Annotated in this window: 54 protein-coding genes, 1 tRNA gene and 1 pseudogene (1 of these 56 running past the window's edge); 31 read left to right on the top strand and 25 right to left on the bottom strand. The window is 65.1% G+C overall.

Features of this window, described 5'->3' with window-relative positions:
• Window positions 1–367, top strand: the 3' end of a protein-coding gene (locus HPT29_RS24395) for an NAD-dependent epimerase/dehydratase family protein (protein ID WP_173946762.1). The gene continues 437 nt to the left of window position 1, outside the view; only the last 367 of its 804 coding nucleotides appear in the window; its start codon lies beyond the left edge, outside the window; it ends in the stop codon at window positions 365–367.
• Between the two features lie 93 nt (window positions 368–460).
• Here HPT29_RS24395 and HPT29_RS24390 read toward each other — a convergent pair whose 3' ends face one another.
• Entirely contained in the window at window positions 461–1,561 is a 1,101-nt protein-coding gene (locus HPT29_RS24390) for a Gfo/Idh/MocA family protein (protein WP_173946761.1), read from the bottom strand.
• A gap of 307 nt (window positions 1,562–1,868) precedes the next feature.
• On the opposite strand from HPT29_RS24390, the gene HPT29_RS24385 reads away from it, so the two are divergent.
• The 3 genes from HPT29_RS24385 (at window position 1,869) to HPT29_RS24375 (ending at window position 5,083) form a co-directional block, all read left to right on the top strand.
• Window positions 1,869–2,924 carry an ABC transporter ATP-binding protein gene (locus tag HPT29_RS24385; RefSeq protein ID WP_285892600.1) on the top strand — a complete coding sequence of 352 codons (1,056 nt, stop codon included), beginning with the start codon at window positions 1,869–1,871 and terminating at the stop codon, window positions 2,922–2,924.
• 157 nt (window positions 2,925–3,081) lie between these two features.
• Window positions 3,082–4,182 (top strand): NAD(P)/FAD-dependent oxidoreductase, encoded by a 1,101-nt coding sequence (locus tag HPT29_RS24380; RefSeq protein ID WP_173946404.1) that lies wholly within the window; start codon window positions 3,082–3,084, stop codon window positions 4,180–4,182.
• A gap of 112 nt (window positions 4,183–4,294) precedes the next feature.
• Entirely contained in the window at window positions 4,295–5,083 is a 789-nt protein-coding gene (locus HPT29_RS24375) for a class II glutamine amidotransferase (protein ID WP_173946399.1), read from the top strand.
• 21 nt (window positions 5,084–5,104) lie between these two features.
• Here HPT29_RS24375 and HPT29_RS24370 read toward each other — a convergent pair whose 3' ends face one another.
• From HPT29_RS24370 to HPT29_RS24350, 5 genes are all read right to left on the bottom strand, one after another.
• Window positions 5,105–5,389: a hypothetical protein gene (locus tag HPT29_RS24370; protein ID WP_173946398.1), complete on the bottom strand. Its 285-nt coding sequence runs from the start codon at window positions 5,387–5,389 to the stop codon at window positions 5,105–5,107.
• 104 nt (window positions 5,390–5,493) lie between these two features.
• Window positions 5,494–6,204, bottom strand: a complete 711-nt coding sequence (locus HPT29_RS24365) for a glutathione S-transferase (protein ID WP_173946397.1) — start codon at window positions 6,202–6,204, stop codon at window positions 5,494–5,496.
• Between the two features lie 188 nt (window positions 6,205–6,392).
• On the bottom strand, window positions 6,393–9,092 hold the full coding sequence (locus HPT29_RS24360; protein WP_259060355.1) for a calcium-binding protein: 2,700 nt from the start codon (window positions 9,090–9,092) through the stop codon (window positions 6,393–6,395).
• An 813-nt stretch (window positions 9,093–9,905) separates the two neighbouring features.
• On the bottom strand, window positions 9,906–12,965 hold the full coding sequence (polA, locus tag HPT29_RS24355; RefSeq protein ID WP_173946395.1) for a DNA polymerase I: 3,060 nt from the start codon (window positions 12,963–12,965) through the stop codon (window positions 9,906–9,908).
• 76 nt (window positions 12,966–13,041) lie between these two features.
• On the bottom strand, window positions 13,042–14,250 hold the full coding sequence (locus HPT29_RS24350; protein WP_173946394.1) for an ROK family protein: 1,209 nt from the start codon (window positions 14,248–14,250) through the stop codon (window positions 13,042–13,044).
• 224 nt (window positions 14,251–14,474) lie between these two features.
• Between HPT29_RS24350 and xylF the strand changes: the two genes are divergently transcribed.
• The 4 genes from xylF (at window position 14,475) to HPT29_RS24330 (ending at window position 18,799) form a co-directional block, all read left to right on the top strand.
• On the top strand, window positions 14,475–15,518 hold the full coding sequence (xylF, locus tag HPT29_RS24345) for a D-xylose ABC transporter substrate-binding protein (protein ID WP_173946393.1): 1,044 nt from the start codon (window positions 14,475–14,477) through the stop codon (window positions 15,516–15,518).
• A 171-nt stretch (window positions 15,519–15,689) separates the two neighbouring features.
• The gene (locus HPT29_RS24340; protein WP_173946392.1) at window positions 15,690–16,988 is read left to right on the top strand and encodes a sugar ABC transporter permease; all 1,299 of its coding nucleotides are present in this window, start codon (window positions 15,690–15,692) and stop codon (window positions 16,986–16,988) included.
• 12 nt (window positions 16,989–17,000) lie between these two features.
• Complete coding sequence (locus HPT29_RS24335) at window positions 17,001–17,780, top strand: ATP-binding cassette domain-containing protein (RefSeq protein WP_173946391.1); 780 nt, start codon at window positions 17,001–17,003, stop codon at window positions 17,778–17,780.
• Between the two features lie 266 nt (window positions 17,781–18,046).
• Window positions 18,047–18,799: an SDR family NAD(P)-dependent oxidoreductase gene (locus tag HPT29_RS24330; protein ID WP_173946390.1), complete on the top strand. Its 753-nt coding sequence runs from the start codon at window positions 18,047–18,049 to the stop codon at window positions 18,797–18,799.
• Window positions 18,800–18,993: 194 nt separating this feature from the next.
• Here the strand turns inward: HPT29_RS24330 and HPT29_RS24325 are convergent, their stop codons facing one another.
• Both HPT29_RS24325 and HPT29_RS24320 read right to left on the bottom strand, forming a co-directional pair.
• Window positions 18,994–20,319 (bottom strand): AmpG family muropeptide MFS transporter, encoded by a 1,326-nt coding sequence (locus HPT29_RS24325; RefSeq protein WP_247654391.1) that lies wholly within the window; start codon window positions 20,317–20,319, stop codon window positions 18,994–18,996.
• A gap of 60 nt (window positions 20,320–20,379) precedes the next feature.
• Window positions 20,380–21,222: an SIR2 family NAD-dependent protein deacylase gene (locus HPT29_RS24320; RefSeq protein WP_173946389.1), complete on the bottom strand. Its 843-nt coding sequence runs from the start codon at window positions 21,220–21,222 to the stop codon at window positions 20,380–20,382.
• A 219-nt stretch (window positions 21,223–21,441) separates the two neighbouring features.
• Here HPT29_RS24320 and HPT29_RS24315 point away from each other — a divergent pair, with 219 nt between their 5' ends.
• Window positions 21,442–22,017: an NUDIX domain-containing protein gene (locus tag HPT29_RS24315; protein WP_259060352.1), complete on the top strand. Its 576-nt coding sequence runs from the start codon at window positions 21,442–21,444 to the stop codon at window positions 22,015–22,017.
• A 5-nt stretch (window positions 22,018–22,022) separates the two neighbouring features.
• Here HPT29_RS24315 and fghA read toward each other — a convergent pair whose 3' ends face one another.
• Both fghA and HPT29_RS24305 read right to left on the bottom strand, forming a co-directional pair.
• The gene (fghA, locus tag HPT29_RS24310; RefSeq protein WP_247654390.1) at window positions 22,023–22,868 is read right to left on the bottom strand and encodes an S-formylglutathione hydrolase; all 846 of its coding nucleotides are present in this window, start codon (window positions 22,866–22,868) and stop codon (window positions 22,023–22,025) included.
• Between the two features lie 14 nt (window positions 22,869–22,882).
• Complete coding sequence (locus tag HPT29_RS24305) at window positions 22,883–23,995, bottom strand: S-(hydroxymethyl)glutathione dehydrogenase/class III alcohol dehydrogenase (protein WP_173946387.1); 1,113 nt, start codon at window positions 23,993–23,995, stop codon at window positions 22,883–22,885.
• 127 nt (window positions 23,996–24,122) lie between these two features.
• Here HPT29_RS24305 and HPT29_RS24300 point away from each other — a divergent pair, with 127 nt between their 5' ends.
• Window positions 24,123–24,773 carry an MBL fold metallo-hydrolase gene (locus HPT29_RS24300; protein WP_285892610.1) on the top strand — a complete coding sequence of 217 codons (651 nt, stop codon included), beginning with the start codon at window positions 24,123–24,125 and terminating at the stop codon, window positions 24,771–24,773.
• Between the two features lie 241 nt (window positions 24,774–25,014).
• Here the strand turns inward: HPT29_RS24300 and HPT29_RS24295 are convergent, their stop codons facing one another.
• Entirely contained in the window at window positions 25,015–26,481 is a 1,467-nt protein-coding gene (locus tag HPT29_RS24295) for a catalase (protein WP_173946386.1), read from the bottom strand.
• A gap of 93 nt (window positions 26,482–26,574) precedes the next feature.
• Here HPT29_RS24295 and HPT29_RS24290 point away from each other — a divergent pair, with 93 nt between their 5' ends.
• Window positions 26,575–27,525: a hydrogen peroxide-inducible genes activator gene (locus HPT29_RS24290; protein WP_173946385.1), complete on the top strand. Its 951-nt coding sequence runs from the start codon at window positions 26,575–26,577 to the stop codon at window positions 27,523–27,525.
• A 36-nt stretch (window positions 27,526–27,561) separates the two neighbouring features.
• Here the strand turns inward: HPT29_RS24290 and HPT29_RS24285 are convergent, their stop codons facing one another.
• Entirely contained in the window at window positions 27,562–28,797 is a 1,236-nt protein-coding gene (locus HPT29_RS24285; protein WP_173946384.1) for a YeeE/YedE family protein, read from the bottom strand.
• Between the two features lie 355 nt (window positions 28,798–29,152).
• On the opposite strand from HPT29_RS24285, the gene HPT29_RS24280 reads away from it, so the two are divergent.
• Window positions 29,153–30,184 carry a cysteine synthase A gene (locus tag HPT29_RS24280; RefSeq protein ID WP_173946383.1) on the top strand — a complete coding sequence of 344 codons (1,032 nt, stop codon included), beginning with the start codon at window positions 29,153–29,155 and terminating at the stop codon, window positions 30,182–30,184.
• A gap of 61 nt (window positions 30,185–30,245) precedes the next feature.
• On the opposite strand, the gene HPT29_RS24275 is transcribed toward HPT29_RS24280, so the two are convergent.
• The 4 genes from HPT29_RS24275 to HPT29_RS24260 form a co-directional block, all read right to left on the bottom strand.
• The gene (locus tag HPT29_RS24275) at window positions 30,246–30,728 is read right to left on the bottom strand and encodes a hypothetical protein (RefSeq protein ID WP_173946382.1); all 483 of its coding nucleotides are present in this window, start codon (window positions 30,726–30,728) and stop codon (window positions 30,246–30,248) included.
• Between the two features lie 128 nt (window positions 30,729–30,856).
• Window positions 30,857–31,624 carry a sulfite exporter TauE/SafE family protein gene (locus tag HPT29_RS24270; RefSeq protein ID WP_173946381.1) on the bottom strand — a complete coding sequence of 256 codons (768 nt, stop codon included), beginning with the start codon at window positions 31,622–31,624 and terminating at the stop codon, window positions 30,857–30,859.
• A 113-nt stretch (window positions 31,625–31,737) separates the two neighbouring features.
• Entirely contained in the window at window positions 31,738–32,295 is a 558-nt protein-coding gene (locus HPT29_RS24265; protein WP_173946380.1) for a GNAT family N-acetyltransferase, read from the bottom strand.
• Window positions 32,292–32,903, bottom strand: coding sequence for a helix-turn-helix domain-containing protein (locus HPT29_RS24260; protein ID WP_173946379.1), 612 nt, complete (start codon window positions 32,901–32,903; stop codon window positions 32,292–32,294). The genes HPT29_RS24265 and HPT29_RS24260 overlap by 4 nt, the downstream gene beginning before the upstream one ends.
• A gap of 181 nt (window positions 32,904–33,084) precedes the next feature.
• On the opposite strand from HPT29_RS24260, the gene HPT29_RS24255 reads away from it, so the two are divergent.
• On the top strand, window positions 33,085–33,342 hold the full coding sequence (locus HPT29_RS24255) for a hypothetical protein (protein WP_173946378.1): 258 nt from the start codon (window positions 33,085–33,087) through the stop codon (window positions 33,340–33,342).
• Between the two features lie 205 nt (window positions 33,343–33,547).
• Here the strand turns inward: HPT29_RS24255 and HPT29_RS24250 are convergent, their stop codons facing one another.
• Together HPT29_RS24250 and HPT29_RS24245 are read right to left on the bottom strand one after the other, a co-directional pair.
• Entirely contained in the window at window positions 33,548–35,095 is a 1,548-nt protein-coding gene (locus HPT29_RS24250) for a hypothetical protein (RefSeq protein WP_173946377.1), read from the bottom strand.
• A gap of 178 nt (window positions 35,096–35,273) precedes the next feature.
• A complete protein-coding gene (locus tag HPT29_RS24245; protein WP_173946376.1) occupies window positions 35,274–36,452 on the bottom strand; it encodes a TAXI family TRAP transporter solute-binding subunit in 1,179 nt (392 codons plus the stop codon).
• Between the two features lie 453 nt (window positions 36,453–36,905).
• Here HPT29_RS24245 and minC point away from each other — a divergent pair, with 453 nt between their 5' ends.
• Genes minC through minE form a run of 3 tightly spaced genes read left to right on the top strand, consistent with a single transcriptional unit; the run spans window position 36,906 to window position 38,666 of the window.
• Window positions 36,906–37,574 carry a septum site-determining protein MinC gene (gene minC / locus HPT29_RS24240; protein ID WP_210271995.1) on the top strand — a complete coding sequence of 223 codons (669 nt, stop codon included), beginning with the start codon at window positions 36,906–36,908 and terminating at the stop codon, window positions 37,572–37,574.
• A gap of 16 nt (window positions 37,575–37,590) precedes the next feature.
• Window positions 37,591–38,406, top strand: a complete 816-nt coding sequence (minD, locus tag HPT29_RS24235) for a septum site-determining protein MinD (RefSeq protein WP_173946374.1) — start codon at window positions 37,591–37,593, stop codon at window positions 38,404–38,406.
• Entirely contained in the window at window positions 38,403–38,666 is a 264-nt protein-coding gene (gene minE / locus HPT29_RS24230; protein WP_173946373.1) for a cell division topological specificity factor MinE, read from the top strand. The genes minD and minE overlap by 4 nt, the downstream gene beginning before the upstream one ends.
• 66 nt (window positions 38,667–38,732) lie before the next feature.
• Here the strand turns inward: minE and HPT29_RS24225 are convergent, their stop codons facing one another.
• The 4 genes from HPT29_RS24225 to HPT29_RS24210 form a co-directional block, all read right to left on the bottom strand.
• Window positions 38,733–39,911, bottom strand: a complete 1,179-nt coding sequence (locus tag HPT29_RS24225) for a hypothetical protein (protein WP_173946372.1) — start codon at window positions 39,909–39,911, stop codon at window positions 38,733–38,735.
• Entirely contained in the window at window positions 39,904–40,728 is an 825-nt protein-coding gene (locus tag HPT29_RS28680; protein WP_173946371.1) for a hypothetical protein, read from the bottom strand. The genes HPT29_RS24225 and HPT29_RS28680 overlap by 8 nt, the downstream gene beginning before the upstream one ends.
• A 168-nt stretch (window positions 40,729–40,896) precedes the next feature.
• Window positions 40,897–41,229: a septal ring lytic transglycosylase RlpA family protein gene (locus HPT29_RS24215; RefSeq protein ID WP_259060787.1), complete on the bottom strand. Its 333-nt coding sequence runs from the start codon at window positions 41,227–41,229 to the stop codon at window positions 40,897–40,899.
• A gap of 268 nt (window positions 41,230–41,497) precedes the next feature.
• On the bottom strand, window positions 41,498–42,745 hold the full coding sequence (locus HPT29_RS24210; protein ID WP_259060343.1) for an MFS transporter: 1,248 nt from the start codon (window positions 42,743–42,745) through the stop codon (window positions 41,498–41,500).
• 243 nt (window positions 42,746–42,988) lie between these two features.
• On the opposite strand from HPT29_RS24210, the gene HPT29_RS24205 reads away from it, so the two are divergent.
• Complete coding sequence (locus HPT29_RS24205; protein ID WP_173946369.1) at window positions 42,989–43,918, top strand: DMT family transporter; 930 nt, start codon at window positions 42,989–42,991, stop codon at window positions 43,916–43,918.
• 6 nt (window positions 43,919–43,924) lie between these two features.
• On the opposite strand, the gene HPT29_RS24200 is transcribed toward HPT29_RS24205, so the two are convergent.
• Entirely contained in the window at window positions 43,925–44,209 is a 285-nt protein-coding gene (locus tag HPT29_RS24200; RefSeq protein WP_173946368.1) for a hypothetical protein, read from the bottom strand.
• A 234-nt stretch (window positions 44,210–44,443) separates the two neighbouring features.
• Between HPT29_RS24200 and HPT29_RS24195 the strand changes: the two genes are divergently transcribed.
• The 5 genes from HPT29_RS24195 (at window position 44,444) to HPT29_RS24175 (ending at window position 47,292) form a co-directional block, all read left to right on the top strand.
• Complete coding sequence (locus HPT29_RS24195) at window positions 44,444–44,782, top strand: hypothetical protein (RefSeq protein ID WP_173946367.1); 339 nt, start codon at window positions 44,444–44,446, stop codon at window positions 44,780–44,782.
• Window positions 44,783–45,052: 270 nt separating this feature from the next.
• Complete coding sequence (locus tag HPT29_RS24190) at window positions 45,053–45,262, top strand: cold-shock protein (RefSeq protein ID WP_099509679.1); 210 nt, start codon at window positions 45,053–45,055, stop codon at window positions 45,260–45,262.
• Between the two features lie 89 nt (window positions 45,263–45,351).
• Window positions 45,352–45,570, top strand: coding sequence for a hypothetical protein (locus HPT29_RS24185; protein ID WP_173945203.1), 219 nt, complete (start codon window positions 45,352–45,354; stop codon window positions 45,568–45,570).
• Window positions 45,571–45,631: 61 nt separating this feature from the next.
• Window positions 45,632–46,546 (top strand): class I SAM-dependent methyltransferase, encoded by a 915-nt coding sequence (locus tag HPT29_RS24180; protein WP_247654150.1) that lies wholly within the window; start codon window positions 45,632–45,634, stop codon window positions 46,544–46,546.
• Window positions 46,543–47,292, top strand: a complete 750-nt coding sequence (locus tag HPT29_RS24175) for a pseudouridine synthase (RefSeq protein WP_173945202.1) — start codon at window positions 46,543–46,545, stop codon at window positions 47,290–47,292. Before HPT29_RS24180 ends, HPT29_RS24175 begins: the two co-directional genes overlap by 4 nt.
• 21 nt (window positions 47,293–47,313) lie before the next feature.
• Here HPT29_RS24175 and HPT29_RS24170 read toward each other — a convergent pair whose 3' ends face one another.
• Window positions 47,314–47,733, bottom strand: a complete 420-nt coding sequence (locus HPT29_RS24170; RefSeq protein WP_173945201.1) for a nuclear transport factor 2 family protein — start codon at window positions 47,731–47,733, stop codon at window positions 47,314–47,316.
• Window positions 47,734–47,950: 217 nt separating this feature from the next.
• On the opposite strand from HPT29_RS24170, the gene HPT29_RS24165 reads away from it, so the two are divergent.
• The 7 genes from HPT29_RS24165 (at window position 47,951) to HPT29_RS24135 (ending at window position 53,729) form a co-directional block, all read left to right on the top strand.
• Entirely contained in the window at window positions 47,951–48,298 is a 348-nt protein-coding gene (locus HPT29_RS24165) for a hypothetical protein (RefSeq protein WP_173945200.1), read from the top strand.
• 188 nt (window positions 48,299–48,486) lie between these two features.
• A complete protein-coding gene (locus HPT29_RS24160; protein WP_173945199.1) occupies window positions 48,487–49,167 on the top strand; it encodes a TerC family protein in 681 nt (226 codons plus the stop codon).
• A 134-nt stretch (window positions 49,168–49,301) separates the two neighbouring features.
• A tRNA-Arg gene (locus tag HPT29_RS24155) sits at window positions 49,302–49,378 on the top strand.
• 283 nt (window positions 49,379–49,661) lie between these two features.
• Window positions 49,662–50,483, top strand: a complete 822-nt coding sequence (locus tag HPT29_RS24150) for a tyrosine-type recombinase/integrase (RefSeq protein ID WP_259060339.1) — start codon at window positions 49,662–49,664, stop codon at window positions 50,481–50,483.
• A 413-nt stretch (window positions 50,484–50,896) separates the two neighbouring features.
• Window positions 50,897–51,286: a hypothetical protein gene (locus tag HPT29_RS24145; protein ID WP_173945197.1), complete on the top strand. Its 390-nt coding sequence runs from the start codon at window positions 50,897–50,899 to the stop codon at window positions 51,284–51,286.
• 42 nt (window positions 51,287–51,328) lie between these two features.
• Window positions 51,329–51,556, top strand: a complete 228-nt coding sequence (locus HPT29_RS24140; protein ID WP_173945196.1) for a hypothetical protein — start codon at window positions 51,329–51,331, stop codon at window positions 51,554–51,556.
• A 1,699-nt stretch (window positions 51,557–53,255) separates the two neighbouring features.
• Window positions 53,256–53,729: a DEAD/DEAH box helicase family protein gene (locus HPT29_RS24135; RefSeq protein WP_173945195.1), complete on the top strand. Its 474-nt coding sequence runs from the start codon at window positions 53,256–53,258 to the stop codon at window positions 53,727–53,729.
• Here HPT29_RS24135 and HPT29_RS24130 read toward each other — a convergent pair.
• Entirely contained in the window at window positions 53,724–54,536 is an 813-nt protein-coding gene (locus HPT29_RS24130) for an IS5 family transposase (RefSeq protein ID WP_173945194.1), read from the bottom strand. The two genes, HPT29_RS24135 and HPT29_RS24130, sit on opposite strands and share 6 nt — an antisense overlap.
• Here HPT29_RS24130 and HPT29_RS29095 point away from each other — a divergent pair.
• Window positions 54,424–54,681: pseudogene (locus HPT29_RS29095) on the top strand (hypothetical protein); the annotation flags it as partial. The gene HPT29_RS24130 and the pseudogene HPT29_RS29095 overlap by 113 nt on opposite strands.
• Before the next feature lie 123 nt (window positions 54,682–54,804).
• The gene (locus tag HPT29_RS24125; RefSeq protein WP_173945193.1) at window positions 54,805–55,467 is read left to right on the top strand and encodes a hypothetical protein; all 663 of its coding nucleotides are present in this window, start codon (window positions 54,805–54,807) and stop codon (window positions 55,465–55,467) included.
• Window positions 55,468–55,637 lie beyond the last annotated feature (170 nt).

The following is a 55,637-nucleotide window of genomic DNA, read 5'->3' as shown; positions in this document are numbered from 1 at the left end:
GGCGGCGCTCTACGCCTACAAGCACGGCATCCGCAGCCTCTGCCTGCGGATCGGTTCGTGCCTGCCCGAGCCGGACAATCGGCGGGCCTTGTCCACCTGGCTGTCCCACGGGGATTTCGTGCGCCTGGTCGAGGCTGGCCTCACGGCCGATTACGTCCACGAGATCGTCTACGGCGTCTCCCGGAACACCCGCTCCTGGTGGGACAATGCCGCCGCTTACCGGCTCGGCTACGAGCCTCAGGATGATGCGGAAACCTATGCGGCGAAAGTCGAGACGGTCGAGCTCGCCACGGAGCTCGCCCGCAGCTACCAGGGCGGCAACTTCGTGCCGGACGAGTTTTCGGGCCGGAAGGACTGGCTGGGTTGAGCCGGTCGCCCGGTTCGTTCGAAGACGGACGAAACAAAACCCGGGGCACGACACCCCGGGTTTTGTTTCATGCGGGAGACGACGGCGTCGAAACTAGGCCCGGGCGGCGTAGCGCAGGACGTCGGCGCCCTTGTTCGCGAGGCTCCAGTTCGTATAGCGGGGATGATCGGGACCCACCTGCAGCGTTTGCGGCCGCTCGGTTTCGATGGACTGGTAGAAGGCCGTCAGGAGCTCCAGGGAACGGCGTGCATCGACCAGAGTGATCGGCAGCTCACCGCCCGAGACCAGAGCCTCGTGATAGGGGGCGAACAAGCCCTCGAACCGCGTCGGGACGAACGTCCAGCCTTCGAACGCCTGATCGATCCGGGCCTGCACCTCCGGGGAGGCCGGGATGATCTTCCACGGGTCGTCGCCCGGCGCGTAGGGCTTCTGGCAGCTCTCGAACGTCACGTTCTCGAAGCAGAAGCGCAGGCGGCTGATCTCGTCCTGCGATCCCAGGGTGGCGGCCGTGGAGGCGAGCGCTCCGTTCTGCAGCTCCAGGCTGCCGACGACGCAATCCTCCACCTCGATGTCGTTGACCCGGGTCGCGGCGCGCGCGAAGACGGATTTGACCGGGCCCATGACGAAGGTGAGGAGGTCGTGCAGGTGGATCGCATGGGTGACGAGCACGCCGCCGAGCTCGGTGTCCCAGCGTCCGCGCCACGGATTGTCGTAGTATTTCGCGGTCCGCTTCCAGAACACCTCGACGGAGGCGAGATAGGGCTTTCCGGCGATGCCCTGATCGATGATGTGCTTGGCCTTCATGATGCCGTTGCCATAGCGATACTGGAAGATCGGCAGAACGCGGCCCTTGGACTGCTTTTCCGCCTGGATCACCTTGTCGACATCCGCCACGGAGCCCACGAGCGGCTTCTCGCAGACCACGTTCTTGCCGGCCGCGAGTGCGGCCAGAATCTGTTCGAGATGGACCGCCGGAGGGGTGCAGACATCGACGATGTCCACATCGTCCATGCGCAGGATCTCGGCATAGTCCTTGGTCCGGCGCTCGATGCCGAATTCGTCGCCGATGCTCGCCAGGCGCTCGTCGTTGAGGTCGCAGATGGCCACCACGCGGAACTTGTCCGGATGAGCCGCATAGGAAACGATGTGGGTGCGGCCGATCCCGCAGCCGACGACCGCAACATTCTTGATCATGAGCGCTTATCTCCCTTCACTCCGAGCCGTGCCGGCCTTTCGGAGCTTGACGATTCAAATCCGGTTCCTGTGCGTGGCGACAGGTGGATCCGCGAGCGAACGACAGCCCATATTCGAGCCGGGTTCCAGGAACCGCAATCTTCGCGATGCAACGGCACTCCGGCTTGCATGTCAAGATTTGTCGTGCAACATGATATGTGCTTAACTTGATCAAGTCGTAGAAACACCTACCATAGCGTCGCTGTATCAAGGTTCTGGCAGGGCACCTTTAGAGTGCCGTGAACGCACATAGGTTGGAGGAAGCCCCGTGGCCTCAGTAGAGATCCGCAACATCCGCAAGAATTTCGGAACGGTACCGGTCATTCACGGGGTGTCGATTGACATCCAGGACGGGGAGTTCGTGATCCTGGTCGGTCCGTCCGGCTGCGGCAAGTCGACCCTGCTGCGCATGATCGCCGGGCTGGAGAACATCTCCGGGGGCGAGCTGCGCATCGGCCCGAAGGTGGTCAACGACGTGCCGCCCAAAGAGCGCGACATCGCCATGGTGTTCCAGAACTACGCGCTCTACCCGCACATGACGGTGGCCGACAACATGGCCTTCTCGCTCAAGCTCAAGCGCGCCCCCAAGAGCGAGATCAAGTCGCGGGTCGACCGCGCGGCCGAGATCCTCGGCCTCGGCAAGCTCCTCGACCGCTACCCGCGCCAGCTCTCCGGCGGCCAGCGCCAGCGCGTCGCCATGGGCCGGGCCATCGTGCGCGACCCGCAGGTATTCCTCTTCGACGAGCCGCTCTCCAACCTCGACGCCAAGCTGCGGGTGGCCATGCGCACCGAGATCAAGGCCCTGCACCAGCGCCTGAAGACCACCACGATCTACGTCACCCACGACCAGATCGAGGCCATGACCATGGCCGACAAGATCGTCGTGATGCACGACGGCGTGGTCGAGCAGGTCGGTGCCCCGCTCGAGCTCTATGACCGCCCGGCCAACCTGTTCGTGGCCGGCTTCATCGGCTCGCCGGCGATGAACTTCCTCAAAGGCCATCTCCAGGGCGGGCGCTTCGTGACCGGCACCGGCATCACCCTGCCGGTGGCCAACGCGCCGGCGGCGTCCGACGGGCAGCCGATCATCTACGGCATCCGGCCCGAGCACTTCATGCTGGACGATGCCAACGGGGTGCCGGCCGAGGTGGCGGTGGTCGAGCCGACCGGCTCGGAGACGCAGGTCTTCGCCAAGTTCGGCGGGGCCGACGTGGTGGGCGTGTTCCGCGAGCGCGTCAACGCGCAGCCCGGCCAGCAGATCCGCGTCACCCCCGATCCCAAGCTCGTCCACCTCTTCGACGAGCAGACCGGAAAGCGCCTCTGATCGACTCGCGCAGCAAGGGCGGCCCGCATCCGCGAGGCCGCCTTTTTCATGCGACCTGCAAAGCCAGGGTGGAGCGGTCGGACCGATGGTCCCGGACCGTCCATGACCATCCTTGCAGACTTCGACATCCTGACTTCCGAACCGCCGGGAGGCAACCATAGACGTTCTCGTGATTGGGGCCGGTGTCGTCGGGCTCGCGGTTGCGCGCGCGCTCACCCTTCGCGGCCATGGCGTGATCGTGGCCGAAGCGACAGGCGGCATCGGCAATGGCGTCTCCTCGCGCAACAGCGAGGTCATCCATGCCGGCATGTATTACCCGTCCGGCTCGCTCCGTGCGCGTCACTGCGTCGACGGCCGGCGGATGCTCTACGCCTTCTGCGAGAGCCACGGCGTGCCGCACGCCAAATGCGGCAAGCTCATCGTGGCGACCGACGATCTCGAACAGGCCAAGATCGAGGGCATCTACGAACAGGGGCTGGCGAACGGGGTCGAGGGGCTCTCCTTCCTGACCGGCGAGGAGGCGCGGGCCCTCGAGCCGAATCTCGTCTGCACCGGCGCCGTGCTGTCGCGGGAGACGGGCATCGTCGACAGCCACGCCCTCATGCTGGCGCTCCAGGGCGATCTGGAGAGCGCCGGCGGCGCCATCGCGTTCCATGCGCCCGTCGCGCGCATCGCCCGGGAGGGGGCCGGATGGAACGTGCATGTGGGCGGCGAGGAGCCCACCGACCTCGTCGTCGACGCGGTGGTCAATGCCGCGGGGCTCGGCGCGCAGGCGCTGGCCCGCGCGACGGACGGCTATCCCGCCGGTCGCGTGCCGAAGCTGGTGCTCGCCAAGGGCAATTATTTCGGCTGCCTCGGCAAGCCCGCCTTCTCGCGCCTCATCTATCCGGCTCCCGTCGACGGCGGCCTGGGTACCCATGTGACGCTGGACCTCTCCGGCCGCATGCGCTTCGGTCCCGACGTGGAATGGATCGACCGGGAAGAGTACGAGGTCGATCCGCGCCGGGCCCAGAGCTTCTATGCCTCCATCCGCCGCTATTGGCCGGAGCTCCCCGACGGCGCGCTTGTGCCCGATTATTCCGGCATCCGTCCCAAGCTCACGGGGGCCGGTGAGAAGGCGGCCGATTTCATGATCGACGGCCCGGCCGAGCACGGATTGACGGGGCTCGTGCAGCTCTTCGGCATCGAGAGCCCGGGCCTGACCGCGTCCCTCGCGATCGCCGAGGACGTGGCGGCAAGGCTCGCCGCGTCGGTCTGACGCCACGAAGGCCGGACGCCCGCAGCGCAGCCGTTAACCGGCTGTTCACCATGAATGCAAGAGAGTACAACATCGTTACGAAGTGCGATGCCTAGGGGGCTGCCGTAAGCCGATGTGCCGCTTTCTCGCCTACCGGGGGGAGCCGATCTTCCTCGATGAACTCGTCTGTGCTCCGGCCCATTCCCTGGTCCACCAATCGCTGCACGCGGTCGAGGCCAAGACCGAGACGAACGGCGACGGCTTCGGCATCGGCTGGTACGGGGAGCGCCGCGAGCCCGGGATCTACCGGGAGGTCCGGCCGGCCTGGTCGGACGAGAACCTGAGGAGCCTGTGCGAGCAGGTGCGCTCCCGGCTCTTCTTCGCCCATGTGCGCGCCTCCACCGGCACCTCGACGACGCGGGCCAACTGCCACCCCTTCGCCCATGGCCGGCATCTGTTCATGCATAACGGCCAGATCGGCGGCTACGGGCGCATCAAGCGCCGGCTGGAGGCCCTGATCCCGGACGAGCTCTACGACCGCCGGCTCGGCACCACGGATTCCGAGGCGATCTTCCTCCTCGCGCTGGCCAATGGCCTGCCGGAGGAGCCCGTTACCGCCATGGCCAGTACCCTCAAGCAGGTGCGCGGCCTCATGGACCAGGCCGGCATCGAGGAGGCCCTGCGCTTCACCGCCGCCTTCACGGACGGCGAGAGCCTGTGGGCCTATCGCTGGGCCTGCGATGCCAAGCCGCCGACCCTGTATTTCCGTCAGGAGGGCGCCAACCTGCTGGTGGTCTCGGAGCCCATCGACGACAAGACCCGCGGCTGGCGCGAGGTGCCGAAGGGCTGCAGCCTCGTGGCCGCTGGCGGCAGCGTCACGGTCGAATGCCTCAACGCCGCCATGGATTGCCTGGCGGCGTGAGCGCCGCACGGGTTCGCGCTCTCACGAATTCAGGCTGTCGGCCGGCCGGGCGATCAGGGACATCAGGGCGCCCTTGAGTGCTTCCATCTGAAGCTCGGTCTCGGTGCGTGCGCCGTCGTCGTCCGGGCCGCCGAGCGACCGCAACCGCGCGTTCTCGGCGGCGAGGCGGTCGTTCTCGGCCAGCAGGATGGCGATCTTCTCCTCGGCGATCCGAAGGCGGGCCTGAACCTCGTTCCGCTCCTGCTCGCGCAGCTGCGCTCGGTCGCGCCAGAGACGAATCGCGACGCCCTCGGTGTCCTCGGTCATGCTATGCTCCTGATCGTTCGTGAGGATCCACAGGCAGCGTGGAGGAATTGAGGCCGGAAGGGAAGAACGGACGCCATCCAGCCCTGCCGACCCTTAACAAGCCCCTAACGATCCAGTTCCGGATAGCGCCGGAAGATGCCCTCCTGGTTGAAGGGGATGCGCCGGGGGCTCGCACAATAGGCCTTGATGCGCGGCCGCCGCGCGACGGCGTCGTGCAGGGCGGCGACGCGCGGCGCCTGCTTCAGCGCGCGCCCCGTGGCCTTCGGAAAGGCATAGGACAATCCCTCGACAAGCTGGAACAGGGAGAGGTCGGCATAGGTGAGCGAACGGCCGACGAGATGCGCATCGCCTGCGGGGTTGCGCGCGAGGATGGTGTCGAACCAGGTCAGGAATTTCGGGATCCGGTTCTCGCAGAACTCGTCGGACCGCCGCAGCGCTTCGGCCTTCTGGTCCTCGTAATAGAGGCCCACCCCCACGGGATGATGCGTGTCGTGCGCCTCGGCCACCAGGTCCGCGATGGTGAGCTGGATCTGATGCGTCCACAATCCGCCAGCCGGATCCTTGGGCGCGAGCCCGTGCCGCGCCCCGAGATAGAGCAGGATCGCGGCCGTCTGGCCGATGATCGTGTCGCCGTCCTTGAGGAAGGGCGGCGCCAGGGGCGGATGCTCCGCGTGATCCATCATCCGCATCATCACGGCGATGCCTTCCGATTCCCGGGCCACGTCGATGTAATCGGCACCGGCCTCCTCGAGGGCTAGCCTGACGAATTCGCCGCGCCCCTGAATGGTCGGCCAGTAGTAGAGCTCATAAGCCATGCGGATCTCCCCGTGATGCTCCGACACGAAGGAGAATGGGGCCGAAAGGGTTCCGCGCAAGGCATCGCGGGGGCGGGGCCGGAAAGGCGCGCCGGAATGCGGCCAGGCGCTCCGGAAAGCGGAACGGCGCCCTGCAAGGCAGGACGCCGTCCCTCGTTCTCATTTGCCCTACGGGAGTCGTGCCCGGATCAGATCACGAAGAAGTCCTTGTAGGTCATCTTCAGGTTGCGATCGAGCGTGGCGATCTTGACCGCGGCAGAGGAGCCGGTGCCGTCGGCGTCGTAGTACAGGATGCCCTTCTTGTTGTCGTAGATGATGTGGTCATCCCGGTCGTGCGCCTTGGCGCCCTTGTAGAAGTACTTGCTCGCCATCTGCTTCGGCTTGCTGGGTGAGCCGCTGCCGACCTTGAAGTACTTGTTCTCGAGATAGATCGAGTCGTCACGGACGTTATAGTCGGCGATCTTATCCACGTTCGTGCGCTTGTTCGGACGCTTGTCGAACACGAAGATATCGCGATCGAGCCCGCCGAAGAGCACGTCGTTGCCTTCCTGGCCGTAGATCTTGTCGTTGCCGCGTCCTCCGGAGAGCACGTCGTTGCCGGCGCCGCCCATGAGGATGTTGGCGCCGTCGTTGCCGGTCAGCGCGTTGTTGAACGCGTTGCCCGTCAGGGTGATCGCGACCGCCCCGATGCCGGTGATGTTCTCGATCGCGCCAAGCCTGTTGAGGTCGTAGCCGTCGATGGCCACATACACGGTATCGACACCTGCGCCGTCGATGACCTGATCACCGAGGTTGTCGATGTAATAGGCGTCGTTGCCGGCTCCGCCGTTCATGGTGTCGGCGCCCGTGCCGCCGTTGATCACATCGTCGCCCGCGCCGCCGTCGAGAGCGTCGTTGCCGTCGCCGGCCTGCAGGTTGTCGTTGCCGTTTCCACCGGCGAGGACGTCGTTGCCGACACCGCCGTCGAGGACATCGTCGCCGTCATCGCCGCTGAGGGAATCGTTGCCGTCGCGGCCATAGAGGACATCGTTGCCGATGCCGCCGGCCAGGGCGTCGTCGCCCGCTCCGCCATCCAGCGCGTCGTTGCCGGCGCCGCCGTCGAGGACATCGCCGCCGCCGTTGCCGTAGAGGGCGTCGTTGCCGCCATTGCCCGTGAGCCGGTTGGCCGCATCGTTGCCGGCGATGATGTTGTCGCTCTCGTTGCCGGTGAGATTGATCGCATCGAACCCGGTCGCGAACAGGTTCTCGATGCCTGCCGAGAGCGTGTACGTGGCGGACGAGAAGACCTGGTCGTATCCGCCGCCGGACTCGTCGATCACCGTGCTGGTGGCGGAGACGTAATAGGTGTCGTTGCCGGCGCCGCCGACGAGCACGTGACCGGCTCCGCCGGTGAGCGTGTCGTTGAAGGTCGAGCCGATCACCTTCTCGAAGCTCGTGTAGGTATCGCCCGCTGCATCGCCTGCGGTTCCGTTGCCGGCGACAAGGTTGACGGCGACGCCACCGGTCGTCGTGCCCTTGAAGGTCAGCGTGTCGAAACCGCCTTTGCCATCGAGGGTATCGCCGGTGAACTCGGATGGTGCGTAGACGTCGTTCTTGCTGGTTCCAACAACGTCGATCTTGGAGACGCGCGCATCGACGATCGTTGTTTCAATCTGACCGTTACCAACGGCTCTGTCGTGCCACGATATCGCCAGACGGCCGTCCACCATCTCCGAGATCGCGGGCGTAACCTGCTTGCCTGCTTCGTTGTGGACTCTGAAGTTCGGAGGAGTGATGAGGACGCCGTTGGCCCCGATGACGGCGAGGAAAATATCGCCGTTGTCGATGCCGGTTCCGACATAGGCAACGGCAAGGCCACCGCCACGCAGAGCTGTCGTGCTGATCTGATCGCCGTTGCCGTCCTTCTGCCCGGTCGCAATCGTGGTCGGAGCGCCCAGAGGTTGCACAACGCCCGCATTCACTTGAAAGCGGTTGATCGTGACGGTCGAAGCTCCATCGAACCCCGAGTTGGCCACGACAGCGAAAGTTCCGTTTGGAGAGCCATCTGCGTTCTTTAGCCCAACCACATTGGCGGATACGCCGGCGACGGTAGTTTCCCCACTCACGCCACCCGTGAAAACCTTAAACCCAATCGTACTGTTCTGTTTTTGGTAGGAGACCACCGAACTGGCTCCACCGATCCACGCGACGTCAGGGCGACCAACGACTTTGTCATTAGCTATTACCGACGGAGTATGGGTCGGATCGGACGAGGCCACCAGATGAATCGTGTTCGTGCCCGTTGCAGTGATCGTTTCGAAGTAGGTAACGGCCCAAACGCTTTCCCCGGTGCGTGTAATCTGTGCGCCGTCCGCTTGAGCTGTATTGGTGATCAGAACGGCAGGAGTAGAAGTGCCGTCGCTATTGAAAGTCTGTGTGCGCAGGGCGCGCTTACCATCAGCGAATGACTCAGTCCAGGCAATGACAAACTGGCCTTCTGAGTCGACACTGGCGACGTCAGAAAACTGCTGTACGGCACCGGTCACAGGGCTATCGACGAGTCTAACGCCGCCGACCTTCTCGCCGTTGCCGCTGTAGACCTGGAATCCGATCTTCTGGTTTTGGCGGAAGGTTACCACATAGCCGCCATCCGGCAGCATGGTCAGCGAGTCTCGTTCGACTCCCAGCGTGTTCGCGACAATATCCTGCGTTCCCCAAACCTTTAATGTCATCTTGTGCTCTCCTGAAAGCGGAAGGAATTGTGTCGTGTGCGGCTGAACCGTCGAGCTTTGCTCTGGTGCAGGCGCGCGGAAGGGTTCGGCGGCCAGGGCTGCCGGTGGTGCTTGCGCGGTGAACGAGTGTCTGTTGTGCGCCGTGGGATGCCGTGAGGATCGCGGCTTCCGCAGCATCGGAGGCCGTGAATTCGTCAAGGCAACTTGGTTACAAGGCTATATGGGCCCGCGTGCGGGCGAACAACTCTCCGTTCAGAGAGGGTCGGCCGTAACGGAACGTATCCTAACGGCAGATTGGGGCACCTCACCTTGGGTAAGTCTCTGGACTGTCAACGAAAAGCTCCGTTCATGCGACATTGTTGCAGTAACGAAAAAGGTGAAGCTCGACTGTGCGCGGGAGCACATGATCGCCCCGGACGCGCCTTGTCCGGTCCTGGGGGGCAGCCGGCAGGCTCGCCGCGAAACGGCGGTCGCGGCAGATTTCCATTATGCGGTGGCGTTCTCAGGATGAGCGTCGAAGGTGGGAGATCGGATCGCCGGTCCTGCATTGTCTCGTCATATCCGCTCCTCTCCCGTCATGGCCGGCAAGAGGCGGGTGATGACCGGCCGGCCATCCCGATCCGGTGAGGCGCGGCGTTCCAGACAATCGGGATCACCGGCACAGGGCCGGTGATGACGTGGAGAGGATCAGTGCCGGACCATCCCGATCAGAAAAGCGCGGCGCTTTAGACAAGCGGGATCACCGGCACAGGGCCGGTGATGACGTGGAGAGGTTTCCGGGCGGCCGGGGCGGGCTCGGCGCATGCGATACGGAGAAGCGCCGCACCTCTCATCGGCGGGTGTTCCTGCGGGACGCTGAACGCCCGGACCATGACGGGCCTTCCTGGCGCATCGTGCGGTCTATCAGGGCTGCGACGAGCGATGCGCCGGCCTCAACGATGAGCATCGGATGGATCCCATCCGTGCAACTTCACTTTCGGAGCCGATGCTCTAATGCGCCTCATCCCAGTTCTGCGCCGCGCGGGCTTCCACGGCGAGGGGCACCTTCAGGGTGATGGCCGGAAAGGGGGCTTCCGTCATCACGCGGGAGATCACCGGCAGGGAGGCGTCGACCTCGTCGTCCGGCACCTCGAACACCAGTTCGTCGTGCACCTGCAGCAGCATGCGGGCGGAGAGGCGCTCGGCTTTCAGGACGTCCTCCATGCGCACCATGGCGCGGCGGATGATGTCGGCGGCGGTGCCCTGGATCGGCGCGTTGATCGCCTGGCGCTCCACGCCGGCGCGCTCGGACGGGTTGCTCGAGCGGATCTGCGGATAATGGCAGACGCGCCCGAACAGGGTCGTCACGTAGCCCTTGTCCTTACAGAACCGCTTCGTCTCGTCGATATAGGTGCGGATGCCCGGGAAGCGCTCGAAATACTGCTTGATGAAGGTCGAGGCCTCCGCGTTGCCGATGCCGAGGCGCGTGGCGAGGCCGAAGGCCGAGATGCCGTAGATGATGCCGAAATTGATGGTCTTCGCCTGGCGGCGCAGGTCCGGCGTCATCTGGTCGAGCGGCACGCCGAACATGGCCGAGGCCGTCGCCGCGTGAATGTCGATCCCTTCCGCGAAGGCGTCCTGCAGCTGCGGGATGTCGGCGATATGCGCGAGCAGCCGCAGCTCGATCTGGCTGTAATCGGCCGAGATGATCTTGTGGCCGTCCGGCGCCACGAAGGCCTTGCGGATCTTTCTGCCGGCCTCCGTGCGAATCGGGATGTTCTGCAGGTTCGGATCGGACGAGGACAGGCGCCCGGTCGTGGTGGCGGCGAGCGAGAACGAGGTGTGCACCCGCTTGGTCTCCGGATGCATGTGCTCCTGCAGGGTGTCCGTATAGGTGGATTTCAGCTTGGAGAGCTGGCGCCATTCGAGGATCTTGGCGGGCAGCTCGTGGCCGGCCTGCGCGAGCTCGTCGAGGAGCGTCGCGGGCGTCGCCCATTGGCCGGACGGGGTCTTCTTGGCGCCGGGCAGGCCCATCTTGCCGAACAGGATGTCGCCGATCTGCTTGGGCGAGCCGAGCGCGAACTTCTCGCCCGCCATCTCGTGGATCTCGTCCTCGAGCCGCGCCAGGGTCTGGGCGAAATCCCCCGAGAGGCGGCTGAGAATCTGCCGGTCGACCATGATGCCGCGCATCTCCATGCGGGCGAGGGTGTCGACCATGGGGCGCTCCAGCGTCTCGTACACGGTGGCGCGCCGTTCCGCGACGAGGCGGGGCTTGAGCACCTGCCACAGGCGCAGCGTGACGTCCGCATCCTCGGCCGCATAGGCGGTGGCCTTGGAGATCTCGACCTTGTCGAAGGTCACCTTGTTCCGCCCCGTGCCGGCCACGTCCGAGAAGCTGATCGGCGAGTGGCCGAGATGGCGGCGCGAGAGCTCGTCCATGCCGTGCGAGCCCTTGCCGGCATCGAGCACGTAGGAGATCAGCATGGTGTCGTCGTAGGGCCGCACCTCGATCCCGTGGCGCTTGAACACGACCCAGTCGTATTTCAGGTTCTGGCCGATCTTGAGGACGGCGGAATCCTCCAGGAGCGGGCGCAGGACGTCGAGCGCCTCGCCGACGGGAATCTGGCCCTGGACGAGGCCGCCGCCGAACAGGTTCGATTCGTCCCGGTGCTGCAGCGGCACGTAGCAGGCCTGGCCCGGCTCGAGCGCCAGCGAGACGCCGACGAGATCGGCGCGGGTTGCATCGAGATCGCTCGTCTCCGTGTCGACCGCCACATGGCCCTGCGCGTGGGCCCGGGCGACCCAGTCCTTCAGGCGCTCGAGGGTGGTGACGGTCTCGTAGGCCGTGACGTCGATGGGCACCGACGAGGCTTCCGTCGCGCGCTTTCCGGCGACCTGGGAGGGCGTGCCGATGCCCTCGACGGGCCGGCGCAGGGTCGCGGTTTCCGGCAGGTCGAGGCCCGCGAAGGGATCGACCTCGCCGGTCGGCGCATCGGCCTTGCCGAAGAACGGCACCGCATCGTCGGTGGGCGCCGTCACGCCGGTGCCGTCGCCGTTGCGCTCCCAGCGGATCGCCTCGCCGCCCGGCAGGAGGCGCGGGTCGGGCTCGATCGCCGTGGGATCGGCGTCGTAGAGCTCGGCGACGCGCCGGGTCAGCGTGTTGAACTCCATGGCCTTGAGGAAGCCGATCAGCGTCTTCGGATCGGGCTCGGGCAGGCGCAGGTCGTCGAGGGGCACCGGCACCGGGGCGTCGCAATCGAGCGTCACGAGCTTCTTCGACAGGCGCGCCGTATCCGCGTTGGCGATCAGGGTCTCGCGGCGCTTGGGCTGCTTGATCTCGGGGGCCCGCTCCAGGAGCGTTTCGAGATCGCCGTATTCCTTGATCAGCTGGGCGGCCGTCTTGAGGCCGATGCCCGGCACGCCCGGCACGTTGTCGGAGGTGTCGCCCATGAGGGCCAGCACGTCGCCGATCTTCTCCGGCGGGATTCCCTCCCATTTCTCGATGACGGCGGCCTCGTCCAGGTTGCGCTCGGGCCGGTAGCCCGGCTTGCCCTTGGAGCCCGATTCGAAATCGTAGAAGCACACCTTCGGGCCGACGAGCTGCATCAGGTCCTTGTCGGACGAGATGATGAGCACGTCCGCCCCGCGGGCCTTCGCCTGCTGGGTATAGGTGGCGATCAGGTCGTCCGCCTCGTAGCGCTGCAGCTCCACGGGTTCGAGCCCGAAGGCGCGGATCGCCTCGCGCATGATCGGCATCTGGACCTTCAGATCCTGCGGGGCGTCGGGCCGGTGGCCCTTGTAATCCTCGTAGAGCTCCTTGCGGAACGAGCCCTCGGACTTGTCGAGCACGATGGCGAGATGGGTCGGCCGCAGGCCCGCCGCCCCATCGCGCATGAACTGCAGGAGCTTGGACACGAAGAGCCGCACCGCCCCGGACGGCATGCCGTCCGACGAGCGGGCATTGTACTTCTGGTCCTGGTTCATGGACTGGAAGTAGGCCCGGAAGATGAACGAGGAGCCGTCGACGAGAAAGACGTGGTCGCCGGCTTGGACGGGGCGGGATGAGGGCATAGGTCTCAGGTGTTGAGAAGATCGACCCGTAACAGATAGTGTTTTCCGAGGCCCCTGGCTACGCCTCAAGGCAGGATCAGGCCGCCTTGAGGCGCGCGAGATCGAGGTCGAGCTCGCGCAGGGCCTGCATGACGACGCCTTCCGTCAGCAGGTCCATGGAGGATTCCACCACATGGATGGCGGCGAGCGCCCTCAGCTCGGGGATGGTCTGCGAGTCGAGCGCGGCCTCGAAGGAGGGGCGTAGCAGATCCATGGCCCGGGTTCCGGGACCGCAGATGACGATGTGGTCGGGCTCGAGCGTCTGGATCAGGATTCCGACCGCGTCGCCCAGAACCTCGCCGGCAGCCTGGAAGAGGTTGAGGAGCGCCGGATCGCCCGCCCGGGCCTGCGCGACGATCGCCCCCATGGCGCCCTCGCTCGGCAGCAGCAGGGTCGGGGCCGGGCGGTGATCGATGAGCTGGGCGTCCCGGTGCAGGGCGTAGTCGGCGAGATAAGCCTCGATGCAGCCGCGCCCGCCGCAGCGGCATTGCGGACCGCTCCGGCGAAGCCGCACGTGGCCGAACTCGCTGCCGCCGAAACGGGCGCCGCGATAGAGCTCGCCCTGGATCAGAAAGCCGAGGCCCACCCCGTCGCCGATCATCAGGCAGGCTGTGCGACCGGAGCGCAGATCCGAGTTCCGCTGCGTGATGGCGAACGCCATGGCGCTGGCGTCGTTCTCGATGAGAACCGGCTTGCCGAGCCGGTCGCCGAGTCCCGAGGCGAGCGGCAGATCGCGGGCGCCGAGCACCGGGCTCCAGGCGACGATGCCGTCCTTGGTGTCCACGTAGCCCTGGCAGGCGAGCCCCACGGCCTTCACGTCCCGGGCGCCGGTCTCCTCGGCGAAGGCCGTGATCGTGCCGGCCAGCACGTCCATCAGCTCCTCCGCGCCGAGATTGCGCAACGGGCGCTCCACGTGGCGGCTGGCGCGGTTGCGCCCGGCGCTGTCCACAAGCCGCAGCTCGATGCGGTTGAACCCGGTCCAGACGCCGATCACCGAGCCCAGGGTCTCGGCGAAGTACAGGCGGGTCTTGGGCCGGCCGCGGATCAGGCCGGAGCCCTGGTCGGCGGTCTCTTCGGCCACCAGGATCCCCTCGTCGAGCAGGCTCGCGGTCAGGTCGGAGACGCTCGCCGGGCTCATGCCCAGATGCTGGCCGATCTCCACCCGGGCCATCGGACCCTCCCGGCGCAGGGCATCGAGCAGGCGCCGGCGGGCCGTTTCGCGGGGGGAGAGGGGGAGCGGGATCATCGCGGTCATTTCTTCGAGTTATGAATAAAACAACTTCGGCACCGATGGGTATCAGACGAAAATATAAGCTCGATGGCGCTTGAAGGCGCCAATGGCTGAGATAATTATTTCCGCGCTCGAAATATAGCGCATGGCGGAGCGAGCCATTCCGTCGATCCGGTCGGATCGACAGCCTGTCATGAGCGAGGGACCTGCAAGGGAACGCAAGGTCCAGGAGGAAACCGATGCTATCGAAGAAACACGCACTCATCTCTCTTGCCGCCCTGGCGCTGTCCGCCACCGCGGCCTTCGCCCAGAAGGGCCCGGTCGTCGGCGTCAGCTGGTCGAACTTCCAGGAAGAGCGCTGGAAGACCGACGAGGCCGCCATCAAGGCCGCCGTCGAGAAGGCCGGCGGCACCTACGTGTCGGCCGATGCCCAATCCTCGCCGGCCAAGCAGCTCACCGACATCGAGAGCCTCATCTCCCGCGGCGCCAAGGCGCTGATCGTGCTGGCCCAGGATTCCGACGCGGTGCGTCCGGCGGTCGAGAAGGCCATCGCCGAGGGCATCGCGGTCGTCGGCTACGACCGCCTGATCGAGATTCCGCAGGCCTTCTATCTCACCTTCGACAACGTCGAGGTCGGCCGTCTCCAGGCCCGCGAAGTGCTGAAGGTCAAGCCCGAGGGCAACTACGCGTTCATCAAGGGCTCGGGCTCGGATCCGAACGCCAACTTCCTGTTCCAGGGCTCGATGGAGGTGCTCAAGCCCGCCATGGATTCCGGCAAGATCAAGAACGTGGGCGAGGCCTATACGGACGGCTGGCTCCCGGCCAACGCGCAGCGGAACATGGAGCAGTTCCTCACCAAGAACAACAACAAGATCGACGCGGTGATCGCGGCCAATGACGGCACCGCCGGCGGCGCGATCGCGGCCCTCGCCGCGCAGGGCCTTGCCGGCTCGGTGCCGGTCTCCGGCCAGGACGCCGACAAGGCGGCCCTGAACCGGGTGGCGCTCGGCACGCAGACCGTCACGGTCTTCAAGGACGCCCGCGAACTCGGCCGCAACGCCGCGGAGATCGCCGTCCAGCTCGCCGGCGGCAAGAAGCTCGGCGAGATCCAGGGGGCGAAGCCCTGGAATCTCGGCCCGAAGAAGCAGAACATGACGGCTCTGTTCCTCACGCCCGTGGCGATCACGAAGGACAATCTCGACGTGGTCATCAATGCCGGCTGGGCGTCCAAGGACGTGGTCTGCCAGGGCGTGAAGGCCGGCAGCGCGAAGGCCTGCAACTGATCTGACGCTGTCATTTCGGGGCGCGCCGATGGCGCGGGCCCGGAACCCGTGACCGCCGGCATCGATGGATCAGGCGCATGATCGCGCCTCTCCTCAACGCCTCGTGGTCCCGGGTTCCGGGTTCTGCTTCGCGGCCCCGGAATGACGCTTTTCGCAGAACGAGTGATTCCCATGACCGCACCCGTCGCCACCGCCGCCCCGCCGCCGAGCGCCGCTTCCGGCTCGCTCCTGTCGAAGCTCGAGATCGACGTCCGCATGCTCGGCATGCTGGCGGCGCTCGCCATCATCTGGATCGGGTTCGACATCCTGTCCGGCGGCGTCTTCCTGACCCCGCGCAATCTCTGGAACCTGTCGGTCCAGACCGCGTCCGTCGCCGTCATGGCGACCGGCATGGTGCTCGTCATCGTGACCCGCAACATCGACCTGTCGGTCGGCGCGATCCTGGGCGTGGTCGGCATGATCATCGGCGTCGCCCAGGTGCAGTGGCTGCCGGCCTATCTCGGTCTCGAGCATTGGCTGACGGCGCCGCTCGCCGTGCTGATCGCCCTCGTGGCCGGCGGGCTGATCGGCCTGTTCCAGGGCTGGCTCATCGCCTATCTCGGCATTCCCTCCTTCATCGTGACGCTCGGCGGCCTGCTGGTCTGGCGCGGCGCCGCCTGGTGGGTCACGACCGGCCAGACCGTCGCCCCCATGGACACCCGCTTCAAGGCCTTCGGCGGCGGCGTGGAAGGCGCGCTCGGCGCCACCACCACCTGGTTCATCGCGGCCGTGGCCTGCGGCCTCATCATCGTGGGCCTGGGCCTGACCCGCCGGCGTCGTCTGCGCTTCGGATTTCCGGTGCGCCCCGGCTGGGGCGACGCGGTGATCGCCGTCGTGGCCTGCGGGGTCGTTCTGGCGACCGCCGCGATCTTCAACGCCTATCCCATGCCGATGGGATCGGCCCGGACCTGGGCCGAGGCCCGCGGCATCGCCTGGCCCGAAGGCGGCCTGTTCATCTCGCAGGGCGTGGCCCTGCCGGTGCTGATCGCCATCGTGGTGGGGCTCGTCATGACCTTCATCGCCACGCGCCGGCGATTCGGGCGCTACGTGTTCGCCATCGGGGGCAATCCGGAGGCCGCCGAGCTCTCGGGCATCAACACCCGCTGGACGCTCATGAAAGTGTTCGGCCTGATGGGCCTGCTCTGCGGCATCTCCGCCTGCATCTCGACCGCGCGCCTCAATGCGGCGACGAATGCGGCCGGTACCCTCGACGAGCTTTACGTGATCGCCTCCGCGGTGATCGGCGGCACGTCGCTCGCCGGCGGCATCGGCACCATTGCGGGCGCCATGCTCGGTGCCCTCGTCATGCAGTCGCTGCAATCGGGCATGGTGCTGCTGGGCGTCGACACGCCGCTGCAGAACATCGTGGTCGGGGCGGTTCTCGTGCTGGCGGTCTGGGTCGACAGCCTCTATCGCCGCCGCCTCAAGTAAGGAAAGCGCATCATGCACACGAATGGAACGACGCCTCTCGTCGAGATGCGCAACATCTCCATCGCGTTCGGCGGCATCAAGGCCGTGGACGGCGTCTCGGTCGATCTTCGTCCCGGCGAGGTGGTGGGCCTGCTCGGCCATAACGGCGCCGGAAAGTCGACCCTGATCAAGATCCTGTCCGGCGCCTACAGGCCGGATGCGGGCGAGATCTACGTCAACGGCGAGCATGCGGACATCGCGACGCCCCGCGACGCGAAGCGCTACGGCATCGAGACGATCTATCAGACGCTGGCGCTCGCCGACAACATCGACGCCGCCGGCAACATCTTCCTCGGGCGCGAGGTTCTCACGCCCTACGGGACCCTGGACGACGCCACGATGGAGGCCGAGACCCGCAAGGTCATGGCGCGCCTCAACCCGCATTTCCGCCGCTTCAAGGAGCCCGTGAAGGCGCTCTCCGGCGGCCAGCGGCAATCGGTGGCGATCGCCCGGGCGATCTATTTCAACGCGCGCGTGCTCATCATGGACGAGCCGACGGCGGCGCTCGGCCCGGCCGAGACCCAGCAGGTCGCCGACCTCGTGCTGCAGCTGAAGAAGGAGGGCATCGGCATCTTCCTCATCAGCCACGACATCCACGACGTGTTCGGCCTCGCCGACCGGGTCAGCGTGATGAAGAACGGCAAGCTCGTGGGCTCGGCGAACGTGCAGGACGTCACCCAGGACGAGGTGCTCGGCATGATCATCCTCGGCAAGTGTCCGCCCGGCGCGACGCCGGGGCCGGGCGCGAGCTGACCGGGCGCACGACCTCTTCCCGCTGCGGTGCGAGATCGTTCGATTGGAGAGCACCGTCCCGTCATGGCCGGGCTTGTACCGGCCATCCCGATGATGAAAAGCGCAGCGCCTCACTCAATCGAGATCACCGGTACAAGACCGGCGATGACGTGGTAGGAAGAACGTGTCGATTTCGAGCAAGCGTAGCGCGCCGGCTTTGTGACCCAACCCATACTTCCTCCCCGCATCGGGGAGGGGAGAAAACCAAGGCAGATTGAGAGAGATTCATGGCCCAGACGACTTACGGCTCCCTGAACGGCAAGACCGTTCTCATCACCGGCGGCGCCAGCGGCATCGGCGAGAGCATCGCACGTTCCTTCCATGCGCAGGGCAGCAAGGTGGCGATCCTCGACTACAACGCCGAGGCCGGCCAGGCGCTCGCGAAGGAGCTCGGCGAGCGCGTGCATTTCGAGCATAGCGACGTGCGCGACATTCCCGCCTTCCAGGCGGCGATCCGTCGGGCGAGCGACGCGCTCGGGCCGATCACCATCCTGGTCAACAACGCGGCCCGCGACGACCGCCACACCATCGACCAAGTGACGCCGGAATACTGGCGCGAACGCTTCGCCACCAATCTCGATCACCAGTTCTTCGCCGCCCAGGCGGTGCTGCCCGACATGGAGAAGGCGGGCGGCGGCTCGATCATCAACATGGGCTCCACGAGCTACATGGTGAGCGACGATTCCTTTGCGGCCTACAAGACGGCGAAATCCGCCGCAATCGGCCTCACCCGCGCTCTTGCCCGTGAACTCGGGCCGAAGAACATTCGCGTCAACTGCCTCGTGCCGGGCTGGATCATGACCCAGCGCCAGATCGATCTGTGGCTCACGCCGGAAGGCGAGACGGAGCTGCTCAAGCGCCAATGCGTGAAGCGCAAGCTCGTGCCGCAGGACATCGCCAACTTCACGCTCTTCCTCGGCTCGGACGATTCCAGCGCCATGTCGGCGCAGACCTATCTCGTGGACGGTGGCTGGGTCTGATTGCGGGCGCCTGATCGGCCCGTCATGGCCGGGTTTGCCCCGGTGCTGCCGCGGAGACTCGACACGCGGCCCGCCCTAACCTTTCCACGGCATGGCCGGCCTCGTGCCGGCCATGCCGATTCAGATGGGCGCAACGCCTTTCACATAGGGATCACCGGGACAAGCCCGGTGATGACAAGCGCGGAACAAATCCCTCACGCCCGCGACCCCGCGCCCGCCGGCACGGCCGCCAGTTCGTCGGCGGCGCGTCTCTCCTCGACCGTCTTCATGGTGTCCCGGCGTACGACGAGGCACAGCAGGACCAGAGGGATGCCGATGCTGGCCGTGGCCGTGAAGAGCAGCGGGTAGCCATAGGCGTCCACGACCGCTCCGGATGCGCCGCCGATGAGCTTGCCCGGCAGGGCATAGAGAGAGCTCAGGAGGGCGTATTGCGTCGCGGCGAAACCCGGCGAGGTGAGGCCGGACATATAGGCGATCAGGGCGGAGCCGGCGAAGCCTGCGGCGAAGTTGTCGACGCTGATCGCGAGGATGAACAGCAGCTTGTCGGCCCCTTCCATCGCCAGCCAGGCGAACATCAGGTTGGACGAGGCCGCGATGACGGCGCCGATCAGCAGCGTCCACCACAGGCCCAGACGCGTGAGGGCCAGGCCGCCCGCGAAGGCCCCGATGATGCCGACCCAGATGCCGTAGAGCTTCGACACGTCGGCGATGTCCGCCTTCGAGAAGCCGAGATCGATATAGAGCGGATTGGCCATGACGCCGGCCACGAAATCCGGCAGGCGGAAACAGGCGATGAGCGCGAGGATCGGGATCAGCATCGGACCCTTGCGCTGGAACAGGTCGGTCAGAGGCTCGATGACGGCCGCCGCGAAGGGCACGTGCTGACGGGCGGCGCTCTCGTCGACCCGCGGCGAGAGAAGCGTGCCGACGAGGCCGACCCCCATGAGGGCCGCCATGGTCCAGTAGGCGCTTCGCCAGTTCACATATTCCGCGATGTAGAGCGCGCCTGCGCCGGCGCAGATCAGTGCCAGGCGGTAGCCGAGCTGGTAGGAGGCGGCCATCATCCCCTGGCGCTCGGTGGCCGCGACGTCGATGCGCCATCCGTCGACGACGACATCCTGGGTGGCGGACGCGAAGGCGACGAGCAGGGCCGACGCCACGGTCAGCCCGAGGCTGGTCTGCGGATCGCTGGACGCGATGCCGACGAGCCCCACGGCCACGACGATCTGCGACAGGGCCATCCATCCGCGCCGGCGTCCGAGCAGGCGCGACAGGACGGGCGCGTCGTATCGGTCGACGATCGGGGCCCAGAGGAACTTGAAGGAATAGGCCAGCGCCACCCAGCTCAGCATGCCGATCTCTGTGCGGGAGATCCCGGCCTCCCGCAGCCAGGCCGAGAGGGTGCCGAACACGAGGAGAAAGGGCAGACCCGAAGAAAACCCCAAGGGCAGCATGAGCGCGATGCGCCCGTCGGTCAGAACGTCGCGAAGGGACAGACGGCGTTTGGATGCGGCGGCCATGGGATCATCTTGGAAGCGAAAAGGGCCGCCACATTGGCACACCGCGAGGCCGAAGCACAATCAGGCGCAAGCCCCGTCCTCTTCGACAGCCTTATGAAGCTTGGCCAGGAAGGTCTCGAGCGCTGCTTCGGGCTTGCACTCCTTCTCGGTCAGGACCTGAAGGCCCCATTGCTCCAGAACCGCCTGCTCGACCGGGTTGGGGCGCAGCATGAACACATAGGATTGCGGCCGGTCGCGCTCGTAGCCCGAATCCGCCCAGGTCTTCCAGAGCCGGTGCATGAGGAAGCGGATGTTGAGATCGGTCATGCTGTAGCCGATGAACAGGATCGTCTTGCCGAGCGCATCGGAGCGGAACTTGATGTCGAGGGGGGATTCGAACGAGAGACGCTCCAGATAATCGGTTTCCGCGATGACGATGGAGCCGTCGTCGTCGAAATCGCCGTGGTATTTGACGATCTGCGTCACGTCCTCGTGGATTCGGGCCACGTCCTTGGCGTTGACGATCTTGACGTAGTCCTTGCCGTACAGGTCGTACGAGTTTTCCAGGTTGCGGTCGAAATTCGTCGTGTAGATGATCGGGAAGTCGAGCTTGCAGATGAGCTCGTGCACGCGGGATGTCTTCAGAGCCTCCTCCGGTATGGTCCAGTTCCGGTCCATCCAACTGCGCAGGGGGCCGATGCTGCCCTGCTTGAGGCGGTAATATTCCGCCAGCGTGAGATAGTTGAGGTCCGTGCCCCGGAAGTCGGTCAGGTCGATCTCCAGCTCCTGCGCGATATGTTCGATCAAGGTGCTCCAGGAGGGCAGGCCGACCGTCATGGACACTCCGGCACCCGCAAACAGGATGGCCTGTCTTTGCCTGATGGCCTCAACCAAACCTTCCAGCACGCCACTCTCCTTCAGCATCGCCTGCTCCTAACGCTCGAACAGGGCACTCTGCTTCAGCGGGGCTTGAGGGATAACTTTCGGGGCTTCGCGTGTTGTCTCTGAAGCATCGGACCCAAAAGTGGGTCTGCTTTCGGGTCCGATGCTGCTTCTCTTGGCTGGCGCATCGTGCGGAAAACCGGGTCCCCTTTTCCGCACGATGCCCTAGCTTTTCGCATCATCGAACGGAGATATCAGGACGTGGCAGGCTACCGGATCCGACAGGTCGAAACCGTTTATGACGGCTGGCGCAAGCTTCTCAAGGTCACGGTCGAGATGCCGGATGGGCGCACCATGACGCGGGAGGTTCTGAACAGCACCGATGCGGCCGCGGTGCTCCCCTACGACCCGCGGGCCCGTACGGTCATCCTGATCCGGCAGTTCCGCGCGCCCGTCATGCACGTGGAAGGCCATCCGGACTTCCTGGAGGCCGTGGCGGGCCTGCTCGACGGGGACGCGCCGGAGGTCTGCGCCCGGCGCGAGGCCATGGAGGAGGCGGGTCTTCGCATCGGCGGCCTGGAGCCGGTCGGGACGGTCTGGTCGGCGCCCGGCATGACGACGGAGCGGCTGCACCTGTTCCTGGCGCCCTACGGGGCGGCCGACCGGGTCGGCGAGGGCGGCGGGCTCGCGGAGGAGCACGAGGAGATCGAGGTGCTGGAGCTCGGCCTCGACGAGGTCGTGCGCCTCCTGGAACAGGGCGCCATCGCCGACATGAAGACCCTGGCCCTGGTCCAGGCGCTGCAGCTCCGGCATCCGGAGCTGTTCGGCCGAGACTGAGGACGCTACGGCCCCAGGCGCTCCGCGTGCCAGCGCAGGTGGTCCTCGATGAAGGTCGCGATGAAGAAGTAGGAGTGGTCGTAGCCGTCCTGCATCCGCAGGGTGAGGGGCTGGCCGGCGCGCGCGCAGGCCTCCTCCAGGAGCCGGGGCTTGAGCTGGCTGTCCAGAAAGCCGTCGGCCGTGCCCTGGTCCACCAGCAGGTCGGGAAGGCGCGCGCCGCCCTCGATCAGCGCGCAGGCATCGTATTCGCGCCAGGCCGAGCGGTCGGGCCCGATGTAGTGCGTCAGGGCCTTCTCGCCCCAGGGGCAGTTCATGGGCGAGGCGATCGGCGCGAAGGCCGAGATGGCCTTGAAGCGTCCAGGATCGCGCAGCGCCAGGGTGAGTGCCCCGTGGCCGCCCATGGAATGGCCCGTGATGCCCTGGCGGGTCATGTCGGCCGGGAGAGCCTCGGCCACCAGACCCGGCAGCTCGCGCTCGAGATAGGAGCGCATGCGGTAGTTTCTGGCCCAGGGCGCCTCGGTGGCATCCAGGTAGAAGCCCGCGCCCAGGCCGAAATCGTAGGCGCCTTCGGGATCGTCGGGCACGCCCTCGCCCCGGGGGCTGGTGTCGGGCGCGATCAGGATCAGGCCGAGTTCCGCGGCGACCCGCTGCGCGCCCGCCTTCACGGTGAAGTTCTCCTCCGTGCAGGTGAGCCCGGAGAGGAACCACACCACCGGCACCTTGCCGGTCTCCGCCTGCGGCGGAACGAAGACGGCGAGCCGCATGGGCGTGCCGGTTTCCCGCGAATCGTGACGGTAGACGAACTGCGTGCCGCCGCAGCAGCGCGACTGCGAGACGGTCTCGAAACTCAACGAACCGGTCCCCATCAGTAGACGATGACCGAGCGGATCGACTTGCCCTCGTGCATGAGGTCGAAGGCGGTGTTGATCTCCTCGAGCGGCATGGTGTGGGTGATCAGGTCGTCGATGTTGATCTTGCCCTCCATGTACCAGTCGACGATCTTGGGCACGTCCGTGCGCCCGCGCGCGCCGCCGAAGGCCGTGCCCTTCCAGACGCGCCCGGTGACGAGCTGGAACGGCCTTGTGGCGATCTCCTTGCCGGCTTCCGCCACGCCGATGATGATGCTCTCGCCCCAGCCGCGGTGGCAGCATTCGAGCGCCTGGCGCATCACGTCCGTATTGCCCGTGGCGTCGAACGAGAAGTCCGCGCCGCCGCCGGTGAGATCGACGATCGCCTGCACGACCTTGTCGTTGCCCACTTCCTTCGGGTTGACGAAGTCGGTCATGCCGAACTTCTTCGCCATCTCGGCCTTGGCCGGGTTGATGTCGACGCCGATGATCCTGTCGGCCCCGACCATGCGGGCGCCCTGGATCACGTTGAGCCCGATGCCGCCTAAGCCGAACACCACCACGTTCGCGCCGGGCCACACCTTCGCGGTGTAGATCACCGCCCCGATGCCCGTCGTGACGCCGCAGCCGATGTAGCAGATCTTGTCGAAGGGCGCGTCCTCGCGCACCTTGGCCAGCGCGATCTCCGGCAGCACGGTGAAGTTGGCGAAGGTCGAGCAGCCCATGTAGTGGAACACGGTCTCGCCGTCGCAGCGGAAGCGCGAGGTGCCGTCGGGCATGACTCCCTGGCCCTGCGTGGCCCGGATGGCCGTGCACAGGTTGGTGCGGCGCGACAGGCAGGATTTGCAGTTGCGGCACTCGGGCGTGTAGAGCGGAATCACGTGGTCGCCGACTTTGAGCGTGGTGACGCCGGGCCCGACCTCGCGCACGATGCCCGCGCCCTCATGGCCGAGGATCGCCGGGAACTTGCCCTCCGAATCGAGGCCGGACAGCGTGTAGGCGTCGGTGTGGCACACGCCCGTCGCCATCACCTCCACGAGCACCTCGCCGGCCTTGGGACCCTCCAGGCGGATGGTTTCGACAGTGAGCGGCTTGCCAGCCTCCCACGCCACGGCGGCCCTGGTTTCCATGCTCTTGTCCTCGCTGTGATTCGGTGCCGGGACTATGTGAAGCCCCGTGAGGGAAGGTCAAGTGAAGCGGCTTCCCAGACCCGGCGCGAGGGCCTATGTCTGCATCACGCCCAAGAAGGAGCCCGTCGTGCCCGACATTCGCGCCGCCATCATCCCCGTGACGCCCTTCCAGCAGAACTGCACCCTGCTGTGGTGCGAGACAACCAAGAAGGCCGCGGTGGTCGATCCCGGCGGCGATGTCGGCCAGATCCGCGAGGCCATCGCGCAGACAGGCGTGAGCGTGGAGAAGATCATTCTCACGCACGGCCACATCGACCATGCGGGCGGCGCGGCCGAGCTGCGCGAGGCTCTCGGCGTTCCGGTCGAAGGCCCGCACGAGGCGGACCGCTTCCTGCTCGATAGGCTTGCGGAACAGGGGCAGGCCTATGGCTTTCCAGCCCGCGCGGTCACGCCGGACCGCTGGTTGAACGAAGGCGACACGGTCACCGTCGGCGATCTCACCCTCGACGTGCTGCATTGCCCCGGCCACTCGCCGGGAAGCGTCGTGCTCGTGTCGCCCAAGGAGCGCTTCGCCCTCGTGGGCGACGTCTTGTTCCAGGGCTCCGTCGGCCGCGTGGATCTTCCCGGCGGCGACGGCAAGGCGCTGATCGCCTCGATCAAGGACAAGCTGCTGCCGCTCGGCGACGACATCACGTTCATCTGCGGCCACGGTCCCATGAGCACCATCGGCCAGGAGCGGCAGACCAACCCGTTCCTGCAGGGCGAGGGATTGCTCTGACGCAGGATGGCTCGCGCGTCATCGTCCCCGCTCTCACGCCATCACCGGCACAAGGCCGGTGATCCCGGTTGATTGGAACGCCGAGCCCTTCCAACCGAGATGGCCGGGACAAGCCCGGCCATGACGTGGAGGTGGGTGTATCGGCCTCTCAGGATAAGGCTTTGCGTTCTGCGATCCTGGAAAGACAAAACGGCCCGGGATCGCTCCCGGGCCGCTTCCTGTTTGCCCCTACGGCTTTTGTTTATTCCGCAGCCTGGATCATCACGGCGCCCTTGAGGCCCATGCGGTCCGCCACGCCGAGGCCGTAGGCCTTGTCGGCGAGGTAGAAGTGCACGATCTGGCGCTTCACGATCGCCTCGGGCACGCCCTGCATGGCTTCCGCGATGTTGTCCATGAGCCGGTCCTGCTCGTCCGGCGTCATGAGGCGGAACAGGTCGCCCGGCTGCCGGTAATCGTCGTTGCCGGCGCGGTGATCGTAGCGGTCCGCATCGCCCGAGATCTTCAGCGGCGGCTCGGCGGCGCGCTGCGTCTGCACCGGACCGTTGAACGAGTTCGGCTCGTAATAGGCGTCGCCGCGGTTGGGGATGTCGAACAGCATCGAGCCGTCCGCATGGTAGTGATGGACCGGGCAGCGCGGACGGTTCACCGGCAGCGCCTCGTAGTGGGTGCCGACCCGGTAGCGGTGCGCGTCCGCATAGGCGAAGATGCGGCCCTGCAGCATCTTGTCCGGCGAGAAGCCGATGCCGGGCACGATGTTCGACGGCGAGAACGAGGATTGCTCCACTTCCGCGAAGTAGTGCTGGGCGTTCCGGTTGAGCTCGAGGATGCCGACCTCGATCAGCGGGTAATCCGCATGCGGCCACACCTTGGTGACGTCGAACGGATTGTAGGAGGTCTTCTCCGCGTCCGTCTCGGGCATGATCTGGACGCAGAACTTCCAGCGCGGGAAGTCGCCGCCCTCGATGGCCTCGTAGAGGTCGCGCTGGGCGCTCTCGCGGTCCTTGGCCACCACGGCCTCGGCCTCGCGGTTGGTCCAGGTCCTGATGCCCTGCATGGACTTGAAGTGGAACTTCACCCAGAAGCGCTCATCGGCCTCGTTGATGAACGAGTACGTGTGCGAGCCGAAGCCGTGCATGAAGCGGTAGCCCTGCGGCAGACCGCGGTCCGAGAACAGGATCGTGACCTGATGCAGGGTCTCGGGGCTGAGCGACCAGAAATCCCACATGGCGGTGGTCGAACGCAGGTTCGTGGCCGGATGGCGCTTCTGCGTGCGGATGAAGTCGGGGAACTTCACGGGATCGCGCACAAAGAACACCGGCGTGTTGTTGCCCACGATGTCCCAGTTGCCCTCGTCCGTGTAGAACTTCAGCGCGAAGCCGCGCACGTCGCGCTCGGCATCGGCCGCGCCGCGCTCGCCGGCGACCGTCGAGAAGCGCAGGAAGACTTCCGTCTGCTTGCCGATCTCGGAGAAGACCTTGGCCTTGGAATATTGCGTGATGTCGTTGGTGATCGTCAGGGTGCCGTAGGCGGCCGAGCCCTTGGCATGGACCACGCGCTCGGGAATGCGCTCCCGGTTCTGGTGCGCGAGCTTCTCGATCAGCTGGTAGTCCTGGAGGAGCAGCGGCCCGCGCGCCCCGGCCGACAGGCTGTTCTGGTTGTCGGCGATCGGCGCGCCGGCCGTGGTGGTCATGGTGGTTGGCTTCGTCATGGTCGTCCCTGTTGAATGCCGCGCACGATGCCGGGGAGTGGCGATAAGGTCCAATTGTATTGATTACAAATTGCGATCAGATATTCTTATCGCATGGTGACCTTGCGGCAGTTACGTTACTTCGAAGCCCTGGCTCGGATGAAGCATTTCGGCATGGCGGCCGATCAATGCTCGGTCACGCAGCCGGCGCTGTCCATGCAGATCAAGGAACTCGAGCGGGAGCTCGGCGTGGAGCTCGTCGAGCGCCGGGGCAACGCCATTGCGGTCACGCCGACCGGGCAGGAGATCGCATCCCGGGCCGAGGCGATCCTGAACCAGGTGCGCGAGCTCTCCGACTTCGCCCGCCAGAATCAGGGCGTCCTGACGGGTGCGCTGCGCCTCGGGATCATTCCGTCGATCGCCCCCTATCTGCTGCCCGCGATCCTGACCGAGGTGGCCCGGCACTACCCGGCCCTCGACCTCCAGATCCGCGAGACGCAGACCGGGGCGCTGGTCGAGGAGCTGGTGCGGGGCGATCTCGACGCGGCTCTTCTCGCGCTGCCGATTCAGCAGCCGCAGGTGGAGACCATGGCGCTGTTCGACGACCGCTTCCTGATCGCCGTTCAGAGCCAGGCCGCCCAGGGCTGGGCGGACAGCGACCTGCGCACCCGCATCGGCCAGGAGCGCCTGCTGCTCCTGGAAGAGGGGCACTGCCTCAGGGACCAGGCCCTGCAGTTCTGCCACATCGCCAACATGCAGGCCCGCAGGGCCCTCGGGGCGGCGTCGCTCACCACCATCATGCAGATGGTGGCGGCCGGCCACGGCATCACGCTTCTTCCCGAACTCTGCGCCCAGGCCGAGGTCGACCGGCAGCGAGTCGCGCTCATCGAATTTCCCGAGGACGCGCCCATGCGCACGGTGGGCTTGGCCTGGCGCCGCACCTCGACCCGGAAGAGCGATTTCATGGCCCTGGGCCACCTGATCCGGTCGATCAGGCAGCCGGATGCAGGACTGCCTGCCGAAGCAGGAGCGCCTGCTGAAGCAGGACCGCCTGTCGCTCCTTGATGCAAAGGGGCTGAGCGGATCTCAGCCCCTTGCCGATCAGCAGCCGGTGAGCTTCACGCGCTCCACCTCGAGGCCGAAGAGCGGGCGCAGGCGCGTGCCGAGGACGTTGCCCGCAAAGGCCGCCACGAGCCAGACCCAGCCGTGGAAGCTCCCGGACGCGATGCCCGAGAAATAGGCCCCGATGTTGCAGCCATAGGCGAGCCGCGCGCCGTAGCCGAGGAGCAGGCCGCCGACGACGGCCGCGACGGCGGAGCGTAGCGGGACCTTCCAGGTGGGCGCGAAGCGGCCGGCCAGGGAGGCGGCCAGGAGCGCCCCGAGGATGATGCCGAAATCCATCACGGTCGTGACGTCGTTGAAGATGCTGCTGTTGAGCGCGGCCCGGTTGGCCGGGCTCGACCAATAGGGCCAGCTCGCCACGTCGAACCCGATGGCGGCGGCGATCTTCGAGCCCCAGAGGGCGAAGGCCGAGGTCACGCCCCAGGGCCGGCCCGCGAGATAGAGCGTCACGAAGTTCAGGAGCGCCAGGGCGACCGCGCCCGCCACCAGGGGCCAGGGCCCGCGGGTGAAGCGGGCCAGGCCGTGGCGCGGGGAGGGGGCCGGCTGCACGAGCTGGCCGTGGCGGCGCTTCTCGAGGACCACGGTCACGGCCGCGATGAGCGCGAAGACCGCGAGCTGCACGGCCAGGGCCGTCCAGGGCCCCCAGGCCTTGACGATCGAGATTGCCGGCAGGCTCGGAAGCGCGGTCCACCAGTGCAGATGCGCGGCCCCGATGGCGGAGCCCGCGATGAAGGCCGCCAGGGTGATCAGCATGCGGGTGGAGCCGCCGCCGACCGTGTAGAGCGTGCCCGACGCGCAGCCGCCGCCCATCTGCATGCCGATGCCGAAGATGAAGGCGCCGAACACCACCCCGATCCCCGCCGGCGACACGTTGCCGGCGACGGGCTGGCCGAAGAGCGTGCCGGAGGCGAGCACGGGGAAGAACAGGATGGACGCGATGGCCAGCATCACCATCTGGGCCCTCAGGCCTTCGCCGCGCCGGTCCGCGATGAAGACGCGCCAGGCCGAGGTGAAGCCGAAGGCCGCGTGGTAGAGCACGAGCCCGAGCGCCGCGCCGAGCACGTAGAGCGCGGCCTGGCGCGGATTGATGACGGCGCCCAGGAGGGCCGCGCCGCCGAGGATGCCGGCTGCGGCCGCCAGGGAGGCCGGGGCGTTGATGGTCAAGCTTGCACGGTTTCCGACGGAAAGAGGCGAAGCCACGGCAGAGCTGGACATGGGCGCTCCTGAGCGTTCGTGAATGCGTTACGGATCGGGATCCCGGAGCTCGGCCAGAATCACACTCGCTCGTCGTCACCGGCCTCGTGCCGGTGATCCCGATGAAACGCGCTGCGCCTCACCGTGTCGGGATGGCCGAGACAAGCCCGGCCACGATGGGGGAGGGTTGTTCCTGGCCAACATCCCGGATCCCAAGAGCCCAACAATGTGGTTCGGTATAAAGAACGTCAAGGATTGTATTTTCTTTTTTAATCACATAAACTGTTTGTGAATATGATCCGTGAATTGTCAGGCCGATGGGTTTAAACCCGTTCTCCCATCCAACGACGACGTCTCGCAGCCCGCAGGGAGTGCCATGACCATCCAGCCCGACGTTCCCGCCGCCATCGGCAACACGCCCCTGATCAAGCTCCGCCATGCCTCCGAAGCGACCGGATGCACCATCCTGGGCAAGGCCGAGTTCATGAATCCCGGCCAGTCGGTGAAGGACCGGGCCGCCCTGTTCATCATTCAGGACGCGGTGAGGCGCGGGACCCTGCGTCCGGGCGGCGTCATCGTGGAAGGCACGGCCGGCAATACCGGCATCGGCCTGGCGCTGGTCGCCAACGCGCTCGGGTTCAGGACGGTGATCGTGATCCCGGACACGCAGAGCCAGGAGAAGAAGGACATGCTGCGGCTCGCGGGCGCCGAGCTCATCGAGGTCCCGGCCGTGCCCTATGCCAATCCCAACAACTACGTGAAGGTCTCGGGCCGTCTGGCCGAACGCCTCGCGGCGTCGGAGCCGAACGGGGCGATCTGGGCCAATCAGTTCGACAACGTGGCGAACCGGCAGGCGCATATCGAGACGACGGGGCCGGAGATCTGGGAGCAGACGTCCGGCAAGGTCGACGGCTTCATCTGCGCGGTCGGCACGGGCGGCACGCTGGCGGGCGTCGGCATGGCGCTGAAGGAGCGCAACCCGAACGTCCGGATCGGCCTTGCCGACCCGATGGGCGCGGCCCTCTACAGCTACTACACGACCGGCGAGCTCAAGGCCTCGGGGTCGTCCATCACGGAGGGCATCGGTCAGGGGCGCATCACGGCCAACCTGGTCGATGCGCCCATCGACGTGGCGTTCCAGATCCCCGACGAGGAGGCAGTGCCGATCGTCTTCGATCTGCTGCAACACGAGGGCCTGTGCCTGGGGGGATCGTCGGGCATCAACGTCGCGGGCGCCATTCGCCTCGCCCGGGAGCTCGGGCCCGGGCACACCATCGTGACCGTCCTGTGCGATTACGGCACGCGCTACCAGTCCAAGCTGTTCAACCCGGATTTCCTGCGCGGGAAGAACCTGCCCGTCCCGGCCTGGCTCGAGCGGCCGAGCGCGATCGATCCCGGGCTCGTGTAGACGCAAGCATCGTGGGACAGGCGCCGCGTCCGAGAGGCTTCGGCGGCGGCGCCTGACGCGGTCAGGCCGCCGAGGAGGTGGCGGTTTCCGAACCCGTCGGAGGCGTGGTGCTGGACGAGCCTTGCGACGAGCCGGTCTCGTCGGAGCGCTGCTGCGGCCGGCTGAGATTGGCCGGGGAGCGGTTGGTCGTGGCCGCCGTCGCCGCCGTGGCCATGGCGGGCTTCTGATTGACCGCGTGGAGGTCGGCCTGGATGCTCTCGATCAGGTCGGCCAGCCAGGTCTCGCCGTTCTGGACGCGCTCCCGAAGCGCCGACCGCGCGATGTCGAGCTTGGCGGAAATCTCCATGGTGGTGCGCGACGGCAGGCCGCTGAAATCCTGCTCGATGGCGGCGAGCTCGCGCACGAGCTCGTCGCGCAGCCCGCGCTGCTCGTCGGCCATGATCAGGGGCGAGTTCAGCATGCCGCGCAGGGCGGCCCATCGCAGGCCGAGGGCGCTGACCGATTGCGTTCCGTCGAGTCCTGAGAGGTGTTGGGATTCGGCCACGAGCATTTCCTTTTCGCGAGACTTGAGAATCGAGACGTCGCAGGAAGGAGCATGGTTGTGGCGTCAATCGGGCAGCCGCTTCCGAAAGGCCGCCCGGCCGCGTGCAATTTCGAGTATGGTTAGCGAATTCACCAGATAAAGAAATACAGTGTCAGGACCGCCCCGACCGCGATGACGAGCCAGCGGATGACGCTGGCCGGCAGGCGGCGCCCGAAGACCACGCCGAGATAGCCGCCGATCACCGAGGCTGCCCCGACGATGAGGGTTTCGGGCCAGCTCACGAGGCCGTTGGCGATGAACAGCACCACGGCCACGAGCTGGATCAGCGTCGAGCACAGGTGCTTGGCGGAATTGATCAGGTGGAAGTCGTCGCCTTCGGTGATGGCGAGGGCTGCCAGCATGACGATGCCCATGCCGGCGCCGAAGAAGCCGCCATAGGTCGCGACGCCCGTCTGGAACGCCAGGCCCGCCGCCCAGGCCTTCGTGGACGGGTGATGCCCTTCCTGCTTGCCGATCGCCCGGGCGAGCGCCACGATCTTCGGGCTCGCGGCGAAGAGCAGGGTGGCGAACAGCAGCAGCCACGGCACGAGCTGCCGGAAGGCGTCGTTGTTGGTGACCGTGAGGATGTAGGCGCCGATCACGCCGCCCACGAGGCTGACGATTCCCAGAGCCGCGAAGCGCCTCGCATTGCGGGCGAGTTCGCGCCGGTAGGCCCAGGCGCTCGAGAGATTGGCCGGCGTGACCGCAACCGCGCTGGTCGCGTTGGCGACCACGGGCGGCAGGCCCGCGGCTACGAGGGCCGAGAAGGTGAAGAAGGTGCCGCCGCCCGCGATGGCGTTGACGAGGCCGGCCGCAAGGCCCGAGGCGGCGAGGAGCGCCGCAGTCGATAGGTCCATGATGGTGATCTGACGGAGGTGCCAAGCAGGAGGGTTGAGGAGGCCCGGCCATAGCACGGCCGGCGCGCGCAAGCCCATTGGGCCAAGGTCTACACCGCCCGTCCGCGGGGCGATCAGCCCGCGCCGATCTGCTTGTAGAACACGGTGGTGTCGCAGAACCCGCCCTTCGGCCACAGGGCATAGTTCGGGATGACCCCGGACCGGGTCCAGCCGGCGCGCTCGTAGAGGCGCTCCGCGTCCCCGCCCGTCACCGTGTCGAGCACGAGCACGGTCTTGCCGGCCGCCCGGGCCGCGTCCTCGGCGGCCCGCATGAGGGCCGCGCCGACACCGCGCTTTCGCGCCGCGCTGTGGACGAGCATCTTGGCGATGTCGGCCCGGTGCGGCTGGTTCTCCGGCTGCCTGAGCACGACCTGCACGGTGCCGACGATCCGGGCGGACGCCCCGTCCTGGACGGATGCCCCGTCCCGGGCGACGAGCAGGATGCGCTCCCCGGCCGCGACCCCGTCGGCGACGCCCTGCCAGAAGGCGTCGGCCCTCTCCTGAGTCAGGGGCGACATGAAGCTCACCGAGGCGCCGCCCTCGACGCAATCGATCAGGACGGCCGACAGGGCGCCGATCTGCTCCCGGGCGTCCTGCGGGGAGAGCGACTGGATGGTGATCGGCGCGGTCATGGGGCTCCTCGGCGCGGGGGGGCGGATCCGGCGCGCCCGTCGGTGGCGAGCGCCACCACGTAGCGGGCGGGCCGGTCGGCATGGTTGCGGAAGATGGTCGGCCGGTCGAGGCGCATGGACAGGCAGTCGCCGGTGGCCAGATGGTGGGTTTCATCGCCCAGGGTCAGGTCGATCTCGCCCTCGATGATCCAGATCTGCTGGTGCACCGGGGCGGCGCGATGGCCCGTGTCGTAGGCGACGCGCGCGCCGGGCGGGAGAACCACCTCGACGAGCTCGATCGGCGAGACGAAGCCGGGCGCCGACAGGTTGCGGCGGGTGTAGCCGCTGTCCGGATCGCGCCAGACGCGCTGGTCGGCCCGGCGCGCGAGAGGCGACGCGTCGGCGCTGTCCTGCTCGGCGAAGAGGGACGCCAGGGTGACGCCGAGGCCTGCGGCCAGCCTGTCGAGCACGGCCGCCGTCGGGCTGCTCTCGCCGCGCTCGATCAGGGAGATCATGGACCGGCTCACCCCGGTGCGCTCGGCCAGGGCGTCCATGGTCAGGCCGTTCGCCGCGCGCAGGTTGCGCAGGCGCCCGGCGAGATGAGCGTTCAAGGCGGAGGTTTGATCCATCAAAATAGAATACTCGTCCAATATGTTGGAGTCAACCGTGAAGCTTAAGCCTCCGGCAAGCTCCCGTCGGTAGGACAGCCGTCGCGACGTGACGCGCGGCCGGCCCGAAAGCTGCGGTTTGCTGTGGATCATGCCCGGACGGTCCATTGCCCTCGGCAGAACAAAAGAAGATTTTCAGAGCATGTCGAACGTGATCCCTCTCGCTCCGCGCCTGAAGCAAGGACGGCCCGCTGCCGCGGAGGCCGAAGAGAGGGCCGCGCTCGCCGCCGACCTGATCGACCTGATCGATCGGGTGAGGGACCTGACCGAGCACGTGGCCGGCCTGCCGGGCCCGCCCCTGCAGATCCAGCAGACGGCCCAGCAGCTGCTCGACGCCGGCACCGCCCTCGAGCGGGCCGTCGATTCCCTCACCGAGGGCGGGGAGTGGGTGCCGTTCTAGCCCATCGGGCGGACCCGGCGGGTCCGCTTTCGGGATCCAATCGTCCGCCTGTCATGGCCGGGCCCGTCCCGGCTATCCCGATCCTGAAAGGCGCCGCGCCTTGCCGACGCGGGATCACCGGCACAAGGCCGGTGATGACGGGGAGAGGTGGGGCGCGCTCCGATAAGCCGGCATCGACGAGAGCGCCGGACGATGCTCTCAAGCCCTATTTCAGCGCCTCCAGCCGTTCTCCGGCCTGGGCGACCCCCATGGCGCGGGCGCGGGCATAGAGCTCCCGGGCCTTGGCGGCATCGCCCCGGATCCCCAGCACGCCCAGCCGGGTCAGCACGTTCGGATCGAAGGTCTCGGCCAGCACGAAGGCGGCCCGGGGATTGGCGCCGTCCAGGGCGCGCTCGAGAAGCAGGCGGGCGCCGCTCACATCGCCCTTATGGAAGAGTTCCTCCGCCCGCAGGATCAGGCGCTCGTCCGGCTTGGCGGGCTCAGGCGCGGTTCTGCCCGATCCTGCGGCGGGAACCTCCGCCTTTGCCGGAGGGGCGGCCGCGGCGCCGAGCGGCAGGGGCTCGATCCCGTCCGGCAGTGCCGCAACCACCACGCCGGGCGGCTGCTTCGGCGGCAAGGCCGAGGTGACGTCCAGCAGGGCCCGCCCGGTCTCCACCCATGACGGCCTCGCCTCCACGGCCGGCGGAGCCGGGGGAGCCTGAACGGGCGTCTCCTGCGGGGGCGTGACCAGGGGCGGCTCGGTTCCCGTGGCCGCGAGGCGCAACACCACCGGGGTGGCGCTCGGGCGACGGGGCTCCTGGAGCGCGTCCAGCTCCTCCGACGTGTCCAGCAGTTCCTGGGTCAGCATGTCGCTGCGCGTCCGGGCCCAGGCCAGGGCCTTCTCCAGCTCGGCGGTCCGGCGCGCCTCCGCGGCGGTCCTCTCGTCGCTGGCGGCCTGAAGGTCGCGCAGCTTCTTGTGGGCGCCGGCGAGCTCGCGCTCGACCCTGTCCCTCCGGTCCCGTTCCTGACGCAGAAGCGCGTCCCGCTCGGACGCGGTCGTGGCCACGGACGCCCGGTCCTGCTCCCGGGCCGCCTGCAGGGAGCGGACCTGCTCGCGAAGCCCGTCCGCCTCCTGCAGGGCGGCCTGGCTCTGCTCGCGCTCCCGCTGCAGGGCCTGCTGCATCTCGGAGGCGGCGAGCGCCTGGGTTCCCTGCTCCTGCTTCAGGCGCGCCTCGAGAGCGCCGTGCTCCTGCATGAGCCCCGTCAGGGATTGCGACACCGTGGTGCTGAAGGAGCGTTCCTGGTCCAGAGCCTGCTGCATGTCGACGAGGTTGACCGGAACCGGCCCAAGAGGAGCCGGACAGGATGGCGCGGCCGTCGGCGCGGCGGCTGCGGCCGGTTCCGGGGCCGGCTTCGCTTCGCCCCGGATGCCGAGACCCTGCAGGGTGGCGACGAGGTCCGGATTGTTCAGGTGGTCGACGAGGACGATCGCCAGGGTGCCGACCTCGATGGCCGCGTTGAGCCTGTCCTCGGCCTTCTTCCGGTCGCCGGTGCGGATGGAGGTTTCGAGCTCCGCCGCGAGCTGCCGCCGGTCCGGCGAGGTCAGGAGCAGCGGGAGGAGGGTCATGAGGTTGTCCGCTCCCTCCGCGGCCGGACCGGGGTTGTTCGGAAGGCCCTGTGCGGATGCGGGTCCGAGAAGAGCCGCGCTGATCAACGTGGTGGCCAGCAACTCGGCGGTGAACGATTTCAAATCAAATGTCTTGTGCCCAATCATGTCGGACCTCCTTGGGTGGCCGCCGGAGGCCGTGTGCCCGGCCTCCGGCTTCGGTCCTGCCTTGGTGTCTCAGCGCACCGGGCGGAACGTGGTCCCGGTTTCCGCACCAAACGATGCGCCGCTGAGGAATCGAGCATCGGGTCGATCCTGAAAGTGCCTTCCACTGTCAGGTCCGAGCTCAGTCCTGCCGGGTGACGCGCCGGGCGGATCGTTGCCGATCGCTCTGCCAGGCGAGGAATTCCCGGAACAGGACCTCGCGCTGCTCGGCCGAGACGTCGATGCCTCTGCCCTTCAGGAAGCTCTCGAAGCTCTGGCCCTGGGGCGAGGGCTTGCTCGCCGTGGCGGCCCGGTCGAGCCAGGCCTGGGCGGGCCTCACGCGCTCCCAGCCGGGCACGTCGGCCGCCAGGTTGACCTCCTTCCACTTCGGATGCCGGCCCGGCTGCAGGAACTCGTCGAACCGGGAGAAGAACGCGTCGACGAAGCGCTTGACGCGGTTGTAGCGGTCGGAGTTCTCGGGCCAGTTGAACACGGCCAGCAGGCTGCCGACCGCCAGGGTCTCGGCGGGTTTGTCCTTGTCGACGAGCTGCGGATAATCGGCGTTCGCGAAACGCGCCGGGAAGTAGCTTTCCGCGATCTCTCCCTCGAACGGAATCGAGAGAAGGTGGAAGCGGCCCTCGGTCTGGAACTCGGCGATCGCCCGGACCGGGCGTCCGGCCACGTAAACGGCCGCCTGGATGTCTCCCGACTTGAGCTTCGCATAGGACGAGGCCTGGTCGAAGGTGGTCATCTCGGGCTTGATCCCGAGCTTGTCGAAGATCAGCCGGGAGGTCAGGTTGGTGCCGCTGCCGGCCTTGTCGATGTTCACCTTCTTGCCGTCGAGCTGACGGATGTCGGTGATCTCCCGGTCGGCGATGATGTGGACCTCCTCGTTGTAGAGGCGGGTGATGAAGCGCAGGCGCCGCACCGCATCGTTCTGGAGGTTCTCCGCCTTCAGCTGCTCGCGCGCATCCATCTGCACGATCCCGATGTCGACCCCGCGCAGGAACATGATGTCGCGCAGGTTCTGCAGCGAGCCGCGCCCGATCATCGGCAGCACGCGCAGGTCCTCGCCGTCGAGCACGTTGGCGAGGTCGGCCGCGATGCGGATATAGGTGCCGTCCGCCCCGCCCGAGATCACCCCGAGGGTGCCCGCATTGGCGCGGGCCGGGTTGAATGCCGGCGCCGGCGGGGCAGGGGTCGGCTGGGCGGGCGCCGCGAGGGTGCCGGACGCGAGTGCGGCTGCCACCACGGCGGCCTGGAGAGAGAAATGGCGGAAAAATCTGCCAACGGGAGACCAGGTATTCACGCGACCCGACATTCTTCATCCTCCCCTGGATGAGCCTTGCGGCTGCTTGTCGATCCGATCGTTCTGTGCTCGTCCCTATCGATGAAAATATGCGTTAAGCAACGATGAAACAAAACGAAAGAAATCTCATCGTATGCTCCTTAATGGCTCGGTCAATTGAGCTTTGAGGACGGAGTAATACTCAATAAGTGCTATGAGATAATCAAAAAGAGATATGTTTTATCTTTATATTCCTTGAAGGGGCGGAAGTTCTCATCTGAGCCTCAGGGTTTACCCGGATTCCGCCTTGGAATTCCCGCAGATCCCGCGACCGCGCCCGGCCGCAAAATTGTGAGCGCCCGCCGGCTCCTTTAACGGTCCGTTAACCATAAACGGTCGAAATCATGGGGAATTAAAGGAATCTGTACTCCCGTGACCATTGCCGTTCGCAACCGTCCTTCTCTTCGCTTCCGTGGCAGGTCCTTCATGGCCCTGGTCCTCGCGCCCGAAGTGCCGCTGAGAGACTGGCTCGAAGATCTCGATGCCGTATCGGAACGTTCGCCCGGCTTCTTCACCGGGCGACCCATCATCGCCGACGTTTCGTCGCTGAAGCCCTCGAAGTCCGAGCTGAAGTTCCTCCTGGCCGCGTTCAAGATGCGCAACATCCGCATCATCGGCCTCGAAGGCGCGGCACCCGAGAACGTCGATGGCGACATGCCGCCGCCGATCGCCGGCGGCAAGCCGACGGGCGAGATCGACGTGCCGGATGCCGCCAGCGCGGCGGTCGCCGCCGCCGGCACGCCCTTCGCCGACGCGCCCGTGCCGGAGAAATCGCTGCTCATCGAAGGCTCCGTGCGGTCGGGACAATCGATCCTGCATCCCGAAGGCGACGTGACGGTGCTGGGCTCCGTCGCGTCCGGGTCGGAGATCGTCGCGGGCGGATCGATCCACGTCTACGGATCCCTGCGCGGCCGCGCCATCGCGGGCTGCACGGGCAACGGCCGCGCCCGTATTTTCTGCCGGAAGTTCGAAGCCGAATTGATTGCGATCGATGGGCTCTACAAGACCGCTGACGATCTGGGAGGCAAGTTCCTCGGTCAGCCTGTGCAAGTGAACCTGGATGGCGATTCGATCATCCTGAAAACAATGGATTGAGAGAAAGAGGGCGACAATGGCCAAAGTTTTGGTCGTAACTTCCGGCAAGGGTGGCGTTGGCAAGACAACGTCTTCGGCGGCGCTGGGCGCGGCGCTGGCGCATGGCGGCGAGAAGGTCGTGGTCATCGACTTCGACGTCGGCCTGCGCAACCTGGACCTCGTCATGGGGGCCGAGCGCCGCGTGGTGTTCGACCTCATCAACGTGGTGCAGGGCGACGCGAAGCTCAACCAGGCGCTCATCCGCGACAAGCGCATGGAGAACCTCTCCCTGCTGCCCGCCTCGCAGACCCGCGACAAGGATGCGCTCACGGAAGAGGGCGTGGCCCGGGTGCTGAACGAACTGCGCGAAAAGTTCGACTGGATCATCTGCGACAGCCCGGCGGGCATCGAGCGCGGCGCCACCATGGCCATGCGCCATGCGGATGTCGCGGTGGTCGTGACGAACCCGGAGGTCTCCTCGGTCCGCGACTCCGACCGCATCATCGGCCTGCTCGATTCCAAGACGGAGCTGGCCGAGAAGGGCGGGCGCATCGAGAAGCACCTGCTGCTCACCCGCTACGATCCGGCCCGCGCCGAGCGCGGCGAGATGCTGAAGGTCGAGGACGTGCTGGAGATCCTGTCGATCCCGCTGATCGGCATCATCCCCGAGAGCGAGGAGGTGCTGCGCGCCTCGAATGTCGGCTCGCCGGTGACCCTGAACAATCCGGCCAGCGCGCCGGGCCGGGCCTATTTCGACGCCGTGCGCCGCCTCAAGGGCGAGACCGTCGAGCTGACCATCCCGACCGACAAGAAGGGGTTGTTCGGCAAGTTGTTCGGACGGAGGGCTGCATGAGCCTTTTGAGCTTCTTCAACCGGCGCACCTCGGCGCCCGTCGCGCGGGAGCGATTGCAGATCCTGCTCGCGCATGAGCGCGGCGTCGTCGGCGGCAAGCCCGATCTCGTGGCGCAGCTGCGGGAAGAGATCCTGGCCGTCGTCCGCCGCCATGTCATGGTCGAGCAGGACAACGTTCAGGTGAAGATGAACCGCGATTCCGACATCTCGACCCTCGAGATCGAGATCGAGATTCCGGCGCCGGCCCCGGCGGGCGCCTGAAATCCATGAGCCTCAGCCAAGCGGCCCCTGCCTGCGCGGGGGCCGCTTTCGTTTTGGTTGCCGCTCTTACGGCTGCTGCTTGCCCCAGACGCCGATCTTCGCTTCGCGGGCCTTCTCGGCCGCGGCCTTGAGGTCCGGAGTCGCATCGTCGGTGGGCCGCCCGCCGCCGTTGAACAGCACCACGCGGGACAGATCCTGTCCGCCGACCTGGCACCGGTAGACGTCGTTTCCGGCCACCTGATCGCAGGCCACTTCGCGGCCGTTGAGATACTGGGTCAGGTCTTCGGGCTTGCCGGCGCCTGGCGCCCATTCCACTCCGAACAGGCGCACCACCTCACCGTTCAGGGACAGGGTCGCCGTGTCGATCACGTCCGGCACCCCGCGCAGCGCCCCCGCGGAGCCGGTCGAGCCCGTGCTCGAAGGCTCCGGTTCCCGGATGGGACTGGCCGCTGCGGCGGTGGCCGCGGCCGGCGCGCCCGTGCTGGACTGAGGGGCAGGCGCCTCGTCGCCCCGGAACAAGACGGCGCCGACGCCCACGAGCGCGAGGACGGCCGCCGCGCTGAGCGCGAGGGCCGGGCGCTTCCAGGAGCGGGTGCGCATGTCGCCGAAGACCGTGCGCTCGTGCTCCTCGGCCATCGGGACCGGATGGTGTTCCACCGGGTTCCCGGCGCTGCGGTCGCGCGCGACCGCGGCCTTGGACGCCTCGGGCGAGCTGCGCGGCCATTCCGCGGCCGGCAGCCTCGGGCCTCGTTCGTCAGCGGCGGCCTCCTGCCGCACCGGCGGCACGACTGCCTCCTCCGGTGGCGGGGCCGGTTCGGCCGCCGGCCGCGGAGGCGAGCCGGGGTCGAGGCTCATCCAATCGCGCTTCGGCTTCTCGCGCGGCCGGGGCGGTTCGCTCCCGTCTGCGATCGAGGCCTCGTCGCGCTTCGCCGGCCGGAACAGCACCGGATATTTCAGGCGCAGTTCGTCCATCAGGTCGTGCAGCGTGAACTCCGCATTCCGCCCGTCCTTCTCGATCGTGCGCGGCCGGCCCTCGTGGTCGATGATGGTGAGCTTGAGCACCCCGTCCACCTCGGACGGGCGCACGGAGGATTCGATGATCAGCTCGAGCGCGCGGCGGGCGTCGTCGGTGGGGTGAAACCGGTCGAGCTCCGCGTGGATGGTCTCGCGCATCCTGTCGCGCATGCGGGCCCAGTTGCGGCGCGGATCCGCCTTCGGATCGTGGGTCATGGTGTCGTCATTCATGCGAGGCGCCCTCCGGGGCACGATTTCGGCGGCGGTCCTGGCCGAGCAGCGTGCTGTGCTCGGCCACGATAACCGGCTTGTCGCCGATGAACTGAACGATGAGCTGAAGGGCGCCGGTGCCCTGCGAGATGCGCCGCCGCTTGGGCGACGAGGCGGTGAAATCGAACACCGCATGCACCGTGCAGACCTCGCCGGCCGGGTTGCACACGGTTCCGATCCCGTCCGGGCGCGGACGATAGTCGCGCTCGGGCCAGCGCCGCACGAAGCGCCGCTTCTCGTTGAAGAGCCTCTGCATGGTCACTTCGCGGCCATGGAAGAGGATCCGGGGCGCATAGAAGGCCGCCGTGGCTTCCAGCGCGACGTCGTTCGAGGCCGACCAGGACTGGAGATAATCGATCGCGAAGTTTCTCGCCACGGACTCGCGGTCGCCGCGCTTGTCGGCATCCGGGTCCTTCTGCGGCCGCGCCGTCACGGCGGGAGCCGACGGGGCTGCCGCAGGCGGCGGCTCGGCCTGCCGGACAGCCGGCGCGTCGGGCCGGGCGACCGGATCCTGAGGCTGTGCCGATCGGGTCGGCGGAGCCGCAGGGGCGGGAAGAGGTGCGGGGGGCGGTGTCGCGGCCTGCGGGGCCGGCGCCGGGGCGGCCGGCACGGGGGCGGCCGGTGCCGGGCTCGCGGGCGGGGAGGGCGGCGGGGAGGCCGTGCCCTCAGCCGGGGGATCGACCCAGGTCCGTCCTGTCTGCGCCGCAGCCATGGGGGCCGCGGCCGTCAGCAACGCCAGGAGGGCAGTGATCGATGTCAGCGGCCGACCGATCTTCATGCGTTTCCAATAGGCCTCGTGTTCAAAAAAGGTGACCGGGGAAAAGCGACCCGAAGGCTTCTCGGTTCCATGAGGCGCCCGGACAGGAAGGTTCCTGCCCGGGCGCTCGTAAAGGCTCAGTTTGACGATGATTCGGTGATGAAAAAACGGCTGGCTTCGGAACCGCCGTCAGAGCTGGGCGACGTCGACGGATCCGACCCCGGAGATCCCAATCGCCTGCGCGGAGGCTTTTGACAGGTCGATGACGCGGCCATGGGCATAGGGACCACGATCATTGATACGAACCACCACGGATTTGCCAGTCTTCCGGTTCACGACCCGGACCTTCGTGCCGAAGGGCAGGGTGCGGTGGGCGGCGGTCAGATCGTTGGTGTTGAAGGTTTCGCCGCTCGCGGTGCGCCGGCCGTGGAAGCCCGGTCCGTACCAGGAGGCGCGGCCGCTCTGGATGACCTTGCTGGACGATGTGTCAGGCTCCGCATGAGCGGCAGGAGTCAAGACGATCGTCGATCCGGAGATGAAAAGACTGGCGAGTGCGAGCGTCACCTTACGTTGATCCACAATGCATTCCCTTGATTGTTATCGATGGGGTGCAAAATGAAGGCTAATAGGGCAACATTAAGACGCTATAATCATCCGCCATATCGGATGTATAGCCTCAGTATCAGAGTCCACTATGCAATTGATCTATGATGATAGTGTAGCGATCAAATCGAGCGTCAAATTGAACTCAAACACTCTCTCGCGCGATTGCTTGGTCGCGCATGCTTGCTTACTGGGATGGGTCCGGCCCAGCTTTGCGCGGCGGAAGAGTCATGAGCCAGAGGGCAAGACCAAGGGCCACTGCGAGCAGAAGGGTCACCAGGGCCGCGACGCCGGACCAGCCGCCATGAATCCAGAACACGCCGCCCAGGGTGCCGACGGCGCTGGAGCCTAGGTAGTAGCAGAACAGATACAGGGCGGAGGCCTGAGCCTTCCCGCTCAGAGCCCGGTTTCCCACCCAGCTGCTCGCGATGGAATGCGCGCCGAAGAACCCGAAGGTGACGGCCACGACCCCGGCCAGGATGAGCGCCAGAGGATGGAAGAGCGTCAGCGCCACGCCGGCGAGCATGATCGCGATCATGGCCCATAGGACGCGCCGTCGCCCCAACCGTCCCGCCAGCTCGCCGATCCAGGCGGAGCTTAAGGTTCCGATCAGATAGGCGGAGAAGATCGCCCCGATGGCGGTCTGGCTCAGGGAATAGGGCGCCTCCGTCAGGCGATAGCCGAGATAGTTGTAGATCGTCACGAACCCGCCCATGAGGAGGAAAGCCTCCGCAAACAGGGCCCGCAGGCCGGGATCGCGCAGGTGTTCCCTGAAGGAGCCCAGCAGCTCTGCCGGACGGGCTGGGCGGGGTTGGAAGTGGGCTGAAGCCGGCAGGCTCCGCCAGGCCGCGACCGCCGATGCGAGCCCCACGGCTCCGATCAGGCCGATGGCGAGCCGCCAGGAGCCGAGATCCGTCAGCAGGCCGCTGATGATCCGTCCCGCCATGCCGCCTACCGCGTTGCCGCCGATGAAGAGCCCCATGGCGAGGCCGATGGATTTCGGATCCACCTCCTCGCTCACATAGGCCATGGCGACGGCCGGAAGGCCGCTCAGGGTGACACCGATCAGCATGCGGGCGAAGAGCAGGCTGGTCCAGTTCGGGGCGGCGGCCGAGAGAAGAGTCAGAACTGCCGAGGCGAAAAGGGACGCCACCATGACGGGCTTGCGCCCCCAGACGTCAGACAGGGATCCGGCCGCCAGCATGGCCACGGCGAGGAGGCCGGTCGAGAGCGACAGGGACAGGCTGCTGATGGCGGCGCTGACATGGAACTCCTGCGAAAACTCCGGCAGCAGGGGCTGAACGCAGTACAAGATGGCAAAGGTCGAGAAGCCGGCGGCGAACAGGGCGAGATTCAACTGGCGAAAGGCGGAGGTCCCTCTCACCAGACGGCTCGGTGTCTCCGGCATCTGCTCCTGCCTATATTCATTCCGCATGCCTGCTCCATGGACAGGTCTCGACAGGCGATCCAAAGACCAAGGCCGGTTCGGGGCTTCCATGCTTAGAGCGCAAGAGTAAGTCCGTCGACTGATCGGTCCATTCGCTGAAAGCATGGACTATGTGCCGAGTTTGCACTTCTCGGCGCGTAAAAACAGTATTCTATGTAAATCCATATCCTCCAAACTTGAGACCTTCAGGCTCGTTGCGTCGCCGCGCGAGCCTCATTTTTTGAGTCCTTCATGACCTCCGCCCCCGTCGCCCGGAAGAACCCGGCTCCGCCTGTGCCCTCCGGCGCGTCGGCCTCTCCGTTGCGGGGGATCCTGTTCCTGATCGCCTCTACGATCGTGTTTTCCGTGGCTGACGTCATCACGAAGCAGCTCGCTTCCACCCTGCCGCCGCCGGAAGTGGCCTGGATGCGCTATGTCACCTTCGCGCTCGTCATCATCCCTGTCGTGCTGATGAAAGGCGGCCCCGCCCTGCTGCGCTCGCAGCGGCCGAGCCTTCAGGTGCTCAGAGGTTTGGGCATGGTGGGCTCGTCCATCATGTTCATCCAGAGCCTGCCCCATCTGCCCGTGGCTGATGCGACCGCGATCTTCTTCGTCTCGCCGATCCTGATCATGGCGCTCTCCGTGCTGTTCCTCGGCGAGTCCGTCGGCTGGCGGCGCTGGAGCGCAGCGGCAATCGGCCTGATCGGGGTCATGATCGTGGTGCGTCCCGGCGCGGGCACCTTCCAGCCCGCGGCCTTCCTGCCGATCATCAGTGCATCGAGCTGGGCCGTCGGCGCCGTGGTGACCCGCAAGATCACCGGCGACCAGGCCCTGACGACGCTCGCCTATTCGGCCTCGGTCGGCAGCCTCGTTCTGAGCGCGCTCATGCCCTTCCATTGGGTGACACCGAATGGAACCGAGATCGCGCTCGGCCTGTGCATGGGCGTCCTGTTCGCGATCGGCCACGGATTCGTGGTTCTGGCCTATCGCCAGGGCAACGCGTCGCTGATCGCGCCGTTTTCCTATGTCCAGCTGATCTGGGCCGGCACGCTCGGCTATCTGGTCTTCGGATCGCTGCCGGATTCCTGGACCGTCGCCGGGGCCGGTCTCATTGCCGTGAGCGGCTTCTACACGGCTTACAGGGAGCGCGTCCGCGCCATGCAGAAGAGATTTTCAGCCTGACGCGCCTCAGGTTCCCGAATGCACGACGCGCAGACGTGGGCGGGCTGTGCGGCTGTAGAAGTTGAGCTCCACAAATTCCGCATCCGCCGGGCCCTCGACGAGCCGGTAGCCGAACTGCTCAACCAGGGCACGCACCTGACCCAGGTTGTCGTTGGAGATCCTGCGGGTGAATTCCGTCAGATCCTGGCTCATCAATGCCGCGACGATTCCGATCTCGACACCCTGGTCGAAATCGGCGCTGCGCGCCGGAAAACGAAGCCGCATACCCTCAGCGAGATGGATGTGGTGCATGGGATCCTGGACAGTTCACGCTTACAACTGGCAGCGTTTATCCGGCACAAGATCCTACCGGTTGCTTAAAGTCCCGCAGACCGCGGGCACGGGGCAGGGGTGTGGTTAATCCTTCGTGCAGAGGCGTGCGATGGATCCGGAAGGGCAGCTTTGCAGTTATCTCAAGGAAGGTAGTGCCGTAACGGCATGGCTGGTTCGGCACGGCCGGCTCTTACAACGGGAGTGAGGCGCAGCATGACGCGGCTTTTGATGGGGATCGCCTTGGCAACCGGTCTGATCGGGTCGGCGGCCCAGGCGGCGGATGTGAGGACGACCACACGGTTCGAGACCAGCCGGCTTCAGTCTGGCCGCGCGATCGCACGGCTCGCCGACCAAGGGCTCGGCTATTCCGTGCTGCACGATGCGCCGAGCGGCCCGCAGGGTTACTACCGGGTGCACGTGACCTGCGCCATCGACGAGAGCTTCATGCAGACCTACTGCCCCACGCCGGCCTATGTCTCCGCGTGCCCGCGCGCCCGGATCGCCTGCGCCGATGGTGGCGGGAGCGTTCAGGCCCTGCGGCTGAAGTACTGACAGGAACGCACCGACAGATCCTATTGGGACCATCCTGGTCCGGGCTCTGCCGGAGCGGGTGGCGGGTTTTCGGAAATCCCGCCTTGTATTCGCCGCAAGGAGACCCTAGATAACCGTTATCGACATTTGGCCGGACAATCGGGCCGTTACGCCTTGGCATTCCAGGCGCACGTTCAGACACTCTTCCAAACATCGACGAACCGAGCGCGCGCTCGTGCGGCTGCACGACGCTGGCTCACGTGCATATCAGCCTTACCAAGGATACCCCCCATGATTACGGGCACCGTGAAGTTCTACAACGACCAGAAGGGCTTCGGCTTCATCCAGCCGGACGACGGCAGCAAGGACGTGTTCGTCCACGCCACCGCGCTTGAGCGCGCCGGCATCCGCGGCCTGCGCGAGGGCCAGAAGGTCTCCTTCGACACCGCCGAGGACCGCCGCTCCGGCAAAGTCGCCGTCAACAACATTCAAACGGCCTAATGTCGGTTGAACAGGCTTGGCCTCCGGGCCGCCTCCCGAAGCCGCCCCTCGAGGGCGGCTTTTTGCTTTTTCTTCTGAAGGAGTCTCCCGTGGGTCATAAATATTCGATGGGCCAACTGGTTCATGCCGCTGCAGCCCATTTCGCCGATCGCACGAGCGGGACCTATGAGATCGTTCGCCTGATGCCCGAGAACAGCGCGGGCGAGCTGGGCTATAGGATCCGTGACACCCTGAGCGGCACCCAGCGTGCGGTCGGAGAATCGGAAATCCGCGCTGTCGGGACAAAGCAGGCCGGGCACAGTCATTGAGTCTTACCTTCCAGATCGCGGCATATTAAGAACGCCGGCGTTCAGCGTGGACTCAGCTACCTTGCAAGACACGAAACCAAGCGGCGTCTATGGGACGCCTCCGGCCGAACTGGCCGAGGTCCCGGCAGGGGCCATCCAGTTCTCGCCCCTGATCCCCGGTTCCGAGCGACTGGAGCAACAGGACGAGGGCTCTCTCGATCGCTTGATCGTGCTGGCCCCACCTGGAACGGTGGAACGACGCTACACCGTCGCCCTGGCCCTGCGGGCGCTTGCGCCCGGCGGGTCCCTGACGGTTCTTGCGCCCAAGGACAAAGGCGGTTCGCGGATCGGCAAGGAACTCAAGGGTTTCGGCTGCGACGTGGCCGAGACGTCTCGTCGCCATCACCGCATCTGCACTGGCACAGGGCCCGCGCATCCGCCGGGGCTCGAGGATGCTCTGGCGGAGGGCAGCCCCCGGGTCGACGAAACCTTGGGTCTCTGGACATGGCCCGGTGTCTTCAGCTGGAACCGCCCTGATCCCGGCAGCGTCCTCCTGGAGCAGACCCTGCCGGTTCTGAACGGGCGGGGGGCAGATTTCGGCTGTGGCATCGGCACTCTCGCCCGAACCGTCCTGGCCTCCCCCAAGGTCGAACGCCTGACCCTGATCGACATCGACCGTCGCGCCGTCGATATGGCCCGGCGCAACGTCGAGGATCCGCGGGCTGAGGTTCGCTGGACCGATATCCGCAGCGGCATCGACCTGAACGGCCTTGATTTCGTGGTGATGAATCCGCCGTTCCACGATGGCGGCGTTGAGGATCAAAGCCTCGGACAGGCTTTCATCCGCCGGGCCGCGGAGGCTCTCCGGCCGGGCGGGGTTCTCTGGCTTGTCGCCAACCGGCATCTCCCCTACGAGGCCGTCTTGAAAAGCCTGTTCAAGCGCGTGGCGCCGAAGGTCGAGGCGAACGGCTACAAGATCTACGAGGCCGTCAGATGAGCAAGGTTCCGACGCTGCGCCTCGACAGGCTTCTGGCCAATATGGGCTATGGCTCGCGCCGCGAGGTCCAGTCACTGGTCGATGCAGGGCTGGTCACCCTGGACGGGATTGAGATCGAGGATTCCGATCAGCGCATCGCCGTGACGCGCGACCTCTCGGAGCGGATGCGCATCCGGGGCAAGCCGCTCGACCCGCCCCCCGGCCTGGCGCTGATGCTGCACAAGCCTCTGGGCGTCACCTGCTCGCACAAGGAGGCCGGTCCCCTGGTCTATGGCCTCCTGCCGGACCGCTGGCGCCGGCGCGACCCGGCCATCTCGACGATCGGACGGCTCGACAAGGACACGTCGGGGCTTCTGCTCATGACCGACGACGGTACCCTGCTGCACCGGATCATCTCGCCCCGGGCAAACATCTCCAAGCGCTACCGCGTCACGCTTGACCGTCCACTGCGAGGCGACGAGGCGGAGATCTTCTCGGCCGGGACCCTGATGCTCGAGAACGAGGACAAGCCCCTCCTGCCGGCCGGCCTGGAGGTGATCTCCAGCACCAGCGCCTACCTGATTCTGACGGAAGGCCGCTACCATCAGGTCCGGCGCATGTTCGCCGCTCTCGGAAACCACGTCATGGCCCTGCACCGTGATCGGATCGGCGGCCTGACCCTCCCGGATGACTTGGAGCCAGGACAGTACCGCCTGCTCGGCGAGGCCGATCTCGCCCAGGTGCTGCCCCGGCCCGCAGGCAATTGAGGACGGGTCCGTTCGGCCCGCCTACGATGTCGCCGCGGCGATGAGCCCGGCGGTGTCATAGTATTCCTCGAAATCGACCGCCTTGCCGTTATGGAACCGCCAGATGTCGACCTTCCGGGTGTCTGCCACCTTGCCCGTTCCCTTGTGGCGCCAGACCACCCGTCCCACCACGGCCACGCGATCGTTCTGGGCGATGAACTCGTCCATGGCGTGGGAGATCATCTCCCAGTCGCGCATGAGGTCCTCAAGATAGGCACGCACGCCCGCCTTGCTGGTCCGGCGGGCCGTGAAGGGCACTTGCGGCGAACCCTCCGCCAGGGAGCCGAGGGTGACATCATCGGCAATGATGTTCATCCAGCATTCGCAGTCGCGGCCGCTGGTCTCCACCCATCGGGCATAGGCTTGGCGAAGAAGGGAAACATGGTCATTCGGGGCTGCCATTGAGCTCTCCTATGGAAAGCAACCTTGAGCGAGTCGCCCGAGCGACATGGTGAGGCAGGATCTGCTGCCTGCGCAATGTCTCTTCAGGTGGAGCCCAAGCGTGACCGGCGCTAAGCGGACCTCATATGCGCCCGCTTCGGTTGCTCTGAGGCCTCCGGTCGGGTTAGGGAGAGAGGTTCCCCACCTTGGGGTACCGTTCGCTCGGATGGACAGAGCATTGGCCCGACCTCGCATCTCTTTCGCCATCGTGCAGGCCTTGCTCGGACTGATTTTCCTGGCGTGGCTGCCGGCGATCAACCATGCGGGTGCGGAGACCCCTTTTCCCCTTCAGCTCGAGAAAGCTCTTCTGCTGATCGATTGGTCCGACAGCGGAGAGACGGAGCGGGAGAATGGTCCGGAGGAATGGAGTGACGGCGACGGCACCTTAGAGGCTTTCGTGTCTGCAGGTGTGGCCTGCCTCGTCCTGATGAACGGCCAAGGGCCGGGAGCTGCCATCGATCGCTGGCAGTTCATCAACTTCAACCTTCTCGGATCTCTGCGCGCGACCGGTCCACCTTCCCTTTGATCGCAGCCTGGCTTGTCCGGAAGCTAGTCCGAATGGTTCCGGTCGATTGCGTCATGCGCCTGAAATGGCGCTCCTCCTGTTCCTCGAGAACGGCTTTCAACCGTAATTTCGCCCCTGCATCGACCATCGCCGGTCAGCGGGCGAACCTCCGTTGCCGCTGATCTCGACCGTCATACAAGTTCCCTGTCATGGAAGCCCTTTTCCCCCAAGTTCTCAAACTCCTCGGCATCATCTGGATCAACGTCATCCTGTCCGGCGACAATGCCGTGGTCATTGCTCTCGCCTGCCGCGGTCTGCCGGAAGACAAACGCCGGATCGGCATGATCCTGGGTGCCGGCGTCGCGGTCGGCCTTCGGATTATCTTCACGGTCCTGGTCGCGGCGCTCCTTGCGACGCCGTTCCTGAAAATCGTCGGAGGCCTCCTCCTTCTCTGGATCGCCGTGAAGCTCCTGAACGGGGACGATGACGAAGGTGGCGTCAAGGAGACCGACCGTCTCTGGCATGCGGTCTGGACCGTGGTGGTCGCCGATGCTGTCATGAGCCTCGACAACGTCCTGGCGATTGCCGCGGTGGCGCAGGATTCCACAGCCCTTCTCGCCATCGGCCTCGCCATTTCCATCCCGCTTATCGTGGCGGGTGCGGCCCTTATCATGGCCCTTCTGGACCGGCTGCCCCTTCTCGTCTGGGCCGGCGCGGCCCTGCTGGGCTGGGTGGCCGGAGAGATGCTGATCTCGGATCCGTGGCTGATCGAACGTCTCGGTCAGGAACTCAGCCACAAGGCCGAGATCCCCACCGCCATCGTGGGAGCCGCCCTGGTGCTCGCTCTCGGCTATTTCTCCCGGCAGCGGGCAGCCGCTGACGAGACCTGAAGCCACGTAGGCTAGATCGTCCGGATTCTGACTTCGCGGCCGTCCCTGCCTCGGGACGGCTGCAACTGCCCTGCCGGCAGAGGTTGCCCTCCGGGCCGTTATCGGCTAGGGAAGAAACAGGCCCAGCGCCTCAAGCACCCGTAGCTCAGCTGGATAGAGCGTTGCCCTCCGAAGGCAAAGGTCACACGTTCGAATCGTGTCGGGTGCGCCACTGCTAAACTCTTGCAGAGCAAGGGTTTCAAGCACAAGGGCCAAGCCTCTCAAACAGCACAGAAGTCCAATCCGTCACAGCCCTGTCACAGCTGAACGGAAAACGACGAATGGCGACCATCCGCAAGAGAGGCTCTTCCTGGCAAGTCCAAGTACGAAGGGAGGGCTTCCCGCCTTTAACCAAATCCTTCTCAACCAGAGCTGATGCCGCTGAATGGGCACGAGATAAGGAGCGGCAAATAGACCGCGCTGAGCTTCCCTCGTCCATCAAGGAGTTCAGGGGAATGACCGTTGCTGACCTGCTCAGAAGGTATGGGCAGGAAGTCACTCCCAAAAAACGTGGGGCAAGGTCTGAACAATCTCGGTTGCGCCAGCTTCTCGGCCACAGCATCGCTGATGTTGGCCTCCATAACCTGTCGGGAGCAGCAGCATCCCGCTATCGTGACGACCGACTGAAAGCCGTCAAACCAGCTTCGGTGCGCCGTGAGCTGGTGGTGCTTCGTCATGTCTTTGAAGTGGCAATGACCGAGTGGAGCATCCCCATTCGTCTCAACCCTGTCCGTCAGATAAAGCTGCCGAGCGACTCAAAGCCGAGAGAGCGTCGTCTTGAGGATGGCGATGATACTCGCTTGGCTGAGGCGATAAGTGCAAACTCCGCTTGGTATCTCCGCCCCTTGATCGCCCTCGCTATTGAAACGGGTATGCGACGAGGTGAACTCCTCTCTATCCGGTGGAAGGACGTTGATATGACTGCTCCGACCATCCGCATCCTCAAGACCAAGAATGGCCATCCTCGCACAATCCCGCTCACTCCTAAGGCGGTTAAGATATTGACCTTGTTGGAGAGGAAGGATGAGCGGGTATTCCCCGTAACGCCCAACGCTGTTCGCCTTGCATGGGAACGGCTGAGAAAGAGAGCTGGTCTTGAGGATTTACGGCTGCATGACCTGAGGCATGAGGCTGTATCTCGTTTCTTTGAGTATGGTCTGACTGTGCCTGAGGTTGCTCTGATCAGTGGGCATCGTGATCCACGGATGCTGAGCCGCTACACTCACTTGAGGCCCGAAAGGGTCGCTGAGAAGTTAGCCAAGGCGACGGCTGGCTAATCAAAAGAAAAAGAGCCTGATGGAAGGACCGTCAGGCTCAGAGTCTAACCAGAGGGAACCAGTGAAGTTCATGAGGCCAACGGTCAAGCCTGATGCTGGTTCCCTCTTAGCTCACGGATTGGCAAGATACTTTGCTACTAGGAGCGCCAACACAATCAAAACCAAGGCTCCGACCGCCAATGGTCCTTCAGCATGAGCATCCAACAACTTCCAGATACGTAGAGACAGGCGAGGCAATCTCACGTTTGTTCTCCCGAAACATACCGTTAAGAGTACCACGGAATGAGAACAAATGAAGAACATTCTAGTTCGACTGTGGATGACTGTGGATTAGTTTTGACCTTGCAGCGGGGCATCAAAAAGCCGTCGATGCAGAGCAGATTAAGGCCCAGGAACCTGACGGGGCTAAGACCATGCCGGATGTTGAAATGACAATCGGAGTCGCTCACGACAGGACGGCAACAGCAATCAAGATTGCGCCTCTTGAACAGCCACCCTTGCAGCTGGTGCTCACATTTGACGAGCTTGATCAACTGATCCGCGAACTTGGAACCGCAAGAAGCAAGATGGTCGAAGGGCAATCACTCCCTGACTTTGAGAATGAGGAAGTCACAATCAGCACGGTTGCCAATGCAAGATGGTATATCAAAGCGTCGCCGCCAGCAGGGGGTTTGCTAGCATTTTATCACCCCAAGTTTGGACCAGTGGGTTTCACCCTCCCACGTGATCAGGTCATCCAGGTCGTTAACTTCCTGACAGAACGGTTTATTCTTCAACCCACTCAATCGGCAGAGAAGCACTAAGCTCTGCTGTAGCAGATAGCGTGACCTCAGGAGGGGAGATTGATGCGCACTTTGGCAACCACCGTCTTCGGATTGCTTGCAATCTCCCATCCCACAGTTGCACAGGACTGGAAGCCTCAAACGAACCGCCCAGAAGCCTCTTCCTCTCAAGTGCGCACCAGCCAAGAGGGTGATGCGCAAGCGGCAGCGCGTAAGAAGGCCGAAGATATCGAGAAGGCTCGTCAGCGCAGATTGGACAAGCTTGGTCGAAGCATCTGTATCGGTTGCTGACTGCGGCAGCCCCTGTCCTCCTACCGCTAAAAGAAAGAACCCCAAGCGGGGAAACTTGGGGCTCTCTCAGAGGACCATGAAGGCAACATCGATCTGCCGAGGCGGTGCACAGGAAGGAACGCCTGGGCAGAGAGACAACTCTGCACCCCTGAGTTTGGTCCCTCTTTGCTCTTCTAAATCTTGCTAAGGCACAGGTGGAAACATTCACCACTCATGCTGTTACCGACAGGATGGGAGCTGCAATGTCTGAGATCGCTAAAGCTTCGTACTATCGGGAATTGAAACGGGAATTGGACTTACGGGAAACGGAGTCCCAGCTTCTTGCGGCTGCGGCGGAGAAGCTTGAGCGGGAAAGTCAGACAGTCATAGCCGAAGCAATCCGCGATATGTGGCGTCACAATGAGGTCGCGAGGATTAGGCTTCAGACCCAGCTGGGCGCTCTCTTCTTCTGCTGAATGGCCGCCCCGTCGTCATCTAACCCCAAGGAAAGGGCGCTTCAGCAGCAATGACGCCTGATGACTGCTCCTGATGTACAGACCCAGCGGAGACTTGAGGTTCTGGCTGAGGCGGAGTCCAGGACCACCAGTGTAGGATAAGCTTATAGATGGCTGGGATTGCCCCTAGCCCCTTACGCTGGATGATGCGGCTACGGAGAACCGTTCCGATGAAGAGGAGCAGGGTTTTCATAGCTGATAAGTAAGTAGCAAACTCGGCTATAACAAGGCTCGGAGGCTGTGTCTGACCTTCAACGCTAAGGTTTAAACTGAGCTTACGGTATTTCTCCTCCCATTAAGCAAAGCGCCGTTCTGCTGCTGAACACCCGGAAGGGTGGGTGTGGGACCCAGGGGGCTTTCTGTCGCCCATAAAGACAACGTCGCTCGTGCTCATCCCTGAGCTGGACGGAGGGTCTGGCCGCACCGCCTGAGGATTGTTCCACCCATTAAACAAAGCATTTTCCGCTCCGCTTTAGGGCTGTAAGATTAGCCCGACGCTCAGCCTAAAGAATTGTGTCTCCCATAAAGCAAAGCGTTTTCAGCTCTTACCTCATGAGCGGGACATTAGCGGTTAGCTCAGCTCAGTGAGTTGTACCTACGACCAAGCAACGCGCCTCGCACGCAGACTGCTTGTAAGATCACCGTGAGGCCGAGGGCAAAGCTCAGCGGGTGAATTACCGCCGTCATTAAGCAAGAGCGCCTCTCCAATCGGATCAACAGACGGAACATCAGCCTTCAACTCAGCTCAAAGAATTGTACCTCCCATAGAGCAAAGCGCTTCGCACACTTGCATGACTGCTCTGACACTCAGTGGAAAGCCCAGAGACACAATACCGCCACCATTAATGGCAACCCGAAGACAGGCTAGCTCTAGGGACAGCTCAGGGACGCAATTCTCCCTTCCACAAAGTAAAACGTCTCTGCCTTACGGTTCGCTCAATGTTTGAGAGATCGCAACCCGCTTAACGAGCAGTCCAGATTTTGCAATCTCAAACTTGGACTCTCTTCAATAAGTTACTTACTTTTCAGCAGGTTAGGCAGCGCATCCTTAGAGAGAGAAGCAGAGAAGAAGCGGGTTTAGACCCATTCCTTAGCTTCAACCTCGACACCATCCTCAACAATCAGACTGATCACTAGTGAGTGGTCGGTTTCCAGTAGAGCTGCGTCTTGAAACAACAGCCTACTCTCATTCCTTAGGAACAATAATGACTATCACAATCATCGACTCCATCATGGGGTCGGGAAAGACAACCTTTATGATCAACATGATCAACAAGACCCATGAGGAGTCTTTAGGTCAGTCCTTTCTCAATCCTGATTATCAGGCTCCTCGCTTCCTCTATGTCGCTCCGCTACTGTCTGAGGTTGATAGGATTAGTAAGGCTTGCCATAACCTGAACTTCAAAGACCCTCAGCCTGTAGAGGGTCGTAAGCTCCACCATCTGTCTACGCTGATTGAGGAAGGGGCTAACATCTGTACGACTCATGCTCTCTTCCGCCTCCTCACCAGAGACATTTACGAGAAGCTCAGTCAGCAGAACTACACCCTGATCATTGATGAGGTTCTGGACTGTGTGACTATGTTTGATGGTCTAACGGCGTCAGACAGGAAGCTCCTACTTCAAGATCATCTCGTCTATGCAGACCCAGACACTAAGAGTCCGTCCCGTAAATCATGAACACCGTCCCAAGCGGCGGACGAGGAGCATGACGGAAGCAGCGTAAAGGAATGCTCGGGCCGACGTGAGCGTCGCCTCAGGATCCTTCCAGAGCCGGCGGTTGCGGCTGATCCACGCGAAGAAGCGTTCAACAACCCAGCGGCGTGGATGCACCGCGAACCCTACCTGATCAGGCGGCTTCTTGACGATCTCGATGATAATCGAGGTCGCTTGGGTGGGAGCCTCGCCGGCATAGCCGCTGTCGGCAAACGCTGTGACGATGAACGGGAACGCGCGTCGTGACAGGCGCAGGACCACACAGGCCCCATCCCGGTCCTGCACATCAGCCGGCTGCGGCTCCAGGATCAGACCGCGCCCGTCAGTGTCGACCATCACCTGGCGCTTGCGGCCTTTGACCTTTTTGCCGGCATCATAGCCTCGTGGTCCGCCGCTCTCGGTCGTCTTCACACTCTGGCTGTCGAGCACGGCGGCGGTGGGCGAGGCCTCTCGGCCGACCCGCTCGCGATCAACCATAACCAGCAGATGGTTGAGGGTCTCGAACAGGCCCGTGTCGCGCCAGAAGCTGAACCAGCGGAAGACGGTGCTCTTGGGCGGCAGATCAGAGGGCAACAGCCGCCAGGCAATGCCGCCGCGCAGGACATAGAAGATACCATTGAGGATCTCACGAGCCGGCCAGCGCCGGGGTCGTCCGCGGGTGCGGGGCGCAGGCAGGAGCGGCGCGATCAGCGCCCACTCGGCATCGGTCAAATCGGTTTCGTATCGCAAGCCGTCGCGGCTATACTGCCGCCGGGTGGTCGGGGTCCACATTGCGGTTCCAAGTCAGGCATCAGCACCCTCTTGGAATCATAGCGGCCTCGGCCACTCAACCCTTTTCGGGACGGGCTCTAAGCGTCTCAAGTGGAACCATAGGGACTACCCTCGCTACTCAGGCAGGTTCAACACCATTCGTGACCTATGTGATAACGGCAATCTCGTCCTCTATCGTGACACAGCACTGATCTGGGAGTTCCCGACTGACTTCCTCAAGTGCTTCAATCAGGTTTACGTCCTCACCTATATGTTTCATGGCTCTCCAATGTCAGCTTACCTCAGAGCTGAGAGCTTGGACTTTGAGATGATGACTCTGAGGGCTGGTCAGCTTGTCTCCTGGGAAGATCATTCAGATGAGACTGAGATTAAGGATAGACTGAGGAAACTGATCACTGTCTATGAAGGTCCAGCCAATGATAGAGGCAAGCCCAAGGGGCGTGAAAACCCCATGTCCTCAGGATGGTACGACAAGCTGCTCAAGGATGATCCTGATAGGCTAGAGCGGATTAAAAAGTCTGCTGAGCATTGGTTTAAGATAACTGCTCAGACACCCGCTAACGACAATGCTTGGACCGCCTACAGTAAGGTCAGGAAGACTCTTAAGGGCGCTCGTTACGCTAAGGGCTGGATACCGAACAACGCTAAGGCAACGAATGACTACAGGCATAAGAAGTCACTCGCCTACCTCTGCAACCTGTTCCACAACCCGATGATCAAAGGCTACTTTGAGGATAGGGGGATCGCTGTCTATGAGGAGCTTCATGCCCTGTCTGAGATGATCCAATGGATATGGCGGAGTCAGATCAGAGATGATCTGCCAATCAAGGTGTTTATCCCATCAGAACGTATGAGGAGCCTGTTTATCAAATGGCTTAACACCGCAAGCGTTCAAGAGCTGATTGAATTGGATCAGAAGCTAGCTGCTTAACATCTACCCTCTCGGACGCTGCAACATGCGACTGAGAGAGTTATCCGCCTTATGGGTTTGGTCCGATACTCTCAGACCGCTCGGCCGCACCTACCGACCAACAAAGGCCGAAGCCAGAATCGTAGTTGCATACGCTGACATGATGAAGAACGGGCCAAGCACTGAGGCCG

Source organism: Microvirga terrae (genome assembly GCF_013307435.2).
GTDB classification, from domain to species: Bacteria; Pseudomonadota; Alphaproteobacteria; order Rhizobiales; family Beijerinckiaceae; genus Microvirga; species Microvirga terrae.
This window is presented reverse-complemented; position numbering and strand designations above follow the sequence as displayed.

Excerpts from the sequence above, each read along its gene's own strand:
- HPT29_RS24200 (WP_173946368.1), bottom strand. The coding sequence starts at position 44,209 with ATGCACCACATCCATCTCGCTGAGGGTATGCGGCTTCGTTTTCCGGCG.
- HPT29_RS24190 (WP_099509679.1), top strand. The coding sequence starts at position 45,053 with ATGATTACGGGCACCGTGAAGTTCTACAACGACCAGAAGGGCTTCGGC.
- HPT29_RS24340 (WP_173946392.1), top strand. The coding sequence starts at position 15,690 with ATGACCGCACCCGTCGCCACCGCCGCCCCGCCGCCGAGCGCCGCTTCC.
- HPT29_RS24245 (WP_173946376.1), bottom strand. The coding sequence starts at position 36,452 with ATGTCGGGTCGCGTGAATACCTGGTCTCCCGTTGGCAGATTTTTCCGC.
- HPT29_RS24290 (WP_173946385.1), top strand. The coding sequence starts at position 26,575 with ATGGTGACCTTGCGGCAGTTACGTTACTTCGAAGCCCTGGCTCGGATG.
- HPT29_RS24270 (WP_173946381.1), bottom strand. The coding sequence starts at position 31,624 with ATGGACCTATCGACTGCGGCGCTCCTCGCCGCCTCGGGCCTTGCGGCC.
- HPT29_RS24365 (WP_173946397.1), bottom strand. The coding sequence starts at position 6,204 with ATGGCTTATGAGCTCTACTACTGGCCGACCATTCAGGGGCGCGGCGAA.
- HPT29_RS24145 (WP_173945197.1), top strand. The coding sequence starts at position 50,897 with ATGCCGGATGTTGAAATGACAATCGGAGTCGCTCACGACAGGACGGCA.
- HPT29_RS24265 (WP_173946380.1), bottom strand. The coding sequence starts at position 32,295 with ATGACCGCGCCGATCACCATCCAGTCGCTCTCCCCGCAGGACGCCCGG.
- HPT29_RS24335 (WP_173946391.1), top strand. The coding sequence starts at position 17,001 with ATGCACACGAATGGAACGACGCCTCTCGTCGAGATGCGCAACATCTCC.
- HPT29_RS24375 (WP_173946399.1), top strand. The coding sequence starts at position 4,295 with ATGTGCCGCTTTCTCGCCTACCGGGGGGAGCCGATCTTCCTCGATGAA.
- HPT29_RS24260 (WP_173946379.1), bottom strand. The coding sequence starts at position 32,903 with ATGGATCAAACCTCCGCCTTGAACGCTCATCTCGCCGGGCGCCTGCGC.
- HPT29_RS24350 (WP_173946394.1), bottom strand. The coding sequence starts at position 14,250 with ATGATCCCGCTCCCCCTCTCCCCCCGCGAAACGGCCCGCCGGCGCCTG.
- polA (WP_173946395.1), bottom strand. The coding sequence starts at position 12,965 with ATGCCCTCATCCCGCCCCGTCCAAGCCGGCGACCACGTCTTTCTCGTC.
- HPT29_RS28680 (WP_173946371.1), bottom strand. The coding sequence starts at position 40,728 with ATGAAGATCGGTCGGCCGCTGACATCGATCACTGCCCTCCTGGCGTTG.
- HPT29_RS24225 (WP_173946372.1), bottom strand. The coding sequence starts at position 39,911 with ATGAATGACGACACCATGACCCACGATCCGAAGGCGGATCCGCGCCGC.
- HPT29_RS24305 (WP_173946387.1), bottom strand. The coding sequence starts at position 23,995 with ATGGAAACCAGGGCCGCCGTGGCGTGGGAGGCTGGCAAGCCGCTCACT.
- HPT29_RS24195 (WP_173946367.1), top strand. The coding sequence starts at position 44,444 with ATGACGCGGCTTTTGATGGGGATCGCCTTGGCAACCGGTCTGATCGGG.
- HPT29_RS24135 (WP_173945195.1), top strand. The coding sequence starts at position 53,256 with ATGACTATCACAATCATCGACTCCATCATGGGGTCGGGAAAGACAACC.
- HPT29_RS24295 (WP_173946386.1), bottom strand. The coding sequence starts at position 26,481 with ATGACGAAGCCAACCACCATGACCACCACGGCCGGCGCGCCGATCGCC.
- HPT29_RS24370 (WP_173946398.1), bottom strand. The coding sequence starts at position 5,389 with ATGACCGAGGACACCGAGGGCGTCGCGATTCGTCTCTGGCGCGACCGA.
- xylF (WP_173946393.1), top strand. The coding sequence starts at position 14,475 with ATGCTATCGAAGAAACACGCACTCATCTCTCTTGCCGCCCTGGCGCTG.
- HPT29_RS24360 (WP_259060355.1), bottom strand. The coding sequence starts at position 9,092 with ATGCTGCGGAAGCCGCGATCCTCACGGCATCCCACGGCGCACAACAGA.
- HPT29_RS24250 (WP_173946377.1), bottom strand. The coding sequence starts at position 35,095 with ATGATTGGGCACAAGACATTTGATTTGAAATCGTTCACCGCCGAGTTG.
- HPT29_RS24150 (WP_259060339.1), top strand. The coding sequence starts at position 49,662 with ATGACCGTTGCTGACCTGCTCAGAAGGTATGGGCAGGAAGTCACTCCC.
- HPT29_RS24170 (WP_173945201.1), bottom strand. The coding sequence starts at position 47,733 with ATGGCAGCCCCGAATGACCATGTTTCCCTTCTTCGCCAAGCCTATGCC.
- HPT29_RS24160 (WP_173945199.1), top strand. The coding sequence starts at position 48,487 with ATGGAAGCCCTTTTCCCCCAAGTTCTCAAACTCCTCGGCATCATCTGG.
- minD (WP_173946374.1), top strand. The coding sequence starts at position 37,591 with ATGGCCAAAGTTTTGGTCGTAACTTCCGGCAAGGGTGGCGTTGGCAAG.
- minE (WP_173946373.1), top strand. The coding sequence starts at position 38,403 with ATGAGCCTTTTGAGCTTCTTCAACCGGCGCACCTCGGCGCCCGTCGCG.
- HPT29_RS24255 (WP_173946378.1), top strand. The coding sequence starts at position 33,085 with ATGTCGAACGTGATCCCTCTCGCTCCGCGCCTGAAGCAAGGACGGCCC.
- HPT29_RS24125 (WP_173945193.1), top strand. The coding sequence starts at position 54,805 with ATGTCAGCTTACCTCAGAGCTGAGAGCTTGGACTTTGAGATGATGACT.
- HPT29_RS24210 (WP_259060343.1), bottom strand. The coding sequence starts at position 42,745 with ATGCGGAATGAATATAGGCAGGAGCAGATGCCGGAGACACCGAGCCGT.
- HPT29_RS24390 (WP_173946761.1), bottom strand. The coding sequence starts at position 1,561 with ATGATCAAGAATGTTGCGGTCGTCGGCTGCGGGATCGGCCGCACCCAC.
- HPT29_RS24320 (WP_173946389.1), bottom strand. The coding sequence starts at position 21,222 with ATGCTGAAGGAGAGTGGCGTGCTGGAAGGTTTGGTTGAGGCCATCAGG.
- HPT29_RS24130 (WP_173945194.1), bottom strand. The coding sequence starts at position 54,536 with ATGTGGACCCCGACCACCCGGCGGCAGTATAGCCGCGACGGCTTGCGA.
- HPT29_RS24280 (WP_173946383.1), top strand. The coding sequence starts at position 29,153 with ATGACCATCCAGCCCGACGTTCCCGCCGCCATCGGCAACACGCCCCTG.
- HPT29_RS24325 (WP_247654391.1), bottom strand. The coding sequence starts at position 20,319 with ATGGCCGCCGCATCCAAACGCCGTCTGTCCCTTCGCGACGTTCTGACC.
- HPT29_RS24330 (WP_173946390.1), top strand. The coding sequence starts at position 18,047 with ATGGCCCAGACGACTTACGGCTCCCTGAACGGCAAGACCGTTCTCATC.
- HPT29_RS24175 (WP_173945202.1), top strand. The coding sequence starts at position 46,543 with ATGAGCAAGGTTCCGACGCTGCGCCTCGACAGGCTTCTGGCCAATATG.
- HPT29_RS24140 (WP_173945196.1), top strand. The coding sequence starts at position 51,329 with ATGCGCACTTTGGCAACCACCGTCTTCGGATTGCTTGCAATCTCCCAT.
- HPT29_RS24285 (WP_173946384.1), bottom strand. The coding sequence starts at position 28,797 with ATGTCCAGCTCTGCCGTGGCTTCGCCTCTTTCCGTCGGAAACCGTGCA.
- minC (WP_210271995.1), top strand. The coding sequence starts at position 36,906 with ATGGCCCTGGTCCTCGCGCCCGAAGTGCCGCTGAGAGACTGGCTCGAA.
- HPT29_RS24205 (WP_173946369.1), top strand. The coding sequence starts at position 42,989 with ATGACCTCCGCCCCCGTCGCCCGGAAGAACCCGGCTCCGCCTGTGCCC.